This window comes from Gardnerella vaginalis (assembly GCF_001546455.1).
GTDB lineage: Bacteria > Actinomycetota > Actinomycetes > Actinomycetales > Bifidobacteriaceae > Bifidobacterium > Bifidobacterium vaginale_B.
Map to the genome: position 1 here is coordinate 57672 of NZ_KQ956819.1, position 57671 is coordinate 115342.

The window sequence follows — 57671 nt, forward strand, 5'->3', positions numbered from 1 at the left end:
TAGCATCAGAAAGCTTATTCTCAGCAGTATGGATACCATCCTTCTTCACTACAGTAACAGTCAAGTCAGCTGCAGTAGCTGGATCTTCACCAGCATTAGAGAATGGAGTAGCATCTCCACTCTTGAACTTCTTAGCATCCTTAGCAATCTTAACGAAATCTTCCTTCGCATGTGCTGTCTTGGCCTGAGCATCAACTAAATCTGCACCAGTCTTACCATCTTCAGCGGCCTTAGCATCCTTGTAAGCCTGCTTAGCATTATTATACTTATCTGCAACAGCCTTCTTAGCATTGTAAGCTTCAAGATCTGCAGCATAGGTATCCTGAGCCTGACCAAGATCATTCTCAGCAGTAGTTACACCACGCTGAGCAGCATTGAACTCACGCGTAAGCTTAGCAATCGTTCCAGCATCAGCTGGTTTGCACTCATCCTTAGCGAATGCTGGGGTTGCCATTGCGAAGCCGGCAAGCAAAGTTGCGCCAGCAGCGAAAGCGGCGATAGCCTTCTTATTCATCATTTTAATTTCCTTTCTTCTTCTCCCCCACTAGCCGCCGCGCAAATCCGCGCCAACAGTGGGGAAAAACTAAAACATGCGTTCGCATGTTTCCACCAACATGGTTATCCACCAAGCGATGTTGCTATTAACATACCCCCCCCCGTTTAAAAAAGTCAAGTCCCAACCACACATGCTAAACCGAAAAAAATAATGTTATACACAGAATAATCCACACTAAACGCCACATTCACCGTAAAATTTGTGGATAAGCAATACTTAAACCGTAAAAATACGCATTTCAAGGTTTTTAAAGAATTTTCCCAGGTTTTTTTAAGGAAAGACTTTTCGGGTGTGTCGCACGCGACGACCTGCCTTTTCGCTTATAGCGTAGCGCGCAAACAATTTTCCGCTTTTTGTACGTGATTTAGGCCAAATTTGGTACAAAATGCGTCAACTTTTCCCGAGTTTGTAGTCAAACGTGCTGTTTTGAGCAACAAAGTCGGGAAAATCTACGCGTTCGGCTTAGCATCAGCATCGTCAGCGTCTTTAGCATCAGCGTTGGTTTGCTTTTTTAAAAGATCCAAGTTCTTTTGAAGATTTTCACGCCTAACGGCCTGCCTCTCACACTCGCATATCTGCCTACTAAATCGCCTAGCTATTAAACGCGCCCTACTCCTACTAGAATCATCCTCCAAATTATTAAACTCACGTAGTCTACTAATACTATTAAGAATATTCTCTTCAACAAGCCTGGCATGCTGGCTGATATTACTCATAGCATAAGCCTCATCCAAAGCCCTACGCCGCTCATCCTCCGCATTCTTAAGACTCTTAAGCCGCACGCCCTTTAACACGCGTATACCATTCTCACTACGATTACTATGCAACACCACTTCACTCACATTAACCACAGGATGCTTCGCATAATAATCATGAATAAGCTTATGCGAAATCTCAACATCACAAGCACAATCCCTACCAACACCCTTTCTAGCATCAACCCAAGGAAGCTCACTCCTAACACGCACGCCAAGACTTGCAGTACTAAAATTATCCAACACATCACACACGCTATAAATCTCACGAAGCATAGAACACTCAAACGTTTTACTAAACTCACACGGGCTTAAAATAATATTCTGCGCGCAAACCAAATCCAAACTAAACAAACACGAGTTAAACAATTCCAAACACACCGGCCCATTCTTCCAAGCCTGAAAACCATTAGAAAACAAGTTGAGATTAGTTGAAGACAAATAATGCGCGTAACTATAATAGGTGAACAATTCCAGACGCTCGTGACTCATCGCGCCGTAATGCTGCAAAATCGCATACGCAACACGCTTAACTGTAGACATAACTCTCTTCCTTTCACCCTTTCACCATTGAAAAGACACGGACACTTAATAAACCAACAACCCCTAAAAGTTAGACTTACTAACAGTTAGATTCTTCTACTATTAGACGATACTGGTTTTAAGTTAGCGAAAACGCTAGCATACGATTCACATACAACACAAATTCAACGGCGTGTCGCATGGAAAACGGGGCATGTCGCTCTCATATCTTCGCTTGCGTTCCATTCCTCGCGGCTATTAGTAGCCGCTCGGCTGATTTGGCACATAAAGTCCACTGGACTTTATGCTTGAGCCAAATCACGCTTTGAAGGAGCTTGAAATGCGTTATGCAATTTCAAGCTCAGTCAAAGCGCACTGTGCTTTCAACTTGAGCAAGCTCAGGCAGGTCGTCGCGCCCTTTTGTTGTTAATTTTGCAGTTTTTAGCAACATTCTCGGTAAACCGTTCACGCATCACGCATTGCAATACAAGCATTTTGCAGCAATCGAATCTGTTTTCTGCACATAAAAACAAAACAGTAAAGCGCTAATTCAATAGAATCTAATTTAACAAAAACTTGTTAATCACAATCTAAATGAATCAGCGCTTTACGTATATAACTAACTACAAAAATTTAGAGTTAGCAATATTGGTTATGCAATCTTATTGCGCATTGCCTTTGCAAAGAATCCAGCAGTACCAAGAAGCATTACAACCGCAAGAACAATCAACATTGAACTTCCCGTTGAAACTTTGCTAAATGCATTACGGTTTGAATCCGATTTTTCACTGCGACTATCCTTCTTGTCTGCAACTGGATTGGCGCTAACTGTTACCTCATTCCAGGCAAGCTGTTCGCCTTTCTCGTTTACAAGCACGATTGTGTGCTTTCCAGAATATCCGTCTGGAATATCAACAGAGAATTGTGCATTGTCTGCAGATCCACGAACCGTTATAAACGAATTGCCATCGGCATCCTTTAAGGCTTTAGGCGTGGAATATATAAACGCGTAAGCTTTTGCCGAACCGTTCTTTTGCAGCTGTTGCGCAAATTCCTTGTTGGAAATCTTTCCAGAAATCTTTACAGGCTCACCAGCAACAATCTGATTATTGTTTCCAACGGTAATAGCTCCCTTTAGAGATTTATCCAACTGATCAACGCTGGCTGGAGGAGCTGGGGCAACATCGTCTTTTGCCTTAGAATCCTCTTTCTTTTGCTCAGACTTTTGCTCAGACTTTTGCTCATCAGCTTTCTGAGTCTTAGCTTCATTCCTTGATTGATTACTAACCTGTGGTGCTTGCTGTCTTGCAGGCGTTGGATTTTCCGCAGGTTCGGTAGGTGTAATTGCTTCCGATGGCGGATTTTGCGAAGGCTTTTCTGCAGAAGGAGTATCCACAGAAGGTTTTACATCAACGGAAGGAGCAGAAGGCACAACACTATAGCTTTCCACTGCCTTTACAACGCGAATATTAATCACAGACTGAATTCCTGGCAAAGAGTCTCCCACTGCATATTTTGCAGACGCAAATCGCACTGGAATCGAAACGGTTGTTCCTTCTTTAACATCCTTAGGCATTGTAATACCTAGTTTTACATTTGCGTTAGCAAAAGGCTTTACAGAAATACCAGTCTTATCTTGAATCTTCCAATCTTTATTTGATTCAGATTGTTTACCTAAATCCTTCATAGAAAGCTTTAAGTCGGAATAATCATGGCTTCCAAGATTCTTAATCTTAACTTCAATATTTTTGGCATTTTGCGGAACGTCAATAACGCTATTGTCTGCCGTTACAGGAGTATATCCAAGCCAATCTTCAGATATATGAGTGTAAATAATATTGCTATTATCGCCCTCATATAAAAGACCAAATCCGCCACCGTGCTGCTTGTTCAAAACTTCAATGCAAGAATAAGCCATAGAGCCAGACTTAAACAATTTGCCTGTATCCCAAGTTGCACCATCATCAAACGATACGCGAATTAAGCCGTCATTACGCCCATGCGCCGAAGAGGAAGAGTACACAAGAACCTTGGCTTCTGGAGACCCCATAGGCGCATCTGGATATGCCCTAGTTATCTGAGCATTGTTTGCAGGGTCTGGAAGCTGCATCTCTTCTTTTACTTCGCCATAAGTTTCGCCGCCATCATTTGATATTGCAACAAGACGATGCCTAAAATTCTGAGGTCTAGAATTCAACATAACTCGTCCGTCAGAAAGTTCTACAACCTTGTTTTCGTCCATATGTGATTTTTCACTTCTAAACCCAACAGGCTTGCCAACTTTCCAAGTCTTACCGTGATCGTCGGAGTAAACCGTTACTGCTTGAATATGTCCCGAGTTGTTTATTGTATACTGCTGCAACAAACGACCCTTATGCTTGCCGTAGCGAAGCTGAATTCCGTGACCAGATGCCGCAAACCTAGAGCTCCAATGCCCCACGTCTGCAGTCACATCTTTAGTAATGATTTTTGGAGTGCTCCAAGTGACGCCATTGTCCTTGGAGCTAGTAACTGAAGCGTGTAAAACGTTCCTGTTTTCTGGGTCTACTCCAGCGCTGGACCAAGCCCAGCCGTTTCTGTAAGACTTTACAGAGAACAGGAAGATTTCATTAGTTTCACGGTCTAACACATAAGACGGATCCGAATATCCCCATCTAGTATTTTCATTGCCATCATGCCCTTGCTTAACAACAGTTTCAGCTTCAAACGTTTTACCACCATCTTTTGAAATTCGCTGAACAATGGAGTTTGGCATAGGTGCATCAGAGCAATTACCAGGTCTCTTATCGTATGCTGCTAAAATCCAACCATTTGCAGTCTGTGTTATTGCTGGAATCCTGTAGCAAACGCTATTGGTTCTGTTTGTAAGCTTTACCGTTTTAAGGCCCAAAGATGAGTCAAATTCTGTATTCTTTATACCAGTAACAGGCTTGTCTTCAACAACAATGTTATTTTCGATTACTTGGTTACCGTCCCTATCTTTTGAAGCTTTCCAAACTGTTTTAGGCGTGAATTTACCCGCTTTGGCATCCTCTTCGGTTACAACATGATACCCAAAGCCGCACTGCTGAGTTTCACCTGGCTTAAGATTTGCCCAGCGGCAATTTCTTGAATCCCCAACTCTAATATCGGAAATATTACTTTCATACGGATACGCAGTTATTGGTTGCGAACCCTTATTTGTATATGTAACCGTATATGTTAGCCTGCTATTTATTTGAACATTATCTTTAAGGCTATCAGTTCTTTTAAGCGATATTTGCAAAACTGAACTATTGGGTTTACTAGATTTTTCTGAAGTAGCATTAGCCACACCAGAGCATAAGCCTATTGCAAGAGTAATTCCAACAACAGTACCAACAACGCGCTTTGCATCTTCTATGACACTTCTACGCATACGCACTCCTATTTTTGTAATTGTTTTACATAAATTCCACAGCATTGTGAAAATCATGAACAATACCTACACCAATGTAGGAATCATTACATCAGATGATATGATGTCTGATGGACTAATTCGTAATATTAACGCTTTTTTGATAAATTTTCACGAAAATATTCACATTTTTTTAGAAATATAGCATATTTTTGCAAAATATGCCAACAGATAAGAAGATTATAGGCAAAAACTGTGTAAAAAATCGCGCATAGACCTTATGGCAGTAAGGCTCATAGAGTATCGAATCTGAGCTATCCTTTACCTGCAAAATCATTCCAAACAAAAATATCCCAATATTTAGCGCAGCTTCAAGTTGACCGCAGCTCCAAATTGCCCACAGATTCTGCTTGGCCTATAACTCAAATGCGTTGCGCTCCCACAGCGCGCTTAACGGTATTGCCCACAAACTATCCGCCCACTGCATAATTTTTTGACCCATATAAACAACATATCCGCGCTTAAATTCAGATTTTTGCGAAAGAGCTACAAGTCCCTTAAAATCGTCACGATTCACCATGCTAGAGCTTTTTACTTCCACGCCAACCAGATTTCCACGGAAGCTTAGCACAAGATCAACTTCTTTAGGACTGCTACCAGTTTCACGCCAGTAGAAGCAATCTGGATGCGTTTTAGACCATTGCACAGCAGGCATAATCTGATTTACAACAAAACTTTCTAACAGATTCCCATACATAACGGGATCTTCCAAAGGATTATGACCCTTACTAATCATTGTTTGAATGCTTAAAGACGTATCAACCGGATGTATTTTGGCTCTAGTGAAAGTCTGGCGATTGGGCGCAGTTTTTATATTCGGGAGCGCATTTATTAAGAATCTACGCAAGAATACGCTAACGTAACGCTCAATGGTTCGCCTATCTAAAGCAAGATCTTGACCTATTGAACTCGTATTAAGAATCCCGCCAGGAGCACATAGCAACTTATTAAGTATGCCAACAGCCATGCTTCTGTCTAATCGTTCTCCTGGAAGAATGGTATCTCCCAACACTGCAAGAATATCGTTTGAAACAAGCTTTTCTTGCTCCCAAGCCTCGTAAGAATCATATGATTGCTGATATTCTGGAAAACCGCCAGCCGCAATCATCTTATATACTTCTTCTCTGTTTAATTCTTTTTCATATTTAAGATTTGGATTACCTTCTATAAGACTATCTACAATATTTCTACTATTTTGAGTAATTTCACACTGAGTAAAAGGACTCATTGTAAAGTGCTGAGCGCGTCTAGCAAGAGGATCTTGACCATCTAGTCCATTGCGATTTATAAGTGCACTACCTGTTAAAACATATTGAAGATTGTTTTCCGTTGAATTATCAACTATTTCTTTTATTGCAAGAGGCAAATTTGGCAGTCTTTGCGCTTCGTCAATAACAACTGGAGTACTAAGATTTTTTAGCCAACCATATAAATCTGTTGATGCGAGCGCAAATGTATTTTCATCCGCAAGGCTCACGTATGAGAATCCTTTAGACACAAGCTGACGCTTTGACATCATAGTTTTTCCCACAGCCCTTGCGCCTTCAAGAATCACGACTTTTCGTTTTGATTGAAGGATGGAATCAGCAATTGGTCTAGGAAAATATGCGCTCATGAAGACAAGTATACACAAAAACGTATTTTTTGTACATCCAATGTACAATTTTTTGTACACGCAATGTACAAAAAATACGATTTATGCGATTTTTCTAGACTTAGCAAAAGTTATAGCAGCAATACTTACAACAAGAACAGCAAGAACAATCAATGGCGCCGTAAAATAATTTGTGTAAAACTCACGCACATCAACATCTACGGAATTGATAGTCGCAGCATAAGTTGCCCAAGACAATACGCCTAATACAACATCAATAATTGCATATGAGTACGCGTCTTTATACAATTCTTTAACTGATTTGTTGCTTTTAACCCAAAGCATTACAGACAAAACCAAGCCTATTAACATTGATACAACAGCAACAAGTGCAAACAACATATCTAACATAAAAACCTCCTAACCAATCAAATAACAACCAATCAAATCCTCTGCCATAGCGGATTTAATACGATTTTAATTTAGCTAAGATTTTCGTGTCAATATTAAAAAAAAATCACAGAATTTTACACATTATTTTCACATTTAGACTATTTTTAAGACATAAAAATAAGCCACAAACGTTAATATATCAACGTTTTCTACGTGGAGCGGACAACGGGAATCGAACCCGCCTCTGAAGCTTGGGAAGCTTCCATTCTACCGATGAACTATGTCCGCATGCTCGGTTGCTCCGCGATTAATCCTGCCCAATAATCTGCCTACAAACAAGCAAATAAATGCCAAAGAATCAATCTAAAAAGCAAACCATCTAAGAATATCACGCTCCGCTAACTGCTACAACTCTGCCCGAAACGCCTTTGCTGTATTCTTTGCTGTATTCTCTGTTGTATTCCTTGCCATACTCTCTGCCGTACTGAAAGCGAAACACATTGTTTCCATCTAACTCAATGCTCTCATCTGCACGCTCAGCCTTGCCTTGCGTAGATTTACGCATCACTTCTTGTACAACATCCTCTTGTATAACGTCTTGCCCCTTAGCCATAAGCGTTAGGCAATCGACTCTCTCCTTAACAGCAGGCTGCCTAGAAAACAGCTTTAAAAGCTTAGAATCGTAGTTTGCAAACGGATTTACAATCATAAGGGAAGCAATAGCTTGCACTCCCGAATGCAAATCCATTTCATGCAGCTTGGCACCGTAGGCAATCTTGTTTAATGCGGAAGCTAAAGCCGCAGGATCGCCAGTAAGCATTCCTGCACTTCGATCTGCGTCCAGCTCACGCGCGCTAGAAATTGCAATATCAACAAAAAGAGAACCAACGGGCGCAAAAATGGCACTTAAAGCCTTGCCCACAATCCTTAGAGCTGGGCAGCGCGTTTTAGCTGATTTTGCACACTTAGCGCCTGAATACATAAGCGTATACCCGGTGTATGTAAAAATCGTTGCAATCGCGCTAGCAACCGTGGAATTCAAAATATCGTGGTTATAAACGTGAATCAGCTCGTGGCTTACCACGCCGCGTAATTCACGTTCGTTTAAAATGTTTAAAAGCCCACGAGTGCAGCAAATAGTTGCGTGACGCTCGCTTCTACCAATCGCAAAAATATTTGGACTATCTGTTGGAGCAACATAAAGATGAGGCATAGGCTTTTCGATTTGCGCGGAAATCTCGCGAACAATACCGTATAAAACAGGCTCATCATTCTCGCTGACTTCGCTAGCGCCAATAATACGAATCGCTAATTTTCCAGAAAGCCAATAGGCACACACGCTTAAGACTGTTGCAACGATTGCAAACCAAATCAACATTGATAGGCGCGACCCAGCAACAATCCACATTAAAGCAACAAACAGCCATATTAACGAAAACAATGCCAATGTTTTCAAGTTGTTGCAATAGCGCATCTTTATATTGCCAAACATATTTTTGATTTTAATAATCGCAACTGTAATTTTGCTGAATGAAAACTGTATATTTAGTATGTTTATGATTTAACACGCTTAAAGCAGGTGAATAAATGTTGAAAAGTGGCCATTTTCTGCGCAATTTGGAGCAATTTTGCTACAGTTTAATGGCCACTAACCAACGTTTACTAATCAATGTTTACTAATCGATGCGTTCACTCAATATAAGCTATTGTTTAACTTCCGCTATATCCATAAGCATTTGTTTAGATACAACTTTTTTGCGAGCGCGATTTTCCGCTAGTCCTAATTCAATCTCAAAAGCGTCGATTCTCTTCCATCCTTCAAAATCAACCACTTTGACTCCTCTAGATGCAAGAAGATTTTCAATAGACTTAGGATCTCTATCTGTTGCCAATCTGCCGGGAAGTGCAGGAAGTGCAGGAAGTGCGGTTTCATATTCTTTGGCCGAGCTTTTTGCTAAGTCTTCCAGCATATTTTCAACGATTTGCAAAGCGTCCGACTTTGTAGAGCCAATCAAGCCAACAGGACCTCGCTTAGCCCATCCAGTTGCGTACAATCGTGGGCAAACAACCCCATTTTGCGCCGAAGTTAAAATCCTACCATCGCTGTTTGCAAGAAGTGCGTTAGAAGAATCGTAAGCAACGCCGCTAACTTGCGCAGGCTTATATCCAATCGCATGATAAACCGCCTGAACTGGGTATTCTTCAAACTCGCCCGTGCAGGTCATTTTGCCATCTGCGCTTGTAACAGTGCGCTCTACGCGAATTGCAACAACCTGACCGTCTTTGCCTAAAATCTCAACTGGATTTGCGTTAAAGTGAATAACGTAACGCTTATTTGCAGGATTGCCTTCAAAGTCAACGTTTCCGCCGTCTTGCATATCTTCGCTTAAATCGCGTATAGCAAAAAGCTCTTCTACCATTTGGCGAGTCAGCTTGTCTTTTCCAGCAACATCAATAGTTTCGTCGTCCAAGTCAAAATCGTTCTCGTTTACAACTATTTGCACGCCAGAAAGCTTTTCCATCTCGCGCAATTCTTGTACCGAAAACTTAGCTTGGGCAACTCCTCGGCGAATAAACAAGTGCAATGTTTGCGCGCGATTTTTAAGCAAACCGTTGTAAACATTGTCAGAAATATCTGTGTGCTCTCTAAGATAATCCGCGTCTCGCAAAAGCTCACGCGCAACATCCATTGCCACGTTTCCGCCGCCAATAACAGCAACTTCGCTTGCATCAAGCAGCCACTCGCGCTCAGCGGTAGGGTACCCGTCGTACCATTCCACAAACTTTGCAGCTCCATACACGCCACGCAGCGAGGCGCCTGGAATGTTAAGTGGCTTATCTTCTATGGCACCCGTGGCAAACAAAATTGCGTCGTAGCGTGGAAGCAAATCTTCCAGCGTAATATCCTTGCCAAATTCAACGTTTGCATACAGGTGAATATCTGGATTATCAAGCGTTTTAGCCAAAGCATCTGCAATGAATTTTATACTCGGATGGTCTGGAGCAACTCCGTATCGAACCAGGCCAAATGGCACTGGCAGCTTTTCAAATAAATCGATTCTAGCGGCCGTACCCAAGCCCATATCGTCGCCTAGTTTTTTAAGCTGACGCAAAAAAATGTCGGACGAGTAAATCCCTGCAGGCCCCGCACCAATAACTGCGATTCGCAATTCGGGCGAATCCGCATTGTAATTTGTTTCCATAAATTTTCCCATGCGTTATTCAAATGTGTATTCAAATGTTGTTATTTAAAACATTACATTTTTAGTGTTTCAAGCATCCCTAAGCCCAATCTTTTTGAAGATTTAAATAATCGCCTCTTTGAATGCTCCACTATTTAGACTAGCGCCTTGACTCATTCAAGAAAAGACCAAAGTGAATATTGTCACTTACGCGCGCTTGCCTTTCAACGCTGTTAGCGCCCACAAAATTGACACAACATCAATCATCTCTTGCATCATGGCTCCAAGAACCGCAGGAATCAGCCCAAAAGCCGCTGCAATCATGCTTATAACAGCCAAACCAATTCCTAGCATAACCGCCTGAACCATAACGCGTTTAGTATGCTTTGCAACACTAACAGCGTTTGCTACTGCATAAATGTTGTTGTTCATAACCACAACTTGCGCGCACTCCGAAGCTGCCGTATCTGTGCCATCCGTCAAAGCCACGCCAATGCTTGCTGCAGCCAAAACAGGAGCATCGTTCACACCGTCTCCAATCATCATGGTTACGCACTGATTTTGCTTATTTTTATTAGCAAAATCACTCTTATTAGCAAACTCACTCTTATAATGCTTTTTTACATGTTCCAACTTGTCTTGCGGCAGCAAATTGGCATACACACGCTCAATTCCAACGCTTTTTGCTATTGTTTGAGCAGCCTGCAAGCCGTCTCCCGTGAGCATGCTTATTGAGCGCACACCAAGTTCCTTTAACTTTTGAATCGTCAATTTTGCGTTTTCGCGCGGAACATCTTTTAGAACAATGCGCCCAACAAGTTTGCCATCAAAAGAAACATATGTTGCCATTTCGTCGGCAGCAAGCTCTTCAAAAGCCTGCGACTTTCCTTCAGGATTGCCAGCTGGCGCATTCAAAACGTAGCTTTTTCGCCCAACTCTAACGTTTACGCCATCCACAACACCGCATATACCTTGCCCAGCAGTTTCTTTAACACCGCTTATAACTGGATATTCGCGAACGCTTGGAAGTTGCGGAACAGCGGATGGATGCGTGTTTTGCCAAAGATCTGCTCCAGCTTTTGCAATTCCTCCTGCAAGAATGTGCTGCGAGTAGGTTTCCAAAACGCCTGCAAACATTAGGATTCTATTTTGCAAATCGCGCTTTTCTTGATTTTCCTGATTTACTTGATTCCCCTGGCTCCCCTGCTCTACGTCATCTTTACAGTCCGCCAAATCCACTCTAATAACCTGAGGCCGCTTAACTGTAAGCGTTCCTGTTTTATCGAAAAATACGTGGGTTACTCGGCTTAGCTGCTCTAAAACATCCTGACTTTTTACAACAATTCCAAGCTTTGCAAGTCTTCCTGTTCCTGCCATAAACGCCACTGGCACCGCTATCAAAAGCGGGCAAGGCGTAGCTAGCACCAAAACTTGCGCAAATCTTAATGCTTGCCCAGATGCAGCCCAAGCGACTCCCGCAATCACAAACGAAACCACAGTAAAAGGAACGGAAAGCATATCTGCAAATCTAACTACAGCCGCCTTGGAACTTCTTGCAGATTCCACCAACTTCATGATTTTTTGATATTGCGAATTCTCCGATAGCTTCGTTACTCGCATAATCAACACAACGCCGCCATTTACGCATCCAGACAACACTTGCGCGCCAGCAAACACTTCACGCGGAAGCGACTCGCCATTTATTGCGCTTGTGTCTAGAACAGCAGAACCGCTTAAAAGCTCACCGTCTACAGGAACCGTTTCGCCTGGAAGAACAACTATAACGTTGCCGATTTTTAGATTTTCAACTGGAACGGTTTTGTATCTTTGCAATTGGCTAGAAGACTTTGCAGCTTGCAATATTGGGCATTCTTTAGACTTATTGTGGCATTTTTCACATGATTCACAATTTGCAAAATCTTGAGAATATTCCTGCGATACGTCTAGCGAAGATTCATCGCTTACTTTTCTAAAATGACTATGATCAAGAAGCGCACATTGCTCACAAGATTCACCGCACACTATTCCAGGAAGTGTCATTAAATGCGCGGTTTGAGGAGACGCATTTACTAAAAGCGACAGATTTTTCTGCGCTGCATCTTGCGCAAAGTCTTCGATTGCTCCGCCTGTAAACACCATTACAACAATCAAATAACTTGCCCAAAATTCGCCTATACAAAGCGTTGCAAGCAATGCAACAAACGCAAGCAAGTCAATTCCAAGCGTGCCATGCATTAAATCATCAATCATACTTAAAAGCGACTTAACACATGTGTATAAAACTAAACATGTTATTATACTTTGCCCGATTGTAAGGCTTATTTGCACATTAAAATCAACGTTTATTAACGAAAATAAGAAAGTAAACGTCTTGCTTATAGCTTTGCAAAAATCGAGTATAAAAGTCAGATTTCTAGAATAAAACGCCGCAATAAACGGAAACAAAACTAAAACTATTACTAATTGAGGAGCACGACGGCAATACGCTAAAAGTTTACGCATACACTTTCCTTACGCTGATCAGGCTAACTGCGATAAACGCTGCTAACACACGATTTCACGCCTTGTTAACCCACTGAGCAGCTATTTATAACAGCAAACTCAATACACGGCGTAAAGATACTTATGTTTATTTGTTAATGAATATATTAACAACAACCATTGATGAGAAGCGTTCTCATATAACAAAGCGCACGCGAACCCAACAAACAGCGCAAAAAACGATAGTGCGAGGAGTAGCGGTAGTAGGCAACGGCTAGGTTGTTGTCGTTCTGGACAAATTCAGTCTTTGCCACCTATACATTCACCTCCTCAGCTGAGCTTTGGCGGTCAATGAATGCCAGATACTGCTCGTACTTGCGCAGCATCATGTTCTTCGCATACTGCTCCATGTACTCGTAATCAGGCTTGCCCCCATCAGTAACAGGGAGCATAAGCTTTTGCCTGTGCATTCGCTTTTCTTTGAACTTGTAGCCATAGCTATATTTCACACGCTGCATGGCAAAAATTGACGTAAAGAAAAGCAAAACGAACTTATTGTCTTCCTGATTCTTCAGGTGGAGACGCTTTACATCATCCGTGAAAATGCACTCATACGGATGATAAAAGGCAATGCACGGAGCGCCGTTGTAATTAACGCCAAGAACGTTGCTATCCTTTGACGTATTATCATTGCCAACAAAGCCTGTGACCCCGTTACCATTGTCTGTAGCGCCAATAAACGGACGGTTTCCTTCAACCTTATTGCGAGTCTCAAGTCGTTTTCCTGCATCAACAGTGAAAATGTCACCGAGAACAAACTCCCCCCATTCCTTCTCGCCAAGAGCCGGAATGTCCTTGTGTTCCAACTGTGAGAGCCGTCCAGCGATGAAATTCTTATACCTCATGAGCATACCCCACTTCACTTCAGTGGAGTAAAGCGTCATGTAGGCATAATCAGGCTTGCCCTTGTTATCGACAGGGAGCATTACCCGCTCCCGCTTGATGCCATCTTTGTTTCCCATGTGACCGTATGAATACTTTGAGCAAGTCTGTTGCACTGCCCGTGCAATAAACTGCCCAAAATCGGACTGAATTGAATCGCTACGCAGCATCAGAATTGATGACCCTGCACCTCCTCGTCCGAGAAAATCCATCGGCTGATAAAAAGTGCTTCCATCCACAGGGCTCACCGTCAGACAGTTGCCCGCATCCAATACCTCATTCTCTTTCCCTTTGCAACATTTCATCACGCCGTTGTTGGCAGCGCCTGATGCTACAAATGGAACATCGCCGTAGGCATAATCATCCTTATTTCTTACCTTGGGACGGCTCACTGAAAACAGGTCTCCAATGTAAAACTCGCCCCATTCCTTCTCACTCAATCTTTCCATCGTCAGCACCTCCCTCGAACAGATACTCGCGGTTCTGCATGACCATGGAGAACTCGAACGTCAGGTAATCGCCGATGGACTTCTCGAAGTCCGCATCGGACGGAATCTCGTCATTGAAGTAGTAAAAACTATGCAGCCACTCGTCACCTGCCTCTACCGTAGACTCGACGCAGAACTTGGACGGTGCCTCTACACGCCCAAACCACACGTCCAATAGATGCTGTCGCTTGTCTTTGGCGGAATCACCCTCGACCAGTCCGACGTGTGCTCTCACCTCGTAACCGTCGTCCCTGAAATCAATGAATTTGCATACCTTGTCCTTCGGATGCGGCTCATGCGCCGTGAACACAGCGATGACCGGGTTCGTGCCCACGCCGTAGAACGTGTCCGTGTTGCAGGTGATGACGCCTTCAAGCGTATGGTGCTTCATGATGGCGTCTTTGAACGCCTGCTCTACCTTTGACTTACCAGTCATGGACGACTGAGGAACGATGACCGCAGCCCGCGCATCGAACGTCAGAGAATCCAGCATGTGCTCTATAAACGACAGCTCGTACTGGCTCGGGTCAGCCTTGGTGCCCTGTGAGTACGGAGGATTCATCAGACCAACCGTAGCCCCCTTCGTCAGCACCTGTGCCGGGTTCTTGACCAGAAAGTCACTGCATTCGAGATTGCTGTTGCCATCACGGCGCAGAATCATGTTCGCAGCAGCAACGGCAAACATGTTGCTCTGAAGCTCGAAGCCGTGCAGCTGCTTCTTCTTGATGTTCTTTCTCTGCTGGTCATTGTCCGCCATGGAAAGCATCTTGTGCATGGCAGAAATCAAAAACCCTGCCGTGCCGCACGTAGGGTCAAGCACCACGTCGTCAGGCTGTATATCCACCAAATCACACATAAGGTCAGTGATGTGACGAGGTGTCAGGATAATGCCCAGCGTCTGCCCGTCTCCGCCAGAATAGCTCATGAACTCGCCATAGAAGCGCCCGATGAAATCCTCGGAGGTCTTCTTATACTTGATGTTCTTGAACACGTGCTCATATAGGAACTCCGTGTAAAACTTGAGCGGCGTCTTGCCCAGTGTGTCGTTTACCTCATTCAATCTAAAGCTGGTCTGCAAAATAGCAAACTCAGCCATAAGCTTATCTTTCTTCGCATCTGGCCCCACATTGGAGCGAGTTAGGCGCGTCTTGATGGCATTCATCAGCTTATCGCCATCGCGGTTACCCGCAATCTGGTCTCCTGTCAGCGAATCGATGCTGAAACCACCAAATTCAATTTCATCAAGCGCGAGTAGAATACCAGCAACAACCAATGGCTTGTCTTGGTCTTTCAGAGTTCCGTAACTACGCAGATATTCGTGAAGCTCAGCAGCGTCCTTGAGAATCTGTTCCGTTGTCTTTTCAACATCGGTAGCCTCTTCCAGAACATACCTCGTGTAGTACTCGTTGATGTTACTCTGAGAGAACCAGACGAACGATTCAATATCAGGTAACAGCTTGTAGCTCTCACGATCATCGACCCAAAGCGGCGTAATCTTGTGATGCTTCTCATCACCGGACACACCAACAGCAAACACCTTCTTGAAAGAGCAATTCTGGGCGATATGCTTCCCATAAAAGTAAGCACCGTTGACCGCATAATCGGTCACTGACTTAACTTCCGTATCGATTACGCCCTTATCAGTTAGATTGACATGTTTATCAATCGTCGCCTTATCCTCGATAACAAGAACAAAATCGCCGATAACGGCGACATACTCGGGATATCCTGCCTTGCCTGTTCCTCGCTTCGACGCAGTCTTTAGCGCGTCGTCAATCTCCTTCGTATTGCTGCCCTGAGCGTCGAACTTGATACCGCACTCATCAAGCTGCTTTGCAACCCAAAGGTCGGTCTTTACTTCCTTCTTTGCCATTATTCCTCAGCCTCCTCTGCATTTTTCTCAATCAACTCACACAGCATCGCTGAGATAGATTTCTCCCTCTTGGCTGCAATGATTTTCAATCTCTTCTTATCCTCTGCCGTCACGGAGAGCGTCAACTTCGTTCGCCTGACATCTCCTGAGAGCTTCTTTTCGTCTTTTTTGTTCATATCAAGCTCTTCTGTAACACGTATTCACGTAATTACGTATTATTGTACAACATTTTACCAGATAAATCGACCTTTTCGTATCAAGCAAGACCGTCTGAAGACTGTCGAGATTGCACGAGACAAAGGAGGATTCACATGGATTCCAACGATTACATCGAAACTTCCGAAGACCTATCAAATCAGGCAGGATGGTGATTCTCGCCAATGAGATTGCAAACCGTCCAGTAGAGTACACCAATGAAGCAGTCTTCCACAACAAGGAAATAGACCTGTACGCCTGGATTCATGACACAGCTGGCACAGCATTTTTCTAAATCCCTATAAGAAAAAATCGCATAGCGCAGGTAAGAGGGGTAATCGGGGTTATAGGCCAAAAAGTGTGTAAAAAATCATGTCTCACGCATTGCAATACAAGCGTTTTGCGGTAATCGAATCTGCTTTCTGCACATTCGCCACCCGGACAAAAAGTGTGTAAAAAATAAGCTCATAACCCTTATAGCAGTAAGGCTCGTAGTATATCGAATGTGGGTATTCTTATGCGCAGTTAGCGTTCTGCGCGAGTGTCTCATGACCGTTGCTTTCTCAGCTCGTTGACTGAATTAGTAACGGTGTTTGGATTGTGATTATGCCACAGAATATTCATCAGCTTAGTCTTACACACTTTTTGGCCTACAACACTAACCCGATATATCAAGGGTTTTCGGCATGAAAAAGGCTTCTAGCGATTTGCTAGAAGCCTGTTTGTGGAGCTAAGGAGACTCGAACTCCTGACCCTCTGCTTGCAAAGCAGATGCGCTACCAGCTGCGCCATAGCCCCATTCGAAAGAATGATGTTCATTCTATCGTGGGCCCGGGAGGACTTGAACCTCCGACCTCATCCTTATCAGGGATGCGCTCTAACCACCTGAGCTACGGGCCCAACTTGTATGTTGAAAACATACAAGTAGTTAGATTAGCACAGACGCAGAAAATGTCAAATAGCAAATCTAAGCGTGTCGCAAAATTATTCTACAAAATTACTCTACAAAATTACTCTAAATGGCTTCGCATAAACCACTGGAACTTTTCAAGCTGCTGAACATGATCTTGAATAATGTTTGAGCTAACAATATCAAGATTATCAAGCTGTGCAATAGCATTTCTATCGTCTGCAATCATATCGTTGTAATACTCAATCAAGGCCTGCAAATACTCTTTAGTAGACTTTCTACCACTAAGAGCAAAACGCTTCCATGTGCGAGATGCAACAACATCGTCTGCGCGACCCAATGGCGAGCCTCCAAGCGTTGCAATTCGCTCAGCTGTTTCATCGGCTTGAGCTAAAACTTCTGCAACCTGCGGGTCAAGCATTTCGTGAACTGCAATAAAATCTGGGCCAGTAACATTCCAGTGCGCATGCTTTAAGACTAAAGCAGCTTCTTGCTCATGGCTTAAACGATTCTGTAAAATCGCAATAGCTTTCTCGCTTGCTTCTTCATCTAGACCTGGCACAATATGCATCAAAGTCATAATATCCTCCATTTGTTCAATTTTTATTCAAATCTTCGCTCTGCTCTGTTTTTCTAACTTCAATCGTAGCAATTCTGCGGCCATCTACCTCTGTAACGGTCATATCGTAGCCATCCGCATCGTGCAAAACAGCGCCAACTTTGCCCATTGAACCCGTGCGGGCAAGAAAATACCCTGCAACGGTTTCGTAAGGTCCATCTTCCAGCTCAATTCCAGTAACGTCTGCAAAGTCTTCAATCGTCATTCCACCGTCAACAGTGGCCACTCCGTTTACAAACGCCGTAGACTTGCTATCTCGGCTTAAATCAGACTCATCTGGCAAATCGTACTCGTCTCGAATATCTCCAACCAATTCCTCGGTCATGTCTTCAAGCGTTACAATGCCATCTGTGCCGCCATACTCGTCAATAACAACAGCAAGATGTATTCCGCGTTTTCTAAGCAGCTCTAAGCTTGGAAGCAGTTTAGAAGTTCCAGGAAGACTTATTCCTTCTCGAGTAACATCCGCAACAATTTTTGCATCTGGATCTTTAACGTCTAGCAAATCGCGAACATGCACAAATCCAATAACGTCGTCAAAATCCTTGCCCGTTACTGGGTATCTAGAATAAGGAAGATCGCGAATCTTTGCAGCAGCATCTTCTAAGCTTAATGAGCCATCTAAAAACTCAACGTCTGCACGAGGGCGCATAACTTCGGCAACAATCGTTTCGGAAGCGTCGAAAACATCGTCTAAAATCGTTCGCTCATCTTGGCTAAGTTTTTTATTTGAGTTAACCAAAACGCGCAACTCCTCGTCGGAAACTTCGCTTTCTTTTTCGTTTGGATCAAACCCAAGAAGACGCACAAAACCGTTGGTATTCTTAGCAATTAGCCATATTAGAGGCTTGCATATTTTAGAAAACACATCTACTGCAGGAACAACCGCTCTTGCGATTTGCTCCGATCTTTGCATTGCAATTCGTTTTGGAACAAGCTCAGAAATTACGATTGAAAAATACGATATTATAAGCGTTAAAACAATAGTGGTAAGCGGGCCTGCTACGTGATTTGGAACTCCCCAAGATTTTACTAATGGCACAACATGAGGCGCTATTGCGGATTCACCAAAAGATGCCGAAAGAAAACCCGAAAGCGTAACTCCGATTTGAAGAGTGGAAAGAAAAGTGTTTGGATCGCGGGCGATTTTTGCTACGCGCGCTCCTCGCGCATCCTGCGCTTCCATTCTATCTAGCTGCGATGTTCGCAAATTAACCAGCGCAAGTTCGGTGGCGGCAAACACGGAGCCAAACAGAAGGAACACAACAATGAGTGCAATGTTAAAACCCAACGACATACTTGCTATCTTAGTTGAATTTAGCGCATATAAAAAGTGCATGTAAAAGCAATGTTGCTAATATGCAGATAATATGCGCAAATAAAGCAATACAAGCAATCAACTTCGATAAAAATACCCAGATGGCGCTTTATGCAAAATCTTGGCTGACTGAACCTTAAGAACAATTCCATCGCTTAAATAGCCCTTTAGCCCAACTTTTCCAAGAGCTATTTTGGCTTTAACAACAACCCACTGATGCTGCGAAAACTGCAGATTATTAGGCATTTGTGCAACAAAGCCAAACGGACTCATGTCTAAAATGCAGCAAGACATAAACTGCCTAGATACGCGAACCTGATTTTTAGAAAGCGTAGATTCTTTGCTTATAAACCCTTTTACAACAATCGTATAATCTTTGTATTTATCAAAGTTGTGGTCAATTTCGTTGTACCAATTGCCAAAATCATCGTCTGAAACAACTATTTTTTTATTCGCCGCATCTAATCCGCTTAAATTTTTTTTATTATTTTTATGATTAGACGCGATTGGTATTGCGCGACCAGATGCATATTCGTCAAAACCTGCGGATTTTAAAGAACCGCCGCCTAGTGATGACTGTGCCATTTGCAACGGAATTAAAATAATAAGCATTGGCACTGCGATTGAAACCAATATTTTTTTGGAATCTTTTGCACATACAGAAAAAACGCCAAAAAGCGAGCAAATTCCCAGAGCAAAAAGCAAAATCGCAGCAAAAATAAGGTACGCAAACGCGCGAGGCGTAGTCAAAATTGCGTAAGATCCGCTTAAAGCGCTGTGCATTAAAGCGGCAGCAAGGCAAAAAATAAAAAATGTTTGCAAAACGCTTGCAAATGTTATTTTTTTAAACAATTTTGCGGAATTTGCGGAATTTGTAGAATTTGTATCAATCACGGCATTACTCACAGCATTACTCACAGCATTACTCCCCACGCAAAATGAACAACAAGCGCCGCAAGCAAACAAAACACAACAATCGTTGCAATTAAGCGCAAAACAAACTTAGTTTTGCAATCTTCAACAAGCATAAGCGTGTTTTTTATGTCTAGCATTGGCCCAAAAAGTAGAAAAACAATTACCGAACTCATTGGAAGAGAAGAAGCCAAAGAGCGAGCGATTACAGCGTCGGAACTGGAGCAAAGTGAACTTGCGTACGCTATTAGCATCATTGCTGGAATCGCAACAAAAACAGTTGTTATGTTAACTTTTGACGCAGGATCTGCACCAAGCCAAACTCGAATAATCGAAGCTACTATTGTTCCAAACAAAATTATTGGCATTAGTCGCATAAAATCTGAGTAAATGTGATGTGCGTAAGTTTTCAAACTATTTTTAATATCAGACTTAAAGCTGGAAGAATTTTTATACGAAGAATTGCCACTTTGTAACTTATTACAACCGCCATAAGCTGCACAATCCACACAATCCGCGCGAACTTTTTCCAATACATTCTGCCTTAAAACCTGCGACTTTACAGGAAAAATCACAAAGCTAACGCCAACTAAAAGAGCCACTCCAACACCCAAAGCCACTCGAGTTACGGCAACTGCTGGAACGTCTGCAAAAGCATACCAAGTTGCCCAAATAGAAACAGGATTTACTACAGGCACAGCGCACAAAAACGTTACAGCACAAGGCAAAGGCAGCTTTCTAGCAACAAGACGAGAAAAAGTTGGAACAACAACGCAATCGCAAACAGGAACGCACACACCTGCAAGAATCGCAGCCAAAAAGCCGTTAGCAGTGGATTTTGGCGCATGTTTTTCAATAAAATCTTCCGTAACCCACGTTTCTACAGCAGCAGAAACAAGAACGCCAATTAGCGTAAAAGGAACAGCTTGCAAAAGTAAGCCGCAAACGCCCCTAATAATGGTATTTACAGGCAGCCATGGATTGCGCGCTTGCAACGCAGGGGCCATGGCAATAATAAGAGCTGCAAAAGGCACTCCTGCAATCAAAAAAAGATAGTTTGCAGAATTTGCTTGTTTTGCTTTACTTGCTTTACTTGCTTTTTCTACTTGGCTCGTTGTTTTTGCTTCGGTTTCTGTTTTTAGCATGACAACACTTCCACCAAGCCGTCACTCATTCGATACCTTGCTCCAACAAGCATCAAAGCGTCTTTGAAAACAGCTTCGCGAATTATTTGTGATTTTTCGCAAATTTCAGCCAAAATATTAGACACATGAATACGTTCAATATCATCTGTATCTAAATTTTCCTCAACACCTGCGAGCGCAGCAGGCCCTAAAGAACGCAGCAATATTGACTCGCTCGACTCAATTATTTCGCTTGTTTTATCTTCGCCGTATTCAGCAACCAGCTTTTGCACGTTCGGCAAAACAGCCTGTACGGCGCCGCAATGCTCATGCCCAAGCACAACCAGCACTTTTACTCCCAAATCACTTACAGCGTATTCCAGAGAAGCAATTACGGCATCATCCAACACTTCTCCAGCTGTGCGAACAGAAAAAATATCGCCCAAACCGGCGTCGAATATGAATTCTGGAGCAACTCGCGAATCTGCGCACGAAAGCACAACAGCTCCAGGATGCTGACCGTCAATAAGTTTCATGCGCGATTCTGAATTTACGCCTGCAAACGCTGAATTGCCGTCTGCAAATTTGCGATTCCCTGCAAGCATTGCGTTTAATACCGATGTAGCTAAAACTGAATCTTCATTAGCAAAATCTTCGCTGACTTCTTCTTGCATTATTACCTCCTACACTGGCATTGGCAATATTTTCAGTTGCTTAAAGTGTAAAATTTTTGACTCAGAATATATTGTATCTTTCGTAGTAAATAAGAATTTTGTTTAAGAATATAAGCCTATTATCAAAAAAGCTCCCGTATTGCAATTCGCAAATACGAGAGCCTTCTTGATTCAGTAATTTATTAAAATCATCCAGTGTTTTGCAAGCCTGCAGCAACACCAGAAACTGTGCAAAGAATCAAGTAAATAAACTCTGCTTGCTGACTTTCGCTAAGCTCTTCTTTATCTACCTTGTTGCGCAGCTTGTGGAGCGCAAGCGACTGAATCACAGAAAGCGCATCCACATATGGCGAACGCACGCGAATTGCCTGGCCAAGCACATGTCGGTGCTGCAGAGGCCACTTGTCGCCAACAATTTGCAAAACCCACTTGCGAGTAAGCTGCATCTCGGAAAGCACTTTATTGCTCAAATCTTCGCGATCTCCAAGGCTTAGATACATGCGAGCAATGCGCTCATCTGTTTTTGCCAAAGACATCTCAATGTTGTCAATAAAAGTGCTGAAAAGTGGCCATTCTTCGTACGCTTTGCGCAAAGTTTGCAAGTCGCCAAACTCTTCGCAGGCCGTACCCAAGCCGTACCACGCTGCCAAATTGATTCGAGCCTGTGCCCAAGAGAACACCCACGGGATTGTACGCAAATCATCCAAAGACTTTGCGCCAAGGCCTCGCTTTGCAGGGCGTGAACCAATAGGAAGCAAGCCAATCTCACTAAGCGGCGTAACGGTTGAGAACCACGGGGTAAAGTCGTTGGTTTGCAGCAAATCAATGAATCGATTATGCGCTGCAACATCAAGCTTTTGAGCCATATCCGCATACTTGTGCGTCATCTCTGTGTTTGTTTTTTCAACGCTTGGAGCCGACTGAAGCAAAGTTGCAGCAGCCACGGATTCCAGGTGACGAATAGCCAAAATTGGGTTTCCGTAGCGAGCAAAAATCACCTCGCCCTGCTCAGTAAGCTTAAATCGGCAATTTACCGACCCAACTGGCTGAGCCAAAACAGCACGGTTTGCAGGGCCTCCGCCTCGTCCAACAGCACCACCACGGCCATGGAACAGCGTTAAGTCAATATCGTGCTTTTTAGCCCACTGAGCAATGCGCTCTTGAGCGGAGTGCAAAGCAAGTGTTGCAGATGTAGGGCCAGCGTCTTTGGAAGAATCGGAGTAGCCAAGCATAACTTCCATTTTGCGACCAGTGGCCTTTAGTCGCGCCTGAACTTCTGGAATCTTAATGATTTCTTCCAGAACATTTACCGAGTTTTGCAAATCTTCCAACTGCTCAAAAAGCGGGATTACGTCGATTGTTGGCGCATCCTGTGGGTGAGCAAACGCAAGGCGATTAAGCTCAAACACATCGCGAACATGCTGAGCAGACTTTGCAAACGAGATAATGTAGCGGCGAGCTGCGCGCATACCGTTGCGCTTTTGAATAGCTCCAAGCGCGCGGAATGTGTCTAGAACCTCGCGGGTCATTGGCTGCAGCGGGCCACGCTCCCCATGCAAACCGTGTTCGCGAATATCTTCCAAAGCGCGCGAATGCACGAGCGAATGCTGGCGGAACTCCATTTCCACCATGTGGAAGCCAAATGTTTGCGCCTGCCAAATAAGATCTTGAAGCGGACCATAAGCTGCGCGCGAATCGCCAGCAGCCGCAAGCGACCTCTGCACAATGTGCAAGTCTTCAATAAAATCTTCGCAAGAATGATACATCAAGTCTGTATCTCGGCTAATCGTTCTGTGCAAACGATCTGCCATAACAAGCATAACGGCTCTATGCGGCTCGCTGTTTGAAACGTCGGAAGCGTTTTCGGTTAGCTGCTCGCTCATTTCTCGCTGGCGATTCCAAAGCTCCAAAAGCTCAACGCTTGGAGGAGTTGTCCGCGTTTCCATTGTTAAGCATTTTCCAACTTCACGCGTGCGCGCTTCTAGAGCAGCAAGAACGTGGTCGCTAAACTTTCGAGCAACCTGCCTACTCACCTTTGCTGTAACGTTTGGATTTCCGTCTCTATCGGAACCAATCCAGCTTCCTGGGTGGAAGAATGCTGGGCAACGAGGCGGCACCAAGCCTGCCTTCTTGCCTAGCAGCCAATCGTCAAATCGGCGGTAAACCAGCGGAATTGTGTTGAATAAAGTGGCGTCAAAAATGTCTAGAATCGTGTCTGCTTCTTCAACAGGAGTTGGCTTTTTAAGTGCGATTGGAGACGTACGCAGCAATGCGTCAATCTCGTTGTATAACATACGATAATTTTCGCGCTTATCCGATCCACCTAAAGTATTGTGCTTGCTTAAAAGCTGCGATATTCTGCGGATTTTACCAGCTACAGCCTTGCGCCTAGCTTCGGTTGGATGCGCAGTAAAAACTGGGTGGAACTCAAGCTTTGCAAGCAATTCCTTAGCCTGCGCAGGGCTCATTTCTGTAAGCAACTTATGATATGCGCAAGTTAACTCGTTTACAGGGTCCACTGGGTTGGAGTCCTCAACATCGCATTCACGCTGATGCAGCACAGAAACCCTGTAGTTTTCTTCGCAAAGGTTTGCAAGATGGAAGTATGTAGCAAAGGCACGAGCTAAAAGCTGCATATCTGGCAAATCCATGCCATTGATTTTTTCTACAGCCTTGCTTAGGCCGTTGTCTTCCTCTTCTTGAGCATCCAGCATTTGCGCAAAGTGGGCAGCGCTTGCATTTACAGCATTTAAGCGCACTTCGTCAAATACGGTTAATAATTTTTCATCAAATTCGCCCAAAACATCGCGCAGAATGTGCAAACATAAATCCATGTCTTGCTTAAGCGATGCTGGCAGTTCGCGCTCCTCTGGGCCTTTTCGCCCTAAACCAGACGTTACAATCGTTGCGTCTGCTGGAGTTACCTGTTGATTTTGAGTTGTCATCAGACCTCCTTGTGCTAGTCATAAGGTTGCTTGGTCGTTTGACTTCCGCGGCTCCTCCGCGGTTATTTAGGTCAAAAGTTGCAAGCCCACAGCCTTTGTTTCCAGCGAGATTCCAACATAATTGTGAACCGACCTTAGGACTGATTTTTTATATAAATTTTTTATAGACAATGTGCTGCGTATACTAAAAAATTGTGAGCATAGAAGATAATAACGCGGATAGTGGCAGTAGTAATAGCAGCAATAGTAATGAGCCAAAAATACTTCGGACTGGCCATATTGTTGGAAAGCCTTCTGGACGCTTTCAAACGCACGCGATTCCGCTAGACATGGAAGACGTTGAGCGCGATTGGGATAAACCAGTTACACAGGCTGGCATTGCCGCAAAATCCAGCATTATTATTCGCGTTGGAGCTTTGGGCTTAGGCGCTGGAACTGGAAGCTATCGCGTTCGCGAGCTAATGCACCGCGTTGGCGAGCCTATGGGCGTAAACGTTCGTGCAGACGTTAATTTAACCGACATTGAAGCAACTTGCACAGATAGGCACGAGCGCATTACAGAAGTTGTTGATTTGCCTACTACTGGCGTAAACACAGAGCGAATCTGGCTTCTTGAGCATTTTGCAGATTGGTTTAACGTTAAGCTTGGAAACGATTCCTTATACCATTCAAAAGCCACTGTTTCTAAGGAGCTAGTAGATACTCTTCAAGCTGGCAGCAACGAGAATGCTATTGTTCAAGCTGCTAAGCAGTCGGAGGAGCACGCTGCAAAAATCGAAGAAAAAATGGCCATTCAAGAGGCGATTCGCAAAGAAAAACCTCGTGGAATTTTTGCACTTCAGCCAGAAAAAACATATGTTGAACATTTTTCTCACGTTCAAAATGTCAAAAATAGCCAAAATAATTTAGATTCTGGGCTTAAAAACAATTCAGCCGCTTCATTTAACGAAAATCCTGCTGGCGATTCTTCCGCGCCGCTTACCGTTCGCCAAGTTCACGACCGTCTAGACCTAATCAAAAACCGCAAACCTCTTTATAAGCCGTGGTTCGCCGGCCTTGCCTCTGCTGTAGCATGCGCATCCTTCGCATTTTTGCTCGGCGGCGGCGCTTACGACATGCTTGGCGCTTTTATTGGCGCGGGAATCGGCCACTACGTTAGAAGACGCATGTTTATGCATCATCTAAATCAATTTGTTGTAACGTTTATTGCCGTTGCTGTTGGCGCTTTAAGCTGCATCGCTTCTTTGCGCATTGTTGGCTGCTTTGACCCTTCTGCTTTGTATCACAATACAGCTTATATTGGTTCTGTTTTGTTTGTGATTCCAGGCTTCCCGCTTATTACAGGCGGCTTAGATATTGCTAAGATTGATTTTCCTTCTGGAATTCAGCGGCTTTGCTACACAATGGCGATTATTCTAATGGGCACTCTTGCTGGCTGGATGGTTGCAAGCCTTGTTCAGCTAGATCCTCAAGGCTTTACTCCTTTGGGCTTAAATCCTTGGCTTAATACTGTTCTTAGAATGATCACAGCATTTGCAGGCGTGTGGGGATTCTCCGTTCTGTTTAATTCGCCTCAACGAATGTGTTTTGTTGCTGGAATAATCGGAGCAATTACCGATACTCTGCGCTTAACAATGGCCGATTTTGGTGTTGCTGCAGAAATCGCAGCATTTACTGGCGCTTTGCTTGCTGGTCTTTTGGCTTCTGCTTGGCGCTCAATTGTGCATAGAGGCTGGGCGCCGCAATACTTGGGCTACCCGCGCATTGGCCTTACGGTTCCATCTATTGTGATTATGGTTCCTGGACTTTACATGTATCGCGCAATGTTTTATCTTGGTCAGTTTAATACGCTTCCCGCTTTAGACTGGACATTCCGCGCATTTATGGTGATTATTTGCTTGCCATTAGGCCTTGCGGTTGCACGCGTTATAACAGATAAAAGCTGGCGATACGATATTTAGGCTATACGATATTTAGTCATATAGAGAATAATTAAAACGCCCAGCAACTACTGGGCGTTTTATTTGTATGCAATCAAAATATGCAATCAATCAAGAATTAATCAGTACTTCATATTCATCGCTTCGCGCACTTGCTCAAGCGTCTCCTGCGCAATCTCGGCAGCTCGCGCATTTCCGTCGTGCAAAATATCGCGGATTGAATCCATATCTTTGGCCAATTCTTCTCTACGCTGGCGGTGTGGAGCAAGGAAGTTATTTACAGATTCAATAACGTACGCCTTTAGCGCGCCTGCACCCGCATCGCCGATTTCTTGAGCAATATCCTTTGGATCCCTGCCTGTAACCAAGCCCGCAGTAGTCAAAAGTGCAGAAACCTGCGGACGTGCCACTGGGTCAAAAGTAATTGTTCGCTCGGAATCGGTTGGGCTTTTTTTAATCAACTTTGCTGTTTCTTCTGCGGTTGCGCCCAGCATAATCGAGTTTCCGTAAGACTTGCTCATCTTGCGCCCGTCTAATCCTGGAATCTCTGGCGTATCCGAAAGAATCGCAGCTGGCTCTGGGAAAACAGGATTCTTCTTTGCGTATCGCTCGTTAAACCTGCGAGCAATCGTGCGCGTAATCTCAATATGTGGCAAATTATCTTTGCCAATTGGCACAACATTTGCTTTGCAGAACAAAATATCGCAAGCCTGATGCACTGGGTACGTAAGCAAAAGTCCTGTTAAAGCGTGACCCGAAGCTTCCATTTCGGCTTTAACAGTAGGATTTCTATGCAATTCCGCTTCTGTAACTAAAGACAAAAATGGCAGCATAAGCTGATTTTCTGCAGGCACAGCGGAGTGCGTAAAAATCATTGTTTTTTTAGGATCAATTCCAGCAGCCATGTAATCAAGAACAAGATTTAGCACGTTATCTTTTACGTGTTCAACAGTGTCTCTATCTGTAATCACCTGGTAGTCTGCAATAATCACATTTGTGTTTACGCCAAGATTTTGCATTGCGACACGCTCACGAATCGAACCAAAGTAATGACCCAGGTGGAGCCTTCCTGTTGGCCTATCTCCCGTAAGCATTGTAAAGGAGCTAGGATTTGCCTTTAGCTTCTCAAGCGTTGCGTCTGAACGCTTTTGAGCTGCCATAAAGCTTGCGCTTATCTCATTTCCAGCAGCTGTAACCTGTGCTTCTTGCTCCATTTTAAACTCCTTACACACGCAATTTTCCTTGCGATTTTTACGCCTAAAATATGGCTTTTATGGTAAAAGTTCACTCAGACAATATACTCTGTTGCGGCAAAGTGGTACGCTCTTGTGTGATGAATTGATTGTTTTGGTAAATTAGAGGGGGTCAGATGGGCCGCGGACGACAGAAGGCAAAGCAACAGAAAATTGCCCGTAAGCTCAAATACCTGACGACCGATACGGATTACGACGAGCTTGCTAAAGAGCTTAACACTCACGAGCCTGGTCAAGGATCCTTCGATCCGTTTGAATCTGATAACTACAATAACACCGAGGATTATCTAGATAACCAAGATAATTCTGAAAGTTTATCTGTAGAAGATGATTCTAAAGACATCAACACTAATGCTGGTAATGATGATGCCGGCAGCTTGCATGATTCCGTTTCGAGTGGAGATGACGATTTAGACGACTACGCCGAGTGGGCTGCTCAGTCTGCCGCTCAGGCCGCCACTAAAGACAAATCGTCTAGTAATTCTGGCGCTATTCATCATCACATTCCTATGCCTATGCCTAATTTTATGCATAAAGATAAGTAGTTTTGATTATTTAGCTTGTTATTTAACTTGATTATCTAACTTAATTATCTAAAAGAACTTTTGTAAGTTCGGGCAGCAGATTGCTTAAATTATCTCGCTCTCCAACTGCGCTTATATTTCCAATTTGCTGCTCGTAATCCCATTTTGTTATTGCGCAAGAAAGTCGCAGCCAAACATCTGGGTCAAGTTCTATAACGTCTGGTGGCGTTAAATTATGCGGATCCGAATGCGGACCTTCCAAAATTTTCACAGCTCCCCAAGGAGCCACTCTCACTTCCACAGCGCAACCAGGCGCTATCTGCTCTAATACATAAAGCGAATATCTAACAGCCATTGCTTCATCGTTTAAACTAACGCCAATCTCATTGGAATTTACGCAGCATAAATCTTTTTTATCTTTTACAGATTTTATATAAGCTTTTGCACTATTTGCCCACGTTTCAAACGATTTTTTAGCACCACTTATATCAGCTTCTCGTATAACAGACATACTTAAATTATCTCATGAATTATCTAACTATTATCTGCGATTTTAACAGTGTTTTACAAAAGTTATATTGTGAATAATTCTTAATAAGGGTTTGGGGTTGTGCTATCATCAACAATGAAAACGTGTGCATTGCCGCGTACCGTCTTGTTAAGTGCAATTTGGCGCGGCTACAACCAACATAATCAAGGGTTGCTATTCGCACATTTTAGGTAAATATATTATTCACGGCACAAGGAGTCAAATATGACTAAACACGTCGCGCCGAAAGCCAAGACTACTGCGGCGGCATTTGCCAAAGAACTTCAAGAACATCTGAAGTACACCCAGGGTGTCACCCCAGAACAGGCCACTACGGCTGATGTGTATGTTGCCGCTGCTACCGCGGTCCGTCGCCATTTGATGGATTCTTGGATGCAGACCCAGCATGACATGATTAACGGAAAAACCAAGGCTGTTGGCTATTTGAGCGCAGAGTTCTTAATGGGCAAGCAGCTTGAAAACGCTTTGCTTAACGCTGGTCTTACCGATCAGTTCAACAAGGCTGTTACAAATCTTGGTTTTGAGCCAAAAGATGTTATCGACGCTGAGTATGAGCCAGGTTTAGGTAACGGCGGTTTGGGTCGTCTCGCAGCCTGCTTTATCGACTCGCTCGCCTCTATTGGCGTGCCAGCATTTGGCTACGGCATCCAATATCGTTATGGTATTTTTAAGCAGCGCTTTGATGAGCAGGGTAAGCAGGTAGAAACTCCTGATTACTGGCTTAGCAACGAAGAGCCATGGGGACATATCGACTATGGTCGCGATCAGCGCGTTAACTTTGGCGGCAAGGTTGTTGAAGAAAACGGCAAGCGCGTATGGAAGCCAGATTGGGCTGTTCGTGCAGTACCAGTTGACTACATGGTCCCAGGCTACAATTCTGGTCGCGTAAACACTCTTCGCTTGTGGACTGCTAAGTCTTACGACGAATTCGATTTACTCACCTTTAACAAGTCCGAGTACTTGGACGCTGTTAAGCCACAGGTTGAAGCAGAAAATATCTCCAAGATTCTTTATCCAGAAGATTCCACTCCACAGGGCAAGGCTTTGCGTCTTGAGCAGCAGTACTTCTTTGTTGCTGCTTCTATTCACGACGCTATTCGCGTGTTCTACCCAGGTCAAGATAAGCCAGACCTTACAACCTTCCCAAGCAAGATTAACTTCCAGCTTAACGATACTCACCCAGTTATTGGTATCCCAGAGCTTATGCGCGTTCTTATGGACGAGTACGGCTACGATTGGAACACCGCTTGGGGTATTACAACTAAGACCTTTAACTACACTTGCCACACGCTTCTTCCAGAGGCTTTGGAAGTTTGGCCAGCCAAGCTTATTGGCGAACTTTTGCCACGCCACCTTGAGATTATTCAGGGCATTAGCGAGCAGTTCCGCAACGAGCTTCGCAGCAAGGGTGTTTCCGAAGATCAGGTTGAGCGCATGCGCATTGCTACCGACGCCGACGAAAATGGCGAAGGTGCTGTAGTTCGTATGGCCTACTTGGCTACCTACGGCGGTTCTTACGTTAACGGCGTTGCCGAGCTTCACTCTGAGTTGTTGAAGGATGTTACCTTAAAGGACTTCTCCAGCGTTTACCCAGATAAGTTCAAGAACGTTACTAACGGCGTAACTCCTCGTCGCTTTGTGCGTTTGAGCAACCCACGTATGTCTGCTCTTATTACTGAGGGCTTGGGCACCGACGCATGGCAGGGTGATTTGGAGCTTCTCGAAGGTTTGAAGCCATTGGCTGACGACAAGGCATTCGTTAAGAAGTTCGCCGAAGTTAAGAAGCAGAACAAGCTTGCCTTCGTTGATTTTGCAAAGCACAAGTATGGCTTTGAAATCAACCCAGACACTATGTTTAACACCATTGTTAAGCGTTTGCACGAGTACAAGCGCCAGTCCATGAAGATCCTCCAGGTTATCTCCATGTACGCTGGAATTAAGAACGGCACAATCAACGTCGACAAGATGCTCCCACGTACCGTGTTCTTTGGCGCTAAGTCCGCTCCAGGTTACGCAATGGCAAAGCTCACCATTCAGCTCATCAACAATGTTGCTCGCGTGGTGAATAACGACCCAGCATGCAAGGGCAAGCTCGCTGTGTTCTTCCCAGCAAACTACAACATTGAACTTGCTATGAACTTGATTCCTGCCACCGATTTGGACGAGCAGATTTCTCAGGCTGGTAAGGAAGCCTCTGGTACTGGCAACATGAAGTTCGCTTTGAACGGCGCTTTGACCGTTGGTACTCTCGACGGCGCAAACGTTGAGATTCGCGAGCGCGTTGGCGCTGAGAACTTCTTCCTATTCGGCATGACCGTTGATGAGGTTGAGAAGCTCTACGCTGAAGGCTACGATCACGGCGGCTCCCGCAAGTACTACGAGTCTGATCCTCGTTTGAAGACCGCTGTAGACATGGTTGCCGATGGCACCTTCTCTAACGGCGACAAGAGCGTGTACGAGCCACTCGTTAACGATTGGCTTACCCACGATTACTTCATGGCAATGGCTGACTTCAGCTCTTACATGGACATTCAGGCTCAGATTGAGGAAACTTACCGCGACCCAATGAAGTGGGCTCGCATGGCGGTTTTGAACGTAGCCAACTCTGGTTACTTCTCTTCTGATCGCTCTATCGAAGATTACCTCGATCGCATTTGGCACACTGGTGCTCTTCCAACTGCCGAGTGAGTATTTAAAAGCGTTTAACGCTTGATTTAATAAAAGGCGATAATTGGCATTTGCTGATTATCGCCTTTTGTTTATCTACATGTTTATCTACATGTTTATATACTTATCTATCTATGATTTTGTTTTGCATTATAAAAAGCAGCGTCTTGCAAAAATCACAAAACGCTGCCTAATAATGTTTAAGTTTTAATGCAGAAAAGTTTATTTTATCTAAGCTTCAACTGGTTTAGCTTCTTCAGCTTCTTCTTTATTTTCCTTTTCTACACCCAAATTAATTGGCGAAGAGCTGTTCTCCCATGGCTGCTCCCATGGATCATAATCAGGATTATGCTGCTTGTACACATACAATGCTGCAATACCTGCGAGCAGTGCTCCAAAGAGCAGTGCAAAGAACTTCCAACCGCCAGAGGACCTGTTCTCCATGATGGCTCCTTTCGTTAAGCTGACCTGCTCGTCCAAGTCAACGTTTTATACCGAGTTTACTCGTGTATTCACTATAATAGTGATTTTTTTTAATACTTGCATCTTTTTGCTATTTTTTTACTACATTTTTACTATTAAGTCGTATAAAATTTTTTACCTTATTTTAGATTGTGATTATTAGACTGTGATTATTTGTGTATGCGATTAGATAATGTTATTTTATGAACAATTTTGATGTAAATAATATTGTTAAACGCTTTAAGACTAATTGCAAAAGCGCAACGTATTCAATTATCTACATTTGCGTGTTTGTATGGATTATTGAGATTATTCTTCACACTTTTTTGCCAAACGCGTATCAATTGTTTATTGAAAACACAGCTTTTGCGCCATTTTTAATCACAAAAGCAAGTTGGACTTGGTTTACATCTATGTTTGTGCATTCTCCAGGATTTACGCACATACTTTTTAATATGTTATGCCTATATTCGCTTGGAATAGAACTTGAAAGATTCTTTGGAAGATGGAAATTCTTCTTCTTATACGCTATTAGCGGACTCGGTGGATGCGTTGCCACTTTGCTTTACTGCAAACTTACAGAAAACTGGATACTCGCCGCCTATGGAGCATCTGGAGCCATTATGGGACTTATTGGCGCTCTTTTGGTTGCACAATGGCGACTTGGCGAAAGCGTTAATGGAACTTTAATTTGGATTGGTTTAACTATTGCTATGCCTTTATTGGTTCCAAATATTGCCTGGCAAGCGCATATTGGCGGCCTTGTTACTGGAATAGTGCTGTCTACTTTGCTTGGCGTTAATAATCCGCTTCTTAAAAAAGCATCTTTTAATGAGCGTTTTGCTGTTTATTCTTTGCTAACTCTTATAGCTCTTTTGGCAATATGCGCATTTTGCTTGATTTAAAACTAATTGATATGCATCTAAATTACACGCGTGTAGTTCTCCACAATTGTGGACATAAAAGTGGATAACCTGGGTATAACGTGGGTATATCTCAATAAGTTATCCACATTGTTATGCACAATCGTTGATAACTCTACTTTTTTAGCCCTGTTGATAAGTGCATAACAGTTATCCACATTTTTGGAAAATTGTGACTTTCTCTAAACCTTAATCAAAAATAGAATTATGCAATCTAACAACACTTGTCCAAGCCAATTACAAAAGCAAAACCAGCAGACGATTGATTTTATTAATCAAAATCAAAACACTAACCCAAAAGATGCTGCTCTAAAAGCGTCTAATAACCCAAACGTTAATGTTGCTTTTGCTGTTAATCAAATAAGCGGCAAGCAGATTGCAAAAACAAAGTTGCCAATATGGTATAAAAACGAGCGCGTAATATATCCAGCTCATATTTCTATGGAACAGTGCTCATCGCAAGCAACCGCACAGTATAAAGCACGCCTTGCAAATCGTCTTATAAAAAACAACAATATTGATAAATGCAAAACAACTCTAATCGATTTAACAGGTGGATTTGGAGTGGACTGCGCAATTATGAGCCAAGAATTCAACAAGGCCATTTGCGTAGAAAAACAAGAAGAATTATCGGCCATAAGCCAACACAACATGATTGCTATGGGCCTAAATAATGTTCAATGCATAAATTCAACAAGCGTAGAAGCTCTAGAAAAAATAGACCAAGCAACGCTTATTTACATTGACCCCGCAAGACGAGATAAGAGCGGAGCTAGAACGTACGCAATCGAAGACTGCACGCCTAATGTTCTTGAACTAAAATCGCATATACTACGCGTTGCGCAATTTTTGCTTATAAAACTATCGCCTATGCTTGATTGGAAAAAAGCTGTTTGCGACTTTAGCGGAAGCGTTAGCCAGATACACATTGTTTCGCACAATAACGAGTGCAAAGAGCTGCTTTTAGTGTTGGACTCAAACATGCATTCAAACGTTGATGTTTACTGCGTAAATAACGATTCAGTAACCGTTTTTAACGCAAAATACAATCCAGACTTAAATAAAGTAGAAGAAGAATCGCAAGAACTACACGAATCGCAAGAACCAGATACAAAAAACCAACAAAGCTCAAACGTCTTAAGTATAAATAATTGGTCTAATTGGGCTAAATATGTTTATGAGCCAAACGCTTCAATTATGAAGTCGGGCTGTTTTAGGCTTTTAAGCTCCAAATACAACGTTTTGCAAATCGCAAGCAACAGCCACGTTTTTATATCTTGCGAATATGAATCTAACTTCCCGGGAAACATTTGGAAAATAGATAATATTTTTAGTTTAAACAAAAAAGAAATTAGCAAAGCACTTTTAAATGTGACTTACGCAAATATTGCAACATATAATTTTCCACTAAGCGTAAATGATCTAAAGAAAAGACTTAAGCTAAAAGACGGCGGAAAAACTAGGATTATTGCAACTACTGATTCTAAAAATAACCACGTAATTATTCGCGCAAGCAGCACGCAATCAAAATAACAAAAATGGCTGCACGCTTTACATGCAGCCATCAGGAATTAACTAAGTTGTATAACAACTATCTCCAGCACATTGTCATTAAGAATCCAGCCATAACCAAGCATGCTGCGATTAAAAGATTAAATGCTCCAATTCCAGGAATTGGGAGCGAAGGATTCAAGTAATAAACAACAGCCCAGAACAATCCAACGATCATAAGCGTGCAGAAGAGTGGAACAAACCATCCAGCATTAGCTTTAGTGCCCTTAATGGCCTCTTCAACCCTGCGAGTATTTTCTTCTTGACGCTTCATCATGCGCTGTATTTGCGGAGATAAAGACTCTTTATCTGCAGTTGCGTTCAAAACAGCTTCAACCTGCTCCATAGGAACGCCATACACGTCTTCTTTAGAAGAGTTTTGAGCCTCATCCACATCGGCAGATGAAGTGGTGTTCAATTTATTCAATTCTTCGTCAGCCATAACAGTAACACTCCAATCAATCGGCTACACGCTATAATAATAGTTACACTCGAACGCAAGAAGAAGAATGAGCATTATGGCAAAACAAACAGGTAAGCACGGCGCTAAAAAATCGCTATTAGGTAGCGTTGCCGTAGCATTAGCAATTTGTTTTACAGGGTACTTATTCATCACTAATCTGCGCATAAATCGTACGGCATTTGTTACTTCCGATACTGGCCAGATGGTGGAAAGAAATTCTCAAAGAGCAAAAGATTTACGAGAAGATGTTAAAGAGCTAGATTCTAAGGTTAATCTTTTAAACAAAACATTAACAAGCACGTCAAATGGTTCTGAATCTTCAGACGATACTGGAACAAGCACAATGCTCCCAGCAATACAGGGTCCAGGTATTACGGTTACGCTAAACGATTCACCACTTTGGAAAACGGCCGTAAACGGGTCTGGAAGCTCCTCAAATATAAATGACTATGTAATTCACCAACAAGACATAGAAGCTGTTGTAAATGCCCTCTGGAGGGGCGGAGCAGAGGCAATGACGATTCAGGGTCAACGAGTGTTGTTTAATTCCGCTGTTGTTTGCATTGGAAACGTGCTTATGCTGCAGGGCCATCAGTACTCGCCACCGTATAGAATATCTGCTATTGGCTCAGTTGAAAACATGCTAGAAGCGCTGGATGATTCTCCAGCAATTCAAACATATAAAGACTATGTCAGCACTTTTGGGCTGGGATGGAAAGTGGAAAAGCGGGGAAACTTAAAGTTCTTAGAATCGTCTGCATTACTGCAACCTCTAAGATTTGCCTCTGTTCCAAAAGATGCCGATTTTATTGGCAATATTCCTCAACACCATTCCACCAGGCAATAAAGGAGTAAAATGAAGCGTTCTAACTACATGCACGAACGTAACGAAACCAAAAGCTCGGGAACCAGCTTAATTTGGACAATAGCTGGTGTTATTGGAGAAATTCTTATAGCTTTCGCAATTGTTTGTGCATTGTACATTGTCTGGCAAATGTGGTGGACTGGTGCGCAATCTGAACACGTACAGTTTGAAACTCGCGAAGCCGTCTCCTGGAAGAATCCTGCTGCTGGAAAGAAAACAAAGATTGCTCTTCCGCAGGTAGACGATCCTCCTAAATTACAAAAAGTAAAGTACGGAGATCTTGTTGCTAGAGTCTATATTCCTAGGTTTGGAGATCAATGGGAACGCAATCTTGTTGAAGGTGTTAGCCTAGAAATATTAAATAGACGAGGCCTTGCACGCTTCCCTAAAACAGAAATGCCAGGAGAAGTTGGAAACTTTGGTATTAGTGGACACCGCAACGGCTACGGTCAGCCTTTAGCAGATGTTGACCGATTCCAAAAAGGTGATCCTATTATTGTTCGCACAAAAGATTACTGGTTTGTTTACAAGTACGTTACTCACAAGATTGTTAAGCCAGAACAGAGTGAAGTTCTTGACAAAGACCCATTAAACCACAGCAAAAATCCTAAAAAGCGCATGATTACGCTTGTTACTTGCGAACCAAAGTATTCTACGCCTAAGTTCCGTTTTGTTAGCTTTGGCGAGCTAGAGTATTGGGCTAAAGTTTCTGACGGTATTCCTAAAGAACTTTCTACTGTAGATGCAAATGGCCAAGTTAAGTTTGTAAACAACGAGCAGCAATCTTTGGCTTCTCGCCTTGATTCTCTTGTGCCAATCATGCTTATTGCTCTAGTTTCGTACATAATTATCTTCGCCGCTGCTGGTATTGCTTGGCAATGGCCTTTAAGGCGTCAAATCCGCGCTGGATTAAAGCCAAAGCCAGAGTTCAGTATTTTCGGTGGACTTATGAGGCTACAGCCTGGAATTCTGCCAGTACGAATAGTTCTTTCTGCGCTCATATACGTAATTGTAATTTCAATTCTTATGCAATGGGTATATCCGTTTGCTTCTGCAACGATTCCATTCTTAAGAGAGATGTCTGCGTATACAGCAACGGTTTACTAGCAAACAATTTGCTGATTTGCTGACTTGAATACAAAACGCCGCCTAGATGCCGTTAAAACAACGTGCAAAACTAGGCGGCATTTTAGTTATTTAGATAGCTTAGATAGTGCTTAAATAGTTTAGACTACTTAGAATCCACTATCGCTTGAATCCACTATCGTTAGAATCCACTATCGCTTGTTGTTGTAGAAGTAGACGAAGAGTCGGAGCTAGAAGTTCTTCCAGGATCTGTTCTTCTTCCATATCTTAAATTGCTATCTAAGGAAGATTGCAAAGTCCTTACAGTAAGCGTTATTGTAGAGCCTTTGTCTATCTTAGATCCTTCTTTTTCCGACATGCTTTCAACAAGATCATCGTCTTTAGCAGAAGCGTCGGCAACAACCTTAAAGCCCTTTGCTTCCAATATTTGCTTGGCCTGCTTTAACGTTGTTACGCCAAGAGCAACATGTGGAACCTCTACCTTAGGCTTGCCTTTAGAAACATAGAGCGTTATAGCGCTATGCGGCTTTACAGCAGCCCCAGCAGACGGATTCATCTTAGTAACAGTTCCTTCCGCAGCTGTTTCAGATTCTTCTTCTACAGTGTTAACGGTAAAACCAAGATTTTGCAATTCGCTAGTAACAACATCTTTAGATTGGCCAACCATTCCATCAGGAATCTTTGTTAAACCAGAAGAAATGTACAAAGTAACCATTGAACCTTTATCTGCAAACGAATCTGCAACTGGGTCCGTTCGTGTAACATGATTCTTTTTAACGTCTGTACTGTCTTCCACTCTAACGTTAGAAATCTTAAATCCTGCCCTTTCAAGAGCCTTTCTAGCAGCTTCTTGCGATTTTCCAGTAACATCTGGAACCTTAGTTGACTGAGGACCAACAGAGAACCAAACACTAACTCTAGAACCAGATGCAACTTTATCTCCACCTTTAGGAGACTGCCTGGTAAAAGTACCTTCTGGCTTAGTAGACTTATCGTCTTCCAAAATATCTGGAATAAGACCAAGAGCACGAAGCTTTTCTTTAGCAGCATCTTGAGTAGTTGTTTCTGTAAACGTTGGAACAACAATATCTCCAGCAATCTTACTGCGATTTAACATAAACAAGATTCCGCCAACAACAATCGCGCAAACAATCGCAGATATAACAGAAGCAATAACAATACGCTTGCTTCTTTTTGCCTGGTTTGCAGCACGCTGAGCTGCTCTAGTGTTGTAACCCGAATTTTGGTACGCATCAAACTGCCCTGTAATGGCACCAAAGCTCTGCGTAGAGGCGGTATCTGCAGCACCCATAGCCTGCGTTGCAGCGTTCTGCTCCGCCTGCTTTCTTGCACGCATATTAGCCAAATCGGTTAAAGGATTAAAGGCTGCTGCAACAGGAACACCACCGTTCATAAACGCCAATATGTCGTTTTTAAACTCTGCAGCCGTTGCGTACCTATTCTGCCTATCTTTTGCCATTGCTTTAGCGCAAATCTTATCCCACATTGCAGGCAAGCCTGGAACAAGCGTGCTTAAAGGCGTGGCCACTTCCGAAACGTGCTGATATGCGATTGCAACAGCGGAATCGCCAGTAAAAGGCGGCCTTCCAGTTAGCATCTCGTATAAAACACATCCTGCAGAATACAAGTCGGATCGCATGTCAACCTGCTCGCCGCGAGCCTGCTCTGGAGACAAGTATTGCGCGGTTCCAACAACACCCTGCGATTGCGTCATTGTTGTTGCAGAATCGTCTAGCGCCCTGGCAATTCCAAAATCCATAACCTTAACAATGCCCTGCTCGGAAATCATAATGTTTCCAGGCTTAATGTCTCGGTGAATTACGCCCATTCTATGCGAATATTCCAATGCATTTAAAACGCCAAGCATAACCTGCTCAGAATCACGCTGGCTTAAAGCACCGTTCATCTTAAGAATGTCGCGAAGCGTTTTGCCTTTAACATATTCCATAACAAGATACGGCAAATGCTCTTCTACGCCATTGTCGTCTACAACAGATTCTTCTCCAGAATCATAGATATTTACTATGTTTGGATTGTTCATCTGCGCGATTGAATGTGCTTCTCGGCGGAAGCGAGACAAAAAGATCTCGTCATTTGCCAAATCAGAACGCATGATTTTAACAGCAACGGTACGACCCAAGCGCTTATCTTCTGCGACTCGCACTTCGGCCATTCCACCGCGGCCAATCAATTCACCTAATTGGTACCGTCCATTCGCTAATGAGGTAGGCATTGTGTTACTCATTGCTGCTCCTTGCGGTCGTTATTATTCAAAATGTTAATAATATTCACTTGAGTTTTTGGAACACTTCTAACGCTGCGTCTAATGCGATTTGCGCTGGAAGAATCTATTGGATTTTTATTGTTGAATGCTGTTTGCTGATCCAAAAGTCTTCTTTCGATTTTTGCAAGCACTTTCGAAACAACAAGAGCATCTTTAGGTCTGTCTTTTGGATTCTTAGAAAGCATTGACATTACAAACTGTCTTAGCTGAACATCAACGCTATCTGGAAGAGGCGGAACAGGGTCATTAACGTGTGCTGCCGCAATATCTACAGGCGTGGCACCAGTAAATGGCCTATGGCCACAAAGCCCTTCGTACGCAACAACGCCAAGAGAATAAATATCGGACTGTGCTGTTGCCTGCTCTCCTTGAGCCTGCTCTGGGGAAATGTATTGAGCCGTTCCAACAACCATTCCATCTTGAGTAATCTGCTCTTGGTCGTTAGAGTACGAAACGCCAAAATCTGTAATCTTTACGTTTCCCGTTTCGGAAACCATAATATTTGCTGGCTTAACGTCCCTATGAATTACTCCATGCGAATGAGCAACAAAAAGACCTCTAGCGGTTTGAATAAGAATAGGCAGCAAGCGCGTTGGCTCTACAGTTTTTTCTTTATGATACAAATCTGCCAAAGACTTGCTAGGAACATATTCCATAATCAAAAAACCAATGCCATCATGCTCGTAGTAGTCAAATAGCGCTGCAATGTTTGGGTGAGCAAGATTAGCCGAATTATGTGCTTCTGCTCTAAGTCTGCGCAATTTAGCTTCAACATTATTAGTGTCTGTTCTAAGCGCTTTAATGGCCACTATTCTGCCCAGCTGTATATCGAAGCCCTTCCAGACTTCTCCCATACCGCCTTGTGCAAGCCTTCTATCTAGCCTGTATCGATGATGAACTAACTGTCCTTCAACAAGTTTCATTGCTTAAGCGCCTCCTTCATCACCTGTCGCATAATAGGTCCTGCCGTAAGTGTTCCGTACGTACTGGCATTGTGAATAACAACTGCTACAGCTATTTTAGGGTCTTCTGCTGGTGCAAATCCAATAACCCAACCATTAATAGCCTGATTTCTAAACCCAATTTGTGCTGTTCCTGATTTTGCAGCAACATGAACATTTGGCAAAGAAAGATTTGGGTTACTTTTTACAACCACACTTTGCATCATAGCATTAAGTTTTGCAGCACTTTGCGCACTTAAAGCTTGACTCATAACAGTAGGGGTTGTTTGAGATATAACAGACAAATCGCTAGATCTTACACAGTCAACAAGAGTTGGCTTCATAAGAGTGCCATTATTTGCAATAGCAGCCGCAATCATAGCGTTTTGAAGAGGTGTAACCCTGGCATCTCCCTGACCAATCGACTGAAGAGCAAGCTTATCTTGCGTAGGCTTTTGATTAAGCAAAGACGCAACAACTCTCATTGGGAAGCCAGTTGAATCAGAACCATCTAAAGTAAACGAGCTAAACAATCCAAACTTTTTAGCCTGCTTTACAATTGCATCGGATCCTAAAGACACTCCTAGTTGAGCAAACGCCGTATTTGAAGAATACGCCAATGCGTCTTCAAACGATATTTGCCCATTTGTTCCACTTGCGCTTGGAACAACGTTTGTAAGATGCGTTTGAGTTCCCGGAAGAGTGTAAACCGATCCAGCTGGAATCGAAGTGTTTAAATCATATTTTCCAGTTTCTAAAGCGGTTGCCGCAACAACAGTCTTAAAGGTAGATCCAGGAGCATAAAGTTCAGATATTGAACGATTTAGCATTGGATTATATATGTTAGACACAAGATCTTTATAAGCCCTGTTGGCGTTCGCAGCATTGTGAGATGCAAGAGAAGAAGGATCATAGCTAGGAGTGCTAACCATTGCAAGTATTCTTCCCGTTTTTGGCTCTATTGCAACTAAAGCGCCATTCTTGTCTTTTAAAAGATTGTATGCAAGAGTTTGAAGCTTAGTGTTAATAGATGTTTCTATAGAAGCGCCCCTATTTTCTACACCCGTAAATAGCGACTTAAACTTTTGAAGGAATAACGCATCAGATTCACCGCTTAAAAGCTGATTTCTAGAAGCCTCTATGCCTCTATCTGCTCTCTGACTTATTGAATAATACCCCGTTATTGGAGCATAAACAGCGCCATTAGAATATGATCTTTGGTATACAAACGCATCTTTAGAAGGATCCGACTTTGCTAAAACAGTTCCATCAGAAGCAAGAATCGCCCCTCTTGGAGATCCAAATTCATGATATAGCGCGCGCCTGTTTCTAGGATCAGAATTTAATTCGTTTGCTTTTATAGAAGTTATGTAGGTACTAGAAATACACAAAATCACAAACAGTACGACTACAGCAGTAAAAAGCTGTTTTAAGCATTTATTCATTAAATTCACCCCCATCTTCTTTAAGATTAGAGGAGTTATTTTCCCTTTCCTTAAGCTCCCTTTCTCTAAGAGCAGCTAAGGCTTCGTATTGGAAAGTATCGGATGTTACAACAGCCTCAGGCTTATTGGCCGCATTAGAAATAACAATCAAAATAGCTGCAAGCAAATAGTTTGCAACCAAAGACGACCCTCCAGCAGCCATATATGGCATTGTTAAGCCAGTAAGAGGAATAACAAGAGTAATACCACCAACAACAGTAAACACTTGGAATGCCATTGTAAAAACTAATCCAGATGCAAGAAGCTTTCCAAAACCGTCTTTAATCTTCATAGCCGTAATCATGCCAGACGCAATAATAATCATGTAAAGCATTAAGACTATAAATAATCCAGTTAATCCTAGTTCTTCTCCCACGGATGCATAAATAAAATCAGAATTAGCAAGAGGTGTTAAAGACGGATGCCCCTGCCCCAATCCAGTTCCTGTTATGCCTCCTGCTGCAAGGCCAAATAATCCAGTAACAATTTGAGCAGAACCACCTGGGAATCTGTTGTAAATAACGGGGTCGTACGGATTAAGCCAAGCGTCAACTCTGTACTGAACGTGTGCAAAAAGCTTAACCGCAACCAGGCATCCAATCATAAATGCTATAAAGCCTATTGCAAGCCAACCTTTTCTTCCAGTTGAAACGTAGAGCATAGAAACAAACATTGCAAAGAACATTAATGATGTTCCTAAGTCGTGTTGTACAACAAGAACACACATTGATGCAACCCAAACAATAGCAATAGGAGCCATGTCTTTAAACCGCGGAAGATGAATCCCCAAAATCTTAGTTCCACCAACCGCAAGCCTGTCTCTATGATCAAACAAATACGCTGCAAAGAAGAAGGCTAAGAATAGTTTTGCAAATTCTCCAGGCTGAATAGTGTGATTTCCAAACCCAATCCAAATTCTAGCTCCGCCAATCTCTTTGCCTACTATTGGAAGCATTGGAGATAAAAGAAGAACAAGACCAATCACCATGCTAACGTACGAGAATCTTCTAAGAATCCTATAGTCTTCCAGAACCATTACAAAAATTATGGATAGCACAAGAGCAACACAAACCCAAATAAGTTGCTTCATAGCAACATTAGTGTTGTGCTGCTTGTCTATTCTTGCAATCATAACAGTTCCAATAGCTGTAAGAAGAAGAATGCAAGGTAATATTACCTGGCTAGAATAAGGCTTTTTTACAATCAAAACGCCCCACAAAACCAGGTACAATGCTGTTGTTAGAGCAAACATACCAACATAGTCTGCTGGAATAAAGCCATTAACTCTTAGAAACATTTGCAAAAATGCCACTGAAGATATAATCACAGAAAACAGCAACAAAGAGATTTGCTTAATTCGCATACTAAACATGTTCACGAGGTTTTACCTCCTGAATCACTGCTAGAGTCTACAACTCCACTATTGTTTCCATCCTTATTATCTGAATTAGAAACAACGCTTTTTTGCTTATTTCCGCGCTTTTCACTCTCCCGAGCACGAACTTCTCTACCAATCAGCCTTGCATGCCCTCTTGCTTCTTTAAGACTGCTAAAACTAATACCTTCGTCAAGCTGATCTTGCCAAGACTTATCAAGATTTTTTACTTTAATATCTGTTTCTTCAATCTGGTGAGAAAGCTCTAAACCAAATATGTTAGTAGGAACGCCTTGGTAAATAACTACTCGATCATTTCCTTTACCAATGTAGTACTGCTTTTGAGTCCAAGAGTAAACAAGATACGCTCCAGAAGCAACAATAGAGCAAACCACAAGTATTGCAAACGCAACACCTATTCTCATCCACCTTTTTCTAATCCTATTTGCCTTATGAGCCTCGGCTTGCTCTCTTTTTACAGCGCGCTGAACGTCTGGATCTCTAGGATCTGTTGATACTCTACCGTTCTTCTTTTTTACAATCGGAATCTCATTTGTGTCGGTAGATCTAAGTTCCTCTTCATTTCTTAAATGAGAAGGCTGCACTAATCGAGTGGTTTCTGCAATTTTCTCAGATTTTTCTGTTGATTTTGAATCCGTTTGCATAAGAGCAGCAGCCCTTTGCGCAGGCGAATCCTTGCCTTCTCTTAAAACTGGTGTAGAAGAAACAGCTTTATTAACAATATCTGCTATAGACTCTAAATCTTTGCTTGCGGCACCGCCGATTAATGGCGTTTGATGTGGTAAATCAAAAGCATCCGCATCCAAAGCTAATGTGGCGTCTGCTATAACAGCAGTAGCATTATCTGTGCTTCCCGCTTTAAGTGCCATTGAAACAAGTTTTTGAGCGCACTCTTCTTGGTTGGATATTGTGCTCATTATTTCTTGAATTGTGGAATCTTCTAACACTCCACAAACACCATCTGAGCAAAGAAGCCAACGATCCGAAGGGTGAGCCTGCCTAATGGCAATATCTGGCCTTGGGTCAATATCAAAATCACCTAAAACGCGCATAACAACATTACGCTGCGGATGATTCCTTGCTTCTTCTGGAGTGATATGACCAGTATCTATTAAATGCTGAACGTAACTGTGATCACAAGTCATTCTTATAAGACGATTATCGCGCAACAAGTATGCTCTAGAATCACCTAAATGTGCAAGAACCCAGTAACCGCTTACAAGAGAGACGGCTGTTACTGTTGTTCCCATGCCAGCAAGCCTGCGTTCTCTTTTTGCTTTTCCAACTATTGCATCGTGAGCTGCCATAATTGAAGTTTCTAACATTGAAGAAACAGCTTTTACATCGTTCGGTCTTGAATCCTGCTCAATATGAGCTAAAGACCTAATGGCAATCGTGGATGCAGTATCTCCACCAGCGTGGCCGCCCATTCCATCGCAAATAGCAGCTAATCGTTCTCCTGCAAAGGCAGAATCCTGATTATTGCTCCTAACTGTACCAACGTCGCTAACAGCCGTGGAGTACATAAATAATGCTTTATCTATAAACGAAGCCTTATTTAAACTATTTTCTTTACTATTTGCAGCATTATCTACAGCATTATCTACAGCATTATCTACAGATTTATCTTGATTTTGCTCTTTTTTACTATTTCTTTCATCTTCAATGTTTGAATCGAATTGCTTCATAACTCACCTCAATTCAAACATTGTTGCTCCAATTCGCACAGACGTACGCGGAGACAAAACAACAGGCTCATTAACACGACTATGACCTATCATAGTTCCGTTAGTAGAACCTAAATCTTCAAGAACCCAAGATTTTACCGACTGATTAAAATACACGCGAGCGTGATGAGAAGAAACAAACTCATCGTTTAAAACAACAGTATTGTTTGCAGACCTTCCCAAAGTAACTCCAGAAGGATCCAAAGGGAAAGATGATCCAGCTAAAGGACCGTCAATAATAACAAGCAAAGTTGGTGTTTCAGACTGATTCTTTGACTCTACGCTTGGAGAAACAATCTTATTATTTTTTAAATCTTCACTATTAGAGGCATTACTTTTGCGATGAGATTTGTTTTTCCAAGATCTGGACTTTTTAGGACTAAAAATCTCAATATCTTTGCGTAGAGAACTAACAGCAAGCCATACGAATACCCACAAAAGTACTAAAAAACTGTACTTAAGTATAGTAAAAGTTAACTCGGTTAATATCATGCGCGTACTCGTATCTCTTTACGTATTCGTCTACTACTCCTGATCTTGATCCGAAGCCCAGTAAAGAATACGGGTGCGTCCAATAGTAATAGTGTTTCCATCTAAGAGCGTTGCTGCTGGAGTTTGATGACCCTCAACATAAGTTCCGTTAGTAGAACCTAAATCTCGAGCAATAACACCATCTGGCGTAACGTCTATACCAAGATGCCTACGGGAAATACCTGGATCATCAATAACAATATCGCAGCCAGAACCTCTGCCCAATATTGTGCGATCCTTTGTTAACAAATACCTATTTCCATTAATCTCAAGCATTGGATGATTTTCTGACTGCTCTTGAGTTGTTACAGGAACAGCATTCCCTGGAACAGAATCAGAAGTCAAATTAAAGTTACCTTTTGTAAGTTCGGTATCTTCTTCAAAAATAACAGCAACAGGTCCAACAAACGCATAATGCTGACTTTTTGCATATTGTGTAAGATTATCCGCAAGCTCATTAGCTAACGCTTCACTACCAAGCTGATCAAAATCTGGAGTACTTAGTTTAAAGTGATACTCGTTTGGGGCAACTGTACGATCTCGATCAATTGGCATAGATTGGTTATCAATCTCTCGCTCTAATGCGCTGGAAAGATCAACAGGTTGCAAGTCTTTAGATCCGAATTTTGCGAAGACCCCGTTCATTGCACCTTCAACGCTCTTCTCAAGTCGGTCAAGCACGCTCATTGTAAACCCTTTCTATCTTTTCCTCATACTACTCGTCACCTCGTACGGTGTACAACTTACAACTAAATACCAAATACGTGTTTATCTAAATACGTGTTTATCTAAATACGTGTTTATCTAAATTCATTTATATACTACATTTTTACAAAATTACGCAAAATAAACAAATAAGCACTTATAAACATTCATTTATAATACACTTTTATTATATATTTCTACGTGTAATCTTTAACATATGGATCAAAAAAATAAATTCTACGACTTTTTGGAAAAAATAAAATTCCAAATAACAAATAATAAAAAGTCTTCTATTGTTATACTTCTTGCGATTTTAATTCCGCTAATAGGTAAAGTTTTGCTTGTTAATAAGGCAGAAAGATTTTTTGAAGCAGGAATAGTGGCATTTTTCCATAACTATTCTCCATCTTTTATAATGTCTTTTTCTAAACTTCTTGCAATAGTTTTTTCTACAAAATCTTGCATTGTTATACTTTGCATTTTGGCAATTGTTTCTTATTTTATTAAACGCGATTGGCGCATAACTCTAGTACAACTGGTAACTTGCCTTCTGCCAATGATTTATATTTTTGCAGTTAAATTTATAGTTCATCGTCCTAGACCGTTTATTGGAATAAAAATTAAAGTTCCACCAGACCCAAGTTTTCCAAGTGGTCACACTGCAGCAGCTGTAGCTATTTGTGCAATGGCTCTTATGATTATTTATACAGCCAATAAAGCCTTCTTAAGACTTGGATTAATCATTAGCATTATTGTTGTTATTGTTGTTGCACTTTCTAGACTTATTGTTGCAGCACACTTCCCTACCGATGTTTTAACCTCTGCAATAATGTATCCAATATTAGTTATGTATATTCTTGATTTCTTTAAAAACAATAGTTTTATTAATAATAAAATACTAAAAAGGTAGATTGAAATAAAATGCTTAACGGTTTCAAAAAATTTATTGCACGAGGCAGTGTAATCGACATGGCAGTTGGTGTTGTTATGGGCAGCGCCGTAACTTCTGTTGTTACTTCGATTGTTAAAAATATTATTAATCCGCTTATAGCAATAATTTGCGGAAAGCCAGATCTTGATGGCGTTTTAACAATAACCATAAACGGTGCAACAATTTCGTTTGGAGCTGTTCTTGGAGCAGTCTTAAACTTCCTTATTGTTGCCGCAGCCGTTTATTTTTGCATTGTTCTTCCTATTAACAAATTAAGGGAGATTGGTCTTCCTTTCTTGCAGGTTGAAAAAGAAAAGACCGAGGAAGAAAAACGCAAAGATCGCGAAGAAAAAATGATTAAAATCTTGGAAGATATTCGAGATTTATCTTCTAAAAAATAGTTTTTAACTTATAAATCATTTTTTAAATATCAATCCCCATAAATAATAATCCCCACTAATTCACTTTATGAGTTTAGTGGGGATTAATTATGTTTAATCTTATTTACTTAATTCTAGTTATCGCTTAATTCTAGTCATCACCAAGAGTTAAGTGAATTCCTCCAACTAAGGATCCAACAACGTTATAAAGCAAAGATCCAATCGCAGATAGCAGTGTTATTATCACTATTTCTACAACCGAAAGTATTATTACAGCACTTAAAACAGTTGGCAAAGAAAATACGTCTGCAAGATTAAAACCGTTGCTATCTAAACCTGTTGATGAAACAATCTGAGTTACCTGATCAAATACACCAACCATGTTTAAGAATAGCCACACTAATCCAGCTGCAATAACCTGTATTATTCCTCCAGCAACACTTAGTAAAAATGTTACTTTTGCAACAGACCATGCGTCCACTCTAACTAGCGAAAGACTCATTCTTCTAGCTCTAGGCTGAGCTGGCTTTCTAAAAGAATATCCATTAGAAGAAGATGAGGCTGTTGCACCTACTGTTCTTGGAGAACTAGTGCTAGATTCACCATTAACTTTGTTATTGGATGTTTCAAAATCCTCACTCATCTAAGTTCCTTTCACTAGTATTTTCTGCTGACTGTTCATTTTGAGATTCATCTTCATCATCTCTTTCTTCATTTCGAGCAATAGAGATGATTTCATCACCCTTGTCTGGCTTAGCAAGAGTTACACCTTGAGTTGTTCTACCCGTGCGCTTAACCTCGTTAACATCGGAACGAATCACTTTACCAGACTTCATAATGGCCATTACTTGATCGGTTTCTTCTACAATCAAGGCACCAACCAAAGAACCGCGTCCTTCTGCAAGCTGTACTGCCTTAACACCGTAGCCGTTTCTGCCTTGCAAGCGATATTCTTCAATAGCGGTACGCTTGGCAAATCCTTCGTTTGTAACAACAAGAAGATCTTTGCTTGTGTCTACAGATACAACATCCATATCCAGCAATTCATCGCCATCTCTAAATCGCATGCCTTGAACGCCTGCAGTCTGGCGACCCATTGGTCGAAGCTGCTCATCATCTGCCCTAAACTTAAGGCTCATACCAAGCTTAGAAACAAGAATAATGTCATCTTCTGGGTTGCACAAAGCTGCACCAATCAGCTCGTCTATTGGCTCTCCAGTTTCTTCATTTGCCATTAGTCGTACAGCAATCAAACCACCTTGACGTGGAGAATCATACTCTTGCAAAGCAGTTTTCTTAACTTTTCCAGAACGAGTTGCCAACACCAAATACTTTGCTACATCATAATTTTGAATTGACAATACCGTCTGAATTGTTTCTCCAGGAGTAAATTGAAGAAGATTTGCAACATGCTGGCCCTTAGAATCTCTTGATCCTTCTGGAAGCTCATATGCTTTAATTCTGTAAACGCGTCCGCGATTAGTAAAGAACAAAAGCCAATTGTGAGTAGACGTTAAGAAGAAGTGATCTACAACATCATCTTCACGAAGCTTTGCTCCCTTAATACCTTTACCGCCGCGGTGTTGTGCTCGATATTCATCTGCCTTCGTGCGCTTAATGTAGCCTGCGCGAGTAACTGTTACAACAACGTTTTCTTCGGCAATAAGATCTTCAACATTCATTTCTCCCGAGAATGGAAGAATCTTAGTTCTGCGATCATCGCCATATTTGGCTACGATTTCATCAAGCTCATCGCCAACAATCTTGCGCTGACGTTCTGGGCTTGCAAGAATATCGTTATAATCTTCAATCTTGCGCATCAATTCTTCGTGTTCATCAAGAATCTTCTGTCGCTCCAAAGCTGCAAGTCTACGAAGCTGCATTGCAAGAATGGCATCTGCTTGAACTTCGTCAACGTCTAACAAATTCATCAATCCCGAACGGGCAGAATCAACATCTTTAGAAGACCTAATTAATGCCACAACTTCGTCAATCATATCCAAAGCTTTTAAGTAGCCTTGCAAAATATGATCTCGCTCTTCGGCCTCTCGCTTTAAGTAGCGTGTACGCCTATCAATAATTTCAAGCTGGTGACTTACCCAATGACGAATAAAAGCATCCAAACTCAAAGTTCTAGGAACACCATCAACCAGCGCAAGCATATTTGCACCAAATGTTTGCTGCAATTGCGAATGCTTATAAAGATTGTTAAGAACAACTTTTGGAACAGCATCTCGCTTAAGAACAAGCACTAAACGCTGACCAGTACGACCAGACGTTTCATCGCGCATATCTGCAATGCCCTGAATCTTACCATCTCGCACAGCTTCTCTAATAGAAGCAGCCAAGCGATCAGGATTTACCTGGTATGGAAGCTCGGTAACAACCAAGCACATACGACCCTTAATTTCCTCGGTATTAACAACAGCGCGCATTGTAATTAAGCCACGGCCAGTACGGTACGCTTGCTCAATTCCCTTATGACCTAAGATTGTTGCACCAGTAGGAAAATCTGGACCTTTAATTCGCTGAATTAATGCCTCAAGAAGCTCGGAATTGCTGGCATCTGGGTGATCCAAAGCCCAGTGAACACCATCTGCAACCTCACGCATATTGTGAGGTGGAATATTGGTTGCCATACCAACAGCAATACCTGCAGAACCATTAACTAAAAGATTTGGAAAACGAGATGGCAAAACCGTTGGCTCTTGTGTTTTTCCATCGTAGTTTGGCAAGAAATCAACAGTATCTTTGTCAATATCTCGAACCATTTCCATAGCAAGAGGTGCCATACGGCATTCTGTATAACGCATTGCTGCTGCAGGATCATCACCTGGGGAACCAAAGTTTCCTTGACCATCTACAAGCAAATATCTCATTGACCAAGATTGAGCCATACGAACCAAAGTGTCGTAAATAGCAGAATCACCGTGTGGGTGATATTTACCCATAACATCGCCAACAACGCGAGAGCACTTGTTGTAACCACGATCAGGCCTATAACCGCCATCGTACATTGCATAAATAACGCGACGATGTACTGGCTTTAAACCATCTCTAACATCTGGCAAAGCGCGCTCAACAATAACAGAAAGTGCATAAGCAAGGTAAGATTCACGCATTTCTTGCTGCAAATCCATGTGCTTTACGCGCGCACCCTTCATTAATCCATAATCGGTGCTATCTGATTCTTGCGGACTTTGTGGTTCCATTGAACCGTCAGGCAGCTGATCTGGCTCTTCGCTATTATTAGCGGCATTTATTTCGTCTACCACTGCAATTCCTTCTTATTTAGCTTTTAAAGTTTATTACCTTAATCTGTTTAATCTACTAACGATTAATATTTTTAAGCGTCAATAAATCTTGCATCGTGAGCATTACGCTGAATAAATAGCCTACGAGGTTCCACTTCGTCTCCCATAAGCATTGAGAACGTTTCATCGGCTCGAGCAGCATCTTCAATATGAATTTGCTTTAAGATTCTATGCTCAGGATCCATTGTTGTTTCCCACAACTCCTGATAGCTCATCTCACCCAAGCCCTTATATCGCTGAATGCCTTCACCCTTAGGAAGTTGCCTACCTGCGGCTTTACCTTCTGCCAAAACTCTATCTCGCTCAGCATCTGTATACACAAAGTCATGCGCACCCTTGCTCCACTTTAAACGGTACAAAGGTGGCATAGCAACATACACATATCCAGCAGTAATCATAGGACGCATATAGCGGAAGAACAGTGTTAAGTTCAATGTTGCAATATGAGCGCCATCAACATCAGCATCTGCCATAATAATGACTTTGTGATAACGAACTTTGCTTAAATCGAAGTCTTCGCCATAACCGCCGCCAACAGCAGTAATTAAGGATTCAATAGTTTCCGACTTCATCATTCTATCGATTGAAGCACGCTCAGTATTCAAAATCTTACCGCGCAATGGCAAAATTGCCTGCGTAATAGGATCTCGTCCTTGAATTGCGGAGCCACCTGCGGAATCACCCTCCACTATAAACAGCTCGCACTCTTCTGGATTATTAGACTGGCAATCCTTCAATTTATCTGGCATTCCAGCTGTTTCAAATATTGACTTTCTACGCGTATTTTCGCGAGCTTTCTTAGCTGCAAGACGCGCACGCGATGCTTCAATAGCTTTTTGAATAATATTCTTTGCTTCACTTGGATGAGCGTCGAACCAATCTCCAAGCTTTTCGGTCATAACTCGCTGAACGAATGTCTTAGCTTCGGAATTTCCAAGCTTTGTTTTAGTCTGACCTTCAAACTGAGGAGTTGTAATCTTTACAGAAACAACTGCAGTTAAACCTTCGCGAACATCATCACCAGAAAGATTAGTATCTTTTTCTTTTAATATGTTCTTTTCTCGAGCATAACGATTTACCAAAGATGTTAATGCAGCACGGAATCCTTCTTCGTGAGTACCACCTTCGGTTGTAGAAATCGTGTTTGCAAAAGTGTGAACAGCTTCCGAATAAGCAACAGTCCACTGCATAGCAATTTCTGCAGATATACCAATTTCAAGATCTTCTGCTTCAAAATCAATAACATCTGGCTCTACTGGAACAGATTTACGTGATTTAACCAAATAATCAACGTAATCTTTAATTCCGTGATCATATTTGTAGCTAACACTCTGATGCTTTTCTTCGCTAGCTAATTCAGATTCTCCAGTAACTTCATCTCCTGCCTCATCAGGCTTACGCAAATCTGTTAGAGAAATCTTTAATCCCTTATTTAGAAAAGCCATCTGCTGGAATCTAGAACGCAAAGTTTCAAAATCATAAACAGTTGTTTCAAAAATTGCACCATCTGGCCAGAATGTTACAGAAGTACCAGTAGATTCACCATCTTCCATTGGCTTACCTTTTGCCAATGGAGCCGTTGGATGCTGATTTACATACGTTTGAGTCCAGTGGAATCCCTGGCGACGAACCTCAATTTCTACACGCGTAGAAAGTGCATTTACAACAGATATACCAACGCCGTGCAAACCACCAGAAACAGCGTATCCACCGCCGCCAAACTTTCCACCAGCGTGAAGCTTTGTCATAACTGTTTCAACACCAGAAACACCTTCGCCTGGCACTTCATCAACTGGAATACCTCTACCATCATCAACAACTTTTATAGCATTGTCTGGCAAAATCGTCACTTCAATGTGAGAAGCATAACCAGCCAAAGCCTCATCAACCGAATTATCTACAATCTCATATACAAGGTGATGCAAGCCTCTAGGTCCAGTTGAACCAATATACATACCTGGTCTAATTCGAACTGCTTCCAAACCTTCAAGAACTCGAAGATCGCTAGCATCATAATGTTCAGGAGAAAGTGAATCGTCGAGCTGAGCATCATCGAGCTTATGTTCTTCAACAGAATTTTCCATTGAATTATCTTCAGTGTTTAACACTTTAGATCCCTTCCCGTATTACCTCATGCCGAGAGGCATTTACGAGGTCGATACACGCTAGAAAGCACAAAAACGGGGTTTCTAGCGATTTAACTACATTACATGACATTCTACACACACATAATGACCGCTCTTTATTAAGAGCCTTTATTAGTAATTCTTAATATTAAACCTTCTATTAATTGATTTTTTGCCCATTTTTTGCAAAGAAGGTCCAACTATTTTAACTTCTTTAATTTTTATATCTTTTGAATATTCAAATATTTTTTTCTCAAGCATAGGTTTGCAATAAGTAAGTTGCGTATACCAAACATTTGATTTTGTTCTAACTATTAAAATGCCATCTTTTATTGTGTCAATATAACAATTTAAAGATGCACTTTTTCCAACTATTTTCCACCAATCTTCTCTCATTTTTGCTATAGCAAGTGGTTCATTCCAGTTATTTTGATTGGCATAATTACCCAATAAAGAATAAATATTTTGAGGATCTCTACCTGGTTTTCCAAAACTTTCCCAAGCTTTATAAGCATTTTGTTCATTAACTACTTTTTTTATTGCCTTCTTTTTAATAGGCATAAAAATAAGTTCTGGAAGCTTTCTTGTGTCTAATTTTAATATTTTATTTACGGGAATTTTCATTTAATATCCCCCAAATTATTGGATTCATTTTTAGAATCATCAACATAATCAACGCTATAATCAACGCTATCTTTACGACTATTAATAATATTTTCCAACAAATTTTTATGATTAATATCAATATTATTTTCTAACGATTTATTTTCATTTAACTTTTGATCTTTTGCTATTTTAGAAACATCAATAATAGAGTTTTCTAGCACACTTTTATCTTGTGGTATATCACTTAAAGAAGCAGCAGTAATAAAAACTTGATCCTGATTTTTTGCAAACTCTAAAATTTGCTTTCTTCTAAACTCATCTAGTTGTGCAAAAACATCATCTAAAATAACAATAGGTTTTTTACCATTCTTTTTTTCTAATGACTTAAATAAAGCCATTTTTAAAGCTAATGCAAGAGTCCAGGATTCACCATTGGAAGCAAATTCTTTTGCAGGATAATTATTAATTAATATATTAAAATCATCTCTGTGAGGTCCTATTAGGTTATATCCTCTTGCAACTTCTCCAGTGTAGATTCTTTGAAAATGTTCACTAATTGAAAATCGAATAGAATCATCATTATTTTCGTTAGAATCAACCTCTTTAAAAGAAGGATTGTATTCTATTAACGCAAAATTAGATGAGTTAGAGAGTTGTTCAACAATATTTGAAAAAACTTCGTTAATTAATTCTATTATTTGCTTGCGTAATTTTGTAAGTATTATTCCAGCTTCTATAAACTTAGCAGTCCATACTTCTAAATCAGAAATTTTATTGTAATTACCTTCATTGTAATTATCCATTGAATTTAATGAATAATTATTAGATAAATTTTTTAAAAGTGCAGATCTTTGCTTTGCAATGTGATTATATTCTTGTAAAACAGGCAAATAGTTTGGTATTAATAATGCTCCAGCTTGATCTAAAAATGTTCTTCTAACAGTAGGATCTGAAACAATCAAATTTTGATCTCTTGGAGTAAAAGAAACACAAGGAATTAAACCGACTATATCTTTCATATATAAAGATTTTTTACCGTTAATTCTTGCTCTATTAGCACCTTTTAAATTAAGACTTAATTCAAAAGTTGTTTCATCTAAATTATTTTCACTATTATTTATTGAATTATTATTAAAATCCTTAACATTTGCTCGTATAGTAGCACAATTATAGCTACGCTCTATTAGTGGTATTAAAGAAGATACTCTGTGACTTGTTCCCGTTGAAATAACTTCTAAAGATTCAACAATATTAGTTTTACCTAAGCCATTTGAACCAATTAGAATATTAATTTTTGGGGAAAAGTTGAGTACACAACTATTCCAAGAGCGAAAATTATCTAATGCAAGTTTTGAAACATACATTTATTCAGCTTAAGGATGCATTGGAACAACAAGATACCTATAATTCATAGATTCATCACCATCTGCTTCTTGTTGACCATTAAATTCAACAGGCTTAATAGCAGAAGTGATTTTTGCATGAATAAAAGGCTCACTAATAGCACTTAATCCTTCAATCAAATAATTAGGATTAAATGCAACAATAATATCTTGCCCATCCATGTCTATATCAATAGTTTCTTTTGCTTTAGATTCAGAATCGTTTCCAGCACTTAAAGTAAGTTCATCTGAAGTAAAAGACATGTAAATTGGAGCATCTTTTTCTGCAACAATAGATACACGCTTTATTGCATTAATTAGCATTTGTCGATTAATAATTGCATGAATAGGATATTCATCAACAAATAAGCGGTCTACAGAAGGAAATTCTCCATCAATAAGTTGAGAAGTACTAACTCTTCCAGAATTTTCAAATCCTAGAATAGAAGGTTCATCACTGTTTAAATTAATAATAATATTTTGATGTTCATCAACTGAGCGAGAAATATCTTTAAGAATGTTTCCCTTAATAAGGGTAGAAACGTTTATATCACTGTGATCTGGAGTCCACTTAAAAGTTGATCGAGCAAGGCGATATCTATCTGTAGCTGTAAAAGTAACAGTATCATCTTCAAAGTGTGCATGAATCCCCGTTAAAACAGGTCTATCTTCTTCTCTAGAAACTGCTACAGAAGCTTGATTTACTGCTTGAACAAAAGTAGGTGCATCAACTTGACCTAGTTTTGAAGGAATTTCTGGTAAATCTGGATATTCACCTTCTGGCATTAATTGCAAAGTAAAGGTTGATTTTCCAGAAGTAATTGTAAGAGTTGTTTCGTTAGAAGATAAATAAGTTTTTTCTGCTGGCAAAGATTTTGTTATATCTGCAAGTAATCTACCTAAAACAAGTACACTACCTGCTTCATCTACACCAGCTTCAATATGATGACGACTAGAAAGCTGATAGTTAAAAGCACAAAGTTGTAGAGTTCCATCTTTTGCTTCTAGTTTTAATCCTGCAAGAATAGGATTAGACGGACGATTATCTATAACTCGAGTAGTCCAAGATAGTGCGTCTGCAAAAGAAGCGGAATTAACTTCAACTTTCATATTTCCTCATTTCTTGTAAAACTGTGTTTATTCTATCTCATGGTCTAATGAAAATCTAATTTGTTTAAAAGGCGTATTTTAAGAGAAATTATTATTTTTATTTAAAAAATAAAAGTAATAGTAATAATAAAGCTTGTGTAAATGTTGATATGTGCTTAGAAGCGTTTAATTAAAGCCATTATTAACATAAGAAAAATGTGGATAAAATATGCATATTTATGTGCAAAACTAAGTAAGTTATCCACAATAAAAGCTATTTTTTTGAATATCCACATTTTTAAAGCTTTTATAAACAACTTATTCACGATTTTTTCGGCGTTTTCCACCGCTTATTCGCAGGATTTGACCACATTTGTGACTAACTATGTGGATAACTTTTTTTAAATTAATTCACAGAGTTGTATAGATTTGTGTAAAACTACTTTTTATTTGATGGGTTTTGCTTTAATCTAACAGTCAACTCCATAACGTAGTTATAAATTTCCTGCTTTTCTTGCATCTCACCGCTGATTCGCGTATAAGCATGCATAACCGTTGTGTGATCACGGCCTCCAAAAACTTCACCAATATCAACAAGACTCATACTCGTCATTTCTCGAGCTAAATACATTGCAATTTGACGGGCCAAAGCAACATTCTTAGTTCTAGATCTGCCAACAATCTCGTCAAATGTCATATGGAAATATTTAGCAACTTGGCCAATAATATCCGTTGGGCGAATTTCAATATCGGAAGCAAAGAAATCTTGTAAAGCCTGCTCAGCCAATGCTTTGCTAACAGGTTGATTACTTAAAGATGCAACAGCAGTAACTCTAGTTAAAGCACCTTCGAGTTCGCGAATATTTTCTGTAAAACGCTCCGCAATAAGATCTAAAACATCGCTAGGAACGTTAGAATTGTTCATCGATGCCATCATTCTTAGAATTGCGATTCGCGTTTCTAAATCAGGTGGCTTAATATCAACAGTTAAACCAGATTCAAATCTAGAAATAAGTCTTGCTTCAAATCCTCTAAGATTTTTAGGAGCAACATCCGAAGCAATAACAATTCTTTTACTTGCTTGGTAAAGAGCATTAAATGTGTGGAAGAACTGTTCCAGTGTTGCTTCTTTTCCACCCAAAAACTGAATGTCGTCAATTAAAAGAACATCAACTTCGCGGAATTTTCTGTTAAAGTTAGCGATTTGACCCTGATTTTGACTCGTATTTTGTAAAGCTTCAATAAATTCGTTAGTAAATTCCTCACTGGTAATATAACGAACCTTAAGAGATGAATCCTTAACAAGAGCATAGTTGCCAATAGCATTAAGCAAATGTGTTTTGCCTAAGCCAGATCCGCCGTAAATACATAAAGGATTAAAGTCTTTTCCAGATCCTTCTGCAACAGCTAAAGCAACTGTGCGTGCAAAACGATTAGAATCTCCAGGAACAAAAGTGTCAAAAGTTGCGCAAGTGTTTAAGTGAGTAACAGGGTCCCTTTTTATTGAAGAAGGGATTTTTGCTTGTTGCCCATTAATATCCGAAGCTGCCA

44 protein-coding genes and 3 tRNA genes (2 of these 47 cut by a window edge) are annotated in these 57671 nt (G+C 41.5%); 9 read left to right on the forward strand and 38 right to left on the reverse strand.

The genetic code is table 11. The features are described 5' to 3' along the window. The 20 genes from HMPREF3216_RS06550 to HMPREF3216_RS03650 form a co-directional block, all read right to left on the reverse strand. Positions 1–517 carry the beginning of a hypothetical protein gene (locus HMPREF3216_RS06550; protein WP_060786966.1) on the reverse strand. It extends 785 nt beyond the left edge of the window, so 517 of the gene's 1302 nt are visible here — the first part of the coding sequence; it begins with the start codon at positions 515–517; its stop codon lies beyond the left edge, outside the window. Positions 518–1005: 488 nt separating this feature from the next. Continuing rightward, the gene (locus HMPREF3216_RS03565; protein WP_060786967.1) at positions 1006–1854 is read right to left on the reverse strand and encodes a Panacea domain-containing protein; all 849 of its coding nucleotides are present in this window, start codon (positions 1852–1854) and stop codon (positions 1006–1008) included. A gap of 631 nt (positions 1855–2485) precedes the next feature. Continuing rightward, positions 2486–5230: an exo-alpha-sialidase gene (locus tag HMPREF3216_RS03570; protein WP_060786968.1), complete on the reverse strand. Its 2745-nt coding sequence runs from the start codon at positions 5228–5230 to the stop codon at positions 2486–2488. 394 nt (positions 5231–5624) lie between these two features. Then, positions 5625–6884, reverse strand: coding sequence for an ATP-binding protein (locus HMPREF3216_RS03575; RefSeq protein ID WP_060786969.1), 1260 nt, complete (start codon positions 6882–6884; stop codon positions 5625–5627). An 81-nt stretch (positions 6885–6965) separates the two neighbouring features. Next, positions 6966–7274, reverse strand: coding sequence for a hypothetical protein (locus HMPREF3216_RS03580; protein WP_060786970.1), 309 nt, complete (start codon positions 7272–7274; stop codon positions 6966–6968). A 196-nt stretch (positions 7275–7470) separates the two neighbouring features. Beyond that, positions 7471–7544 (reverse strand) — tRNA-Gly (locus HMPREF3216_RS03585). Positions 7545–7644: 100 nt separating this feature from the next. Then, positions 7645–8748, reverse strand: a complete 1104-nt coding sequence (locus HMPREF3216_RS03590; protein WP_060786971.1) for a M48 family metalloprotease — start codon at positions 8746–8748, stop codon at positions 7645–7647. Between the two features lie 211 nt (positions 8749–8959). Then, positions 8960–10459 carry an FAD-dependent oxidoreductase gene (locus HMPREF3216_RS03595; protein WP_060786972.1) on the reverse strand — a complete coding sequence of 500 codons (1500 nt, stop codon included), beginning with the start codon at positions 10457–10459 and terminating at the stop codon, positions 8960–8962. Between the two features lie 186 nt (positions 10460–10645). Next, positions 10646–12940, reverse strand: a complete 2295-nt coding sequence (locus HMPREF3216_RS03600) for a heavy metal translocating P-type ATPase (protein ID WP_060786973.1) — start codon at positions 12938–12940, stop codon at positions 10646–10648. 293 nt (positions 12941–13233) lie between these two features. After that, positions 13234–14310 carry a restriction endonuclease subunit S gene (locus HMPREF3216_RS03605; protein WP_060786974.1) on the reverse strand — a complete coding sequence of 359 codons (1077 nt, stop codon included), beginning with the start codon at positions 14308–14310 and terminating at the stop codon, positions 13234–13236. Next, a complete protein-coding gene (locus HMPREF3216_RS03610) occupies positions 14294–16222 on the reverse strand; it encodes an HsdM family class I SAM-dependent methyltransferase (protein ID WP_060786975.1) in 1929 nt (642 codons plus the stop codon). The genes HMPREF3216_RS03605 and HMPREF3216_RS03610 overlap by 17 nt, the downstream gene beginning before the upstream one ends. After that, positions 16222–16398, reverse strand: a complete 177-nt coding sequence (locus HMPREF3216_RS06425) for a hypothetical protein (RefSeq protein ID WP_155639676.1) — start codon at positions 16396–16398, stop codon at positions 16222–16224. The genes HMPREF3216_RS03610 and HMPREF3216_RS06425 overlap by 1 nt, the downstream gene beginning before the upstream one ends. A gap of 744 nt (positions 16399–17142) precedes the next feature. Continuing rightward, positions 17143–17215, reverse strand: a tRNA-Ala gene (locus HMPREF3216_RS03615). Positions 17216–17243: 28 nt separating this feature from the next. Beyond that, positions 17244–17317: transfer RNA gene (locus HMPREF3216_RS03620), tRNA-Ile, on the reverse strand. 110 nt (positions 17318–17427) lie between these two features. Further along, complete coding sequence (locus HMPREF3216_RS03625) at positions 17428–17907, reverse strand: Dps family protein (RefSeq protein ID WP_060786976.1); 480 nt, start codon at positions 17905–17907, stop codon at positions 17428–17430. Positions 17908–17923: 16 nt separating this feature from the next. Further along, positions 17924–19243 carry a hemolysin family protein gene (locus HMPREF3216_RS03630; RefSeq protein WP_060786977.1) on the reverse strand — a complete coding sequence of 440 codons (1320 nt, stop codon included), beginning with the start codon at positions 19241–19243 and terminating at the stop codon, positions 17924–17926. Between the two features lie 99 nt (positions 19244–19342). Continuing rightward, positions 19343–20158, reverse strand: coding sequence for a TIGR03943 family putative permease subunit (locus tag HMPREF3216_RS03635; RefSeq protein WP_060787127.1), 816 nt, complete (start codon positions 20156–20158; stop codon positions 19343–19345). A 20-nt stretch (positions 20159–20178) separates the two neighbouring features. Further along, on the reverse strand, positions 20179–21321 hold the full coding sequence (locus HMPREF3216_RS03640) for a permease (RefSeq protein WP_060786978.1): 1143 nt from the start codon (positions 21319–21321) through the stop codon (positions 20179–20181). Next, entirely contained in the window at positions 21315–21974 is a 660-nt protein-coding gene (locus HMPREF3216_RS03645) for a carbonic anhydrase (protein ID WP_060786979.1), read from the reverse strand. The genes HMPREF3216_RS03640 and HMPREF3216_RS03645 overlap by 7 nt, the downstream gene beginning before the upstream one ends. Before the next feature lie 188 nt (positions 21975–22162). Further along, positions 22163–24919, reverse strand: coding sequence for a phosphoenolpyruvate carboxylase (locus HMPREF3216_RS03650; RefSeq protein WP_060786980.1), 2757 nt, complete (start codon positions 24917–24919; stop codon positions 22163–22165). Positions 24920–25113: 194 nt separating this feature from the next. Here HMPREF3216_RS03650 and HMPREF3216_RS03655 point away from each other — a divergent pair, with 194 nt between their 5' ends. Continuing rightward, positions 25114–26880: a threonine/serine exporter family protein gene (locus tag HMPREF3216_RS03655; RefSeq protein ID WP_060786981.1), complete on the forward strand. Its 1767-nt coding sequence runs from the start codon at positions 25114–25116 to the stop codon at positions 26878–26880. Positions 26881–26981: 101 nt separating this feature from the next. Here HMPREF3216_RS03655 and trpS read toward each other — a convergent pair whose 3' ends face one another. Then, entirely contained in the window at positions 26982–28073 is a 1092-nt protein-coding gene (trpS, locus tag HMPREF3216_RS03660) for a tryptophan--tRNA ligase (protein ID WP_060786982.1), read from the reverse strand. Positions 28074–28228: 155 nt separating this feature from the next. On the opposite strand from trpS, the gene HMPREF3216_RS03665 reads away from it, so the two are divergent. Continuing rightward, positions 28229–28657 (forward strand): DUF3073 domain-containing protein, encoded by a 429-nt coding sequence (locus tag HMPREF3216_RS03665; protein WP_060786983.1) that lies wholly within the window; start codon positions 28229–28231, stop codon positions 28655–28657. 40 nt (positions 28658–28697) lie between these two features. Here the strand turns inward: HMPREF3216_RS03665 and HMPREF3216_RS03670 are convergent, their stop codons facing one another. Then, positions 28698–29147 (reverse strand): sterol carrier family protein, encoded by a 450-nt coding sequence (locus tag HMPREF3216_RS03670; RefSeq protein WP_060786984.1) that lies wholly within the window; start codon positions 29145–29147, stop codon positions 28698–28700. 243 nt (positions 29148–29390) lie between these two features. Between HMPREF3216_RS03670 and HMPREF3216_RS03675 the strand changes: the two genes are divergently transcribed. Then, positions 29391–31874, forward strand: a complete 2484-nt coding sequence (locus HMPREF3216_RS03675) for a glycogen/starch/alpha-glucan phosphorylase (protein ID WP_060786985.1) — start codon at positions 29391–29393, stop codon at positions 31872–31874. Positions 31875–32084: 210 nt separating this feature from the next. Here the strand turns inward: HMPREF3216_RS03675 and HMPREF3216_RS03680 are convergent, their stop codons facing one another. Then, a complete protein-coding gene (locus HMPREF3216_RS03680) occupies positions 32085–32297 on the reverse strand; it encodes a hypothetical protein (protein ID WP_060786986.1) in 213 nt (70 codons plus the stop codon). 221 nt (positions 32298–32518) lie between these two features. On the opposite strand from HMPREF3216_RS03680, the gene HMPREF3216_RS03685 reads away from it, so the two are divergent. Both HMPREF3216_RS03685 and HMPREF3216_RS03690 read left to right on the forward strand, forming a co-directional pair. Further along, positions 32519–33220: a rhomboid family intramembrane serine protease gene (locus HMPREF3216_RS03685; RefSeq protein WP_060786987.1), complete on the forward strand. Its 702-nt coding sequence runs from the start codon at positions 32519–32521 to the stop codon at positions 33218–33220. A gap of 225 nt (positions 33221–33445) precedes the next feature. Continuing rightward, positions 33446–34771 (forward strand): THUMP-like domain-containing protein, encoded by a 1326-nt coding sequence (locus tag HMPREF3216_RS03690; RefSeq protein WP_060786988.1) that lies wholly within the window; start codon positions 33446–33448, stop codon positions 34769–34771. Positions 34772–34829: 58 nt separating this feature from the next. Here HMPREF3216_RS03690 and crgA read toward each other — a convergent pair whose 3' ends face one another. Then, entirely contained in the window at positions 34830–35231 is a 402-nt protein-coding gene (gene crgA / locus HMPREF3216_RS03695; protein WP_060786989.1) for a cell division protein CrgA, read from the reverse strand. Positions 35232–35307: 76 nt separating this feature from the next. On the opposite strand from crgA, the gene HMPREF3216_RS03700 reads away from it, so the two are divergent. After that, positions 35308–36099, forward strand: coding sequence for a DUF881 domain-containing protein (locus tag HMPREF3216_RS03700; protein WP_060787128.1), 792 nt, complete (start codon positions 35308–35310; stop codon positions 36097–36099). Between the two features lie 9 nt (positions 36100–36108). Then, entirely contained in the window at positions 36109–37224 is a 1116-nt protein-coding gene (locus tag HMPREF3216_RS03705; protein WP_060786990.1) for a class E sortase, read from the forward strand. A 160-nt stretch (positions 37225–37384) separates the two neighbouring features. On the opposite strand, the gene pknB is transcribed toward HMPREF3216_RS03705, so the two are convergent. Genes pknB through HMPREF3216_RS03740 form a run of 7 tightly spaced genes read right to left on the reverse strand, consistent with a single transcriptional unit; the run spans position 37385 to position 46274 of the window. After that, a complete protein-coding gene (gene pknB, locus HMPREF3216_RS03710) occupies positions 37385–39469 on the reverse strand; it encodes a Stk1 family PASTA domain-containing Ser/Thr kinase (RefSeq protein WP_060786991.1) in 2085 nt (694 codons plus the stop codon). Further along, positions 39466–40431, reverse strand: a complete 966-nt coding sequence (locus tag HMPREF3216_RS03715; protein WP_060786992.1) for a serine/threonine-protein kinase — start codon at positions 40429–40431, stop codon at positions 39466–39468. The genes pknB and HMPREF3216_RS03715 overlap by 4 nt, the downstream gene beginning before the upstream one ends. Continuing rightward, complete coding sequence (locus HMPREF3216_RS03720) at positions 40428–41894, reverse strand: peptidoglycan D,D-transpeptidase FtsI family protein (protein WP_060786993.1); 1467 nt, start codon at positions 41892–41894, stop codon at positions 40428–40430. Before HMPREF3216_RS03720 ends, HMPREF3216_RS03715 begins: the two co-directional genes overlap by 4 nt. Then, complete coding sequence (locus HMPREF3216_RS03725) at positions 41887–43311, reverse strand: FtsW/RodA/SpoVE family cell cycle protein (RefSeq protein WP_060786994.1); 1425 nt, start codon at positions 43309–43311, stop codon at positions 41887–41889. Before HMPREF3216_RS03725 ends, HMPREF3216_RS03720 begins: the two co-directional genes overlap by 8 nt. Beyond that, complete coding sequence (locus HMPREF3216_RS03730) at positions 43308–45017, reverse strand: PP2C family protein-serine/threonine phosphatase (protein WP_060786995.1); 1710 nt, start codon at positions 45015–45017, stop codon at positions 43308–43310. Before HMPREF3216_RS03730 ends, HMPREF3216_RS03725 begins: the two co-directional genes overlap by 4 nt. Before the next feature lie 3 nt (positions 45018–45020). Further along, positions 45021–45548: an FHA domain-containing protein FhaB/FipA gene (locus HMPREF3216_RS03735; protein WP_060786996.1), complete on the reverse strand. Its 528-nt coding sequence runs from the start codon at positions 45546–45548 to the stop codon at positions 45021–45023. A gap of 33 nt (positions 45549–45581) precedes the next feature. Next, complete coding sequence (locus HMPREF3216_RS03740; protein WP_060786997.1) at positions 45582–46274, reverse strand: FhaA domain-containing protein; 693 nt, start codon at positions 46272–46274, stop codon at positions 45582–45584. A 235-nt stretch (positions 46275–46509) separates the two neighbouring features. Between HMPREF3216_RS03740 and HMPREF3216_RS03745 the strand changes: the two genes are divergently transcribed. Together HMPREF3216_RS03745 and mscL are read left to right on the forward strand one after the other, a co-directional pair. Further along, entirely contained in the window at positions 46510–47202 is a 693-nt protein-coding gene (locus tag HMPREF3216_RS03745) for a phosphatase PAP2 family protein (RefSeq protein WP_060786998.1), read from the forward strand. Positions 47203–47213: 11 nt separating this feature from the next. After that, entirely contained in the window at positions 47214–47624 is a 411-nt protein-coding gene (mscL, locus tag HMPREF3216_RS03750; protein WP_060786999.1) for a large conductance mechanosensitive channel protein MscL, read from the forward strand. A gap of 130 nt (positions 47625–47754) precedes the next feature. On the opposite strand, the gene HMPREF3216_RS03755 is transcribed toward mscL, so the two are convergent. The 7 genes from HMPREF3216_RS03755 to dnaA all read right to left on the reverse strand — a co-directional run. Further along, on the reverse strand, positions 47755–48246 hold the full coding sequence (locus HMPREF3216_RS03755; RefSeq protein WP_060787000.1) for a DUF3566 domain-containing protein: 492 nt from the start codon (positions 48244–48246) through the stop codon (positions 47755–47757). Then, complete coding sequence (gene gyrA, locus HMPREF3216_RS03760; protein WP_060787001.1) at positions 48239–50878, reverse strand: DNA gyrase subunit A; 2640 nt, start codon at positions 50876–50878, stop codon at positions 48239–48241. The genes HMPREF3216_RS03755 and gyrA overlap by 8 nt, the downstream gene beginning before the upstream one ends. A 71-nt stretch (positions 50879–50949) precedes the next feature. Next, positions 50950–53025, reverse strand: coding sequence for a DNA topoisomerase (ATP-hydrolyzing) subunit B (gene gyrB, locus HMPREF3216_RS03765; protein ID WP_060787002.1), 2076 nt, complete (start codon positions 53023–53025; stop codon positions 50950–50952). A 150-nt stretch (positions 53026–53175) separates the two neighbouring features. Further along, entirely contained in the window at positions 53176–53667 is a 492-nt protein-coding gene (locus HMPREF3216_RS03770; RefSeq protein WP_060787003.1) for a DciA family protein, read from the reverse strand. After that, entirely contained in the window at positions 53664–55013 is a 1350-nt protein-coding gene (gene recF / locus HMPREF3216_RS03775) for a DNA replication/repair protein RecF (RefSeq protein ID WP_060787004.1), read from the reverse strand. The genes HMPREF3216_RS03770 and recF overlap by 4 nt, the downstream gene beginning before the upstream one ends. 9 nt (positions 55014–55022) lie before the next feature. Then, on the reverse strand, positions 55023–56141 hold the full coding sequence (gene dnaN, locus HMPREF3216_RS03780) for a DNA polymerase III subunit beta (RefSeq protein WP_060787005.1): 1119 nt from the start codon (positions 56139–56141) through the stop codon (positions 55023–55025). 418 nt (positions 56142–56559) lie between these two features. After that, on the reverse strand, positions 56560–57671 hold the 3' portion of the coding sequence (dnaA, locus tag HMPREF3216_RS03785) for a chromosomal replication initiator protein DnaA (protein WP_419471002.1). It continues 589 nt past the right edge of the window; the window shows 1112 of its 1701 coding nt (coding positions 590–1701); its start codon lies off the right edge, out of view; it ends in the stop codon at positions 56560–56562.

What these genes read in the sequence shown, in the direction of transcription:
- HMPREF3216_RS03670 (WP_060786984.1), bottom strand. Translation starts at nt 29,147, where the DNA reads ATGTCTGTTATACGAGAAGCTGATATAAGTGGTGCTAAAAAATCGTTT.
- HMPREF3216_RS03720 (WP_060786993.1), bottom strand. Translation starts at nt 41,894, where the DNA reads ATGAATAAATGCTTAAAACAGCTTTTTACTGCTGTAGTCGTACTGTTT.
- pknB (WP_060786991.1), bottom strand. Translation starts at nt 39,469, where the DNA reads ATGAGTAACACAATGCCTACCTCATTAGCGAATGGACGGTACCAATTA.
- HMPREF3216_RS03665 (WP_060786983.1), top strand. Translation starts at nt 28,229, where the DNA reads ATGGGCCGCGGACGACAGAAGGCAAAGCAACAGAAAATTGCCCGTAAG.
- HMPREF3216_RS03715 (WP_060786992.1), bottom strand. Translation starts at nt 40,431, where the DNA reads ATGAAACTTGTTGAAGGACAGTTAGTTCATCATCGATACAGGCTAGAT.
- HMPREF3216_RS03630 (WP_060786977.1), bottom strand. Translation starts at nt 19,243, where the DNA reads ATGTCGTTGGGTTTTAACATTGCACTCATTGTTGTGTTCCTTCTGTTT.
- HMPREF3216_RS03745 (WP_060786998.1), top strand. Translation starts at nt 46,510, where the DNA reads ATGGATCAAAAAAATAAATTCTACGACTTTTTGGAAAAAATAAAATTC.
- HMPREF3216_RS03565 (WP_060786967.1), bottom strand. Translation starts at nt 1,854, where the DNA reads ATGTCTACAGTTAAGCGTGTTGCGTATGCGATTTTGCAGCATTACGGC.
- crgA (WP_060786989.1), bottom strand. Translation starts at nt 35,231, where the DNA reads ATGGCTGACGAAGAATTGAATAAATTGAACACCACTTCATCTGCCGAT.
- HMPREF3216_RS03575 (WP_060786969.1), bottom strand. Translation starts at nt 6,884, where the DNA reads ATGAGCGCATATTTTCCTAGACCAATTGCTGATTCCATCCTTCAATCA.
- dnaN (WP_060787005.1), bottom strand. Translation starts at nt 56,141, where the DNA reads ATGAAAGTTGAAGTTAATTCCGCTTCTTTTGCAGACGCACTATCTTGG.
- HMPREF3216_RS06425 (WP_155639676.1), bottom strand. Translation starts at nt 16,398, where the DNA reads ATGAACAAAAAAGACGAAAAGAAGCTCTCAGGAGATGTCAGGCGAACG.
- HMPREF3216_RS03730 (WP_060786995.1), bottom strand. Translation starts at nt 45,017, where the DNA reads ATGAAGCAATTCGATTCAAACATTGAAGATGAAAGAAATAGTAAAAAA.
- HMPREF3216_RS03600 (WP_060786973.1), bottom strand. Translation starts at nt 12,940, where the DNA reads ATGCGTAAACTTTTAGCGTATTGCCGTCGTGCTCCTCAATTAGTAATA.
- HMPREF3216_RS03650 (WP_060786980.1), bottom strand. Translation starts at nt 24,919, where the DNA reads ATGACAACTCAAAATCAACAGGTAACTCCAGCAGACGCAACGATTGTA.
- HMPREF3216_RS03735 (WP_060786996.1), bottom strand. Translation starts at nt 45,548, where the DNA reads ATGATATTAACCGAGTTAACTTTTACTATACTTAAGTACAGTTTTTTA.
- HMPREF3216_RS03610 (WP_060786975.1), bottom strand. Translation starts at nt 16,222, where the DNA reads ATGGCAAAGAAGGAAGTAAAGACCGACCTTTGGGTTGCAAAGCAGCTT.
- HMPREF3216_RS03770 (WP_060787003.1), bottom strand. Translation starts at nt 53,667, where the DNA reads ATGAAAATTCCCGTAAATAAAATATTAAAATTAGACACAAGAAAGCTT.
- HMPREF3216_RS03690 (WP_060786988.1), top strand. Translation starts at nt 33,446, where the DNA reads ATGCAATCTAACAACACTTGTCCAAGCCAATTACAAAAGCAAAACCAG.
- HMPREF3216_RS03590 (WP_060786971.1), bottom strand. Translation starts at nt 8,748, where the DNA reads ATGTTTGGCAATATAAAGATGCGCTATTGCAACAACTTGAAAACATTG.
- HMPREF3216_RS03625 (WP_060786976.1), bottom strand. Translation starts at nt 17,907, where the DNA reads ATGACTTTGATGCATATTGTGCCAGGTCTAGATGAAGAAGCAAGCGAG.
- HMPREF3216_RS03640 (WP_060786978.1), bottom strand. Translation starts at nt 21,321, where the DNA reads ATGCTAAAAACAGAAACCGAAGCAAAAACAACGAGCCAAGTAGAAAAA.
- HMPREF3216_RS03570 (WP_060786968.1), bottom strand. Translation starts at nt 5,230, where the DNA reads ATGCGTAGAAGTGTCATAGAAGATGCAAAGCGCGTTGTTGGTACTGTT.
- HMPREF3216_RS03700 (WP_060787128.1), top strand. Translation starts at nt 35,308, where the DNA reads ATGGCAAAACAAACAGGTAAGCACGGCGCTAAAAAATCGCTATTAGGT.
- HMPREF3216_RS03605 (WP_060786974.1), bottom strand. Translation starts at nt 14,310, where the DNA reads ATGGAAAGATTGAGTGAGAAGGAATGGGGCGAGTTTTACATTGGAGAC.
- trpS (WP_060786982.1), bottom strand. Translation starts at nt 28,073, where the DNA reads ATGGAGCAAGAAGCACAGGTTACAGCTGCTGGAAATGAGATAAGCGCA.
- HMPREF3216_RS03680 (WP_060786986.1), bottom strand. Translation starts at nt 32,297, where the DNA reads ATGGAGAACAGGTCCTCTGGCGGTTGGAAGTTCTTTGCACTGCTCTTT.
- HMPREF3216_RS03685 (WP_060786987.1), top strand. Translation starts at nt 32,519, where the DNA reads ATGAACAATTTTGATGTAAATAATATTGTTAAACGCTTTAAGACTAAT.
- HMPREF3216_RS03675 (WP_060786985.1), top strand. Translation starts at nt 29,391, where the DNA reads ATGACTAAACACGTCGCGCCGAAAGCCAAGACTACTGCGGCGGCATTT.
- HMPREF3216_RS03740 (WP_060786997.1), bottom strand. Translation starts at nt 46,274, where the DNA reads ATGAGCGTGCTTGACCGACTTGAGAAGAGCGTTGAAGGTGCAATGAAC.
- HMPREF3216_RS03595 (WP_060786972.1), bottom strand. Translation starts at nt 10,459, where the DNA reads ATGGAAACAAATTACAATGCGGATTCGCCCGAATTGCGAATCGCAGTT.
- mscL (WP_060786999.1), top strand. Translation starts at nt 47,214, where the DNA reads ATGCTTAACGGTTTCAAAAAATTTATTGCACGAGGCAGTGTAATCGAC.
- HMPREF3216_RS03580 (WP_060786970.1), bottom strand. Translation starts at nt 7,274, where the DNA reads ATGTTAGATATGTTGTTTGCACTTGTTGCTGTTGTATCAATGTTAATA.
- HMPREF3216_RS03645 (WP_060786979.1), bottom strand. Translation starts at nt 21,974, where the DNA reads ATGCAAGAAGAAGTCAGCGAAGATTTTGCTAATGAAGATTCAGTTTTA.
- HMPREF3216_RS03705 (WP_060786990.1), top strand. Translation starts at nt 36,109, where the DNA reads ATGAAGCGTTCTAACTACATGCACGAACGTAACGAAACCAAAAGCTCG.
- recF (WP_060787004.1), bottom strand. Translation starts at nt 55,013, where the DNA reads ATGTATGTTTCAAAACTTGCATTAGATAATTTTCGCTCTTGGAATAGT.
- HMPREF3216_RS03755 (WP_060787000.1), bottom strand. Translation starts at nt 48,246, where the DNA reads ATGAGTGAGGATTTTGAAACATCCAATAACAAAGTTAATGGTGAATCT.